The organism is Bifidobacterium eulemuris (assembly GCF_014898155.1).
GTDB classification, from domain to species: Bacteria; Actinomycetota; Actinomycetes; order Actinomycetales; family Bifidobacteriaceae; genus Bifidobacterium; species Bifidobacterium eulemuris.
Genome location: NZ_CP062938.1, coordinates 2,076,177 through 2,133,847, shown reverse-complemented (window position 1 = coordinate 2,133,847; position 57,671 = coordinate 2,076,177). Strand labels below are relative to the sequence as shown.

Sequence of the window (57,671 nt, the reverse complement as noted above, 5' to 3'; positions counted from 1 at the left end):
GCTGACCGTGTGTTCGACCTGCAGGCGCGGGTTGACTTCGAGGAAGTACACCTTGCCGTTGGGCGTGACCATGAATTCACAGGTGCCCAGTCCCACATAGCCGACCGTTTCGAACAGGCGACGCGAGTACTCCTTGAGCGTGGCCGTCACGCTTTCGGGCAGGAAGGGCGCGGGGGCCTCTTCGACGAGCTTCTGGTTGCGCCGCTGCAGCGAGCAGTCGCGCGTGGAGTAGACGGTGAAGTTGCCGTGGGAGTCGCGGCCGGCCTGCGTCTCCACATGGCGGGCCTGGTCCACGAATTTCTCGATGAAATAGCTGTCGAGGTCCCCGCCCTGCAGCGCGTCATGATTCATATAGAAGCGCCGCAGCTCCTCGTCCGAACGCACGACGGTGATGCCGTGCCCGCCGCCGCCGTCGGTGCGTTTCATCATGATCGGGTAGCCGTGCGTGTGGGCGAAGTCGAGCAGCGCGCGGATGTCGTGCACGGCGTCGGAGATGCCCGGCACGGGCGGCACTTTGGCGCGCACGGCCACGCGGCGCGCGGTGATTTTGTCGCCCAGTTCGGTCAGGGCGCTACTGCTCGGCCCGACCCAAACCGCGCCGGCGACCGTCACCTTGGAGGCGAAGCTCGGGGTTTCGGAGAGGAATCCGTAACCGGGGTGCACGGCCTGCGCGCCGGAGCGTGTGAGGATGTCGATGAGCAGATCCTCGTTGAGATAGGTGTCTTTGTAGGTGTCGCCGGAGAGCAGGTACGCCTCGTCGGCCATATCCACATACTGGCTGTCGCGGTCCTGTTCGGCGTAGACGGCCACGGTGGAGATGCCCATCTCCTTGGCGGTGCGCACCACGCGCAGCGCGATCTCGCCGCGGTTCGCGACCAAAAGTTTCTTGACGATTTGAGCCATAACGTCAAATCATCCTCGGGTATCGCACATTATGGAACATCCGAATCACACAAAACGCACGAAAATGTTTTGTGGGGTTCCACAAACGTCACCGTAAGGCGAACTCCCTAGGATGGCGGGCGAGGGGAACGCTCGGTTCAGCACCGTCCGACATCAATCAAACGTATCCAAGAACCCCCGGAAAACCCAAGGATTCCAAGGAAAGCCTAAAAACACACTCCAAGGAGACATCATCATGCATCTGACTTCGGCCCGCTTCGCCACACTGCTCGCATTCGCCCGCCGCGGCCTCGCCGCCGCCTGGAAGCCCACGCTGTTCGCGGTTCTGCTGTGGGTGGCCACCGCCGCCGGCGCGGTTCCCATCCCCGGCACGCCGGTGCCGATCACCCTGCAGACCTTCGTGGTCATGCTCGCCGGCCTGATGTTGCCGTGGCGGCAGGCGGGCGCCGCCGTGGCCACCTATCTGGCCGCCGGCGCGCTCGGCCTGCCCGTGTTCGCGGGCGGTGCCTCCACAATGGCGCTGGTCGGCCCGAGCGCCGGCTTCCTGATCGGATTCCTGCCGGGCGTGATCCTCACCGCGCTGCTGCGAGGCCAGGCCCGCACCGACTCGCCCGTCTCGGCCGCCCTCACCGCCGGCCGATATCTGCTCGCCGCCGTGGTCGGCTGCGTCGTGGTGGTCTACGCCTTCGGCATCGGCGTGCAGTCGCTGCTCACCGGCGTGGATCCCCTCGCCGTCGCGCTCGCCTCCATGGGATTCATCGTCGGCGACGCCATCAAGGCGAGCGTCGCCGCCGCCTTCGCCGCCGGCCTGATGCGTCGCTAGAGACAGATCGGCGCAGGCCGGGACGGACTCAAGCGGCGGCCGCCCCGGCCATTACCGTGCCTTCAAACAGCCACGGTAGAATCGACCATTATGCCCTTACAACCCAGTTCCGCAGCAGCCGCACCGTCCAACGCCGCCGCTTTGAGCGCGCCCAGCGTGGCCGGTGCCACCGGCATGCGCGGCCCGCGCCACCCGATGCTCGCGCGGGTGGGCGGCATCGCCCGCTGGACCCTGGCGGTGGCGGCCTGCCTGTGGCTGTCGCTATGCACCGCGGTAGGCCCGCTGTATTGGCAGGAAGGCTCGATCGCGGACGCCACCTGGGTGAACGGACTGTACTTCATCCTCACCTTCGCCATCACGCTCGGCATCATCGTCGCGCTCGTGCGATGGTCGGCCCGCAAACCGGTGTTCGGCACCACGCCCGACCCCGCCGATCCAAACGGCCGACGCATCCCACGGCGACTGAGTCATCTCATCCCCGCACCCCTACGCACCCGCATCGCCGCACGACTCGCCACACTCCGGCGCAGTCAGTTCGGCCACACGATGCGCCGAGCCGCGGCCACCTGCTCACGCTGGATCATGCGCGCCACCGACCGCCGCTGGAAAATCGCGCTGATCCTGTTCATCGGCTGGCTGTGGGTGCCCACCACCCTGCTCGCGGCCTTCGGCGCAGACGTGCGCTCGCAGATCCGCGAATTCAGCTGGGCATGGAACCAGTGGACGGGCCTGGAGCAGCCATACATCGGCTTCTTCTCCTTCGTGCCGATGGACATCTACCCCACCGCGCACTACATGTGGCCGGAGAATCCCACCTATCTGACCGACCAGCACAATATCGTGCTCACCCTGCTCTACGGCGCGGTGGCCACCTTCTCCCGCTCGCTCACCGGCTCGAACGACGCGGGCCTCGTCGCGCTCGCAGCGGGGCAGATGCTGTTCGCCGTCGGATGCTGCACCGCCGCCGCGCACCGCTTCCTCAACATGCCGTGGCTGAACGCGCGCCGCACCTTCCCGTTCACGCCACGCTGCGCCATCGACTACGCACGACCCGAGCAGGGCGCGCGATTCGAGGCGCGCCGCTTCGGCCGGCCCGAACTTGGCATGCGCGTGATGCTCTCCCCCGCCGCGGCCCACGCGCCCGCGCGCTTCGCGATCCTTGCCTTCTTTTTGGTCTGTCCGCTGCCCGTGTTCGCGACGATCTCACTGACCAAGTCGCCGCTGTTCGCGTTCGCGTTCGTCTGGTGGTTCGGCATCTGGTACGAACTGCGCGCCACGCACCGCCCCGCACGCGAGGGGGCGAAGGCGGTCGTCCATCTGCCGCGCCGCACCATCGTCGCGTTCATCCTCTCCACCTGCGTGATGCTGGTGGCCGCGAAATACGCGTGGTATATCGTCGCCGCGCAAATCGTGCTGGGCATTATCGCCGACCGGCGGCGTTGGGCCACCTATGTGGTCGCGCTGCTGCTGCCCACCGTGATCATCCACGGCGGCATCGCCATGGCCATCAACGCGGGGGTGATCATCGGCGGCGACCCGATCGAAAGCCGCGGCATCCAACTGCAGCAGATCGCGCGCGTCGCCAAACTCAATCCGGATGGCATCTCGCAGGAGGCGAAAGACAACCTCGCCCCCGTGTTCAACCTCGACCAGATGGCCGAAGCCTACTCGCAGAACGACGCCGACCCGGTCAAATCCTCCGGCATCCAGTCGAAGAAGGTGAGCTACAAGTGGCGCTCCGTCACCGAAGAGGATATGGAGGGCTTCAACAAGGCGTGGCTTGAAATCGTATTGGACAATCCGGTGATCGCGCTCGACGCGTTCCTGGCGAAATGCTACGGCTACTTCGACGTGGCCGCATCGCCGTACGTGTCCATGGATTATTACGTGAACAGCTCGTACGTGCAGGAGAACTCCGCCTGGATCAAGTACTACAACCATGACTGGCGCGATCAGGTGGCGCAGTTCGCCAAGGATTGGGGCGCGATTCCCGTGCTGGGCTGGTTCACGCACGGCAACCTGTACGTGGTGTGCACGCTGCTGATCGGCGCGGCCGAGGTGATACGGCGGCGCTGGCTCACGTTGGTCACGCATTTTCCGCTGCTGCTGCTGATGGGCGTGATGGTCACCGCGCCGGCGAATAATTTCGAGCGGCATATGCTGCCCGTCGCTTTCGTCTTCGGCTTCGTATGCCTCACTTTCTGGCGCGACGCCAGAGAAGAGCGCCGTGCAGTCGGCGGCTAGCTGATTCGACACTGATAGCGAAAACGTCAGGATTGGGCGGCTATGCTGGAGACCATGAGCAAGGACTTCCTCGAATTGTTGGCCGACGGGCCGGATGCCGCCGACGAACGCGTGCGGCTGACGGCGTTCGAGTGCCTGTTCAATGGGCTTGACGACGAACGCGTCGCCTCGCTGTTCACCCTGCTGGGCTGGTCCGGCGACTTCACCTGTTATGCGATCGCGGGCATGCCCACCGTGGCCACGGCGGCCGCGGCCGCGCGTACGTCGATCGCCCGCACCATCGCGGGGCTCGGCGGCGACAGTCTGATTGGGGAACATGACGGACTGGTTATCGCATTGGTCCGCCAATCCGGCGCGGCCACCCCCGAAGTAACCTGCACGCACACACTGCCGGCCTTCGCCGCCGACCGACCGGTATGCCTCGGTCCGTCGCGGCAGGGCGTCTCCGGCGCGATGCACACCGTGCGCGCCGTGCTGTTCGCGCTCAAAGCCGCGCCCGCCGTCTCCCCGCATGACGTGCCACGCCCGATGCGAGCCGACGACGTGCTGCCCGAACGCGCGCTGATCGGCGACGAGGACGCGCGCCGCGAACTCGTCTCATCCGTATACGGTAGCCTCACCGCGGGTGGCCCCGACGACCCGACCCTGCTGACGGTGTCCACCTTCCTGCAATGCGGCGGCTCGCTGGAAACCGTGGCCAAGGAACTCAACGTGCACCCCAACACCGTGCGCTACCGCCTCAAGCGCGCCGCCGAATCCACTGGCTGGGACGCCACCGACCCCCGCGAAGCCTACGTCCTCACCACCGCCATCGCCCTAGGCCGCATCCACTCCCAAAGCTGACGTTACTGCAATATCGACCACAACATATCGCTGCCGTATACAAAACTATTCTCAATCTGGAATAGTTTTGTATACATTAGGACTGTCGCCATCCCAGCGTTGCCCGCTATTCCAAGTATTCCTCGTCATCCCGAGCGGAGTCGAGGGATCTCGAGATGCTTGCGCCTCGCTGCGCTCCGCTCAGCATGACGAATAACCATTATCAACGTCTCCTCGCCCAGCGTGACGAAAGTTGTCGCGGATATGCGAAGACCCCGATACCGGAAGGGTATCGGGGTCTTGGCGTGCGTCTGATGCGACGCGAACCGCTCTCAGGCGAGGGTGTTCGGATCGACCGGAACGCCCGGGTTCATCGTGGAGGTGATCGTCGCCTTGGTCAGGTAACGGCCCTTCACGGTGGACGGCTTGAGACGCTTGACTTCGTCGGCCACGGCCTTGAAGTTCTCGTCCAGAGCGGACTCATCAAAGCTCAGCTTGCCGATGAGGAAGCTCAGGTTGCCGTTCTTGTCCACGCGGAACTCGATCTTGCCGCCCTTGATGTCGGCGACGGCCTTGGCCACATCCATGGTCACGGTGCCGGTCTTCGGGTTCGGCATGAGGCCACGGGGGCCGAGCACGCGGCCGAGACGGCCGACCTTGCCCATCATGTCCGGGGTGGCGACGACGGCATCGAAGTCGAGGAAGCCGCCGGCGACCTTGGTGATCAGGTCGTCATCACCGACGATGTCGGCGCCGGCCTCGAGGGCCTCGGTGGCCTTCGGGCCGCGGGCGAACACGAGGACCTTGGCGGTCTTACCGGTGCCGTGGGGCAGGTTGACCGTGCCACGCACCAGCTGATCGGCCTTGCGCGGGTCCACGTTCAGACGGAACACCGCTTCGACGGTCTGGTCGAAGTTGTAGGCGGGCATGCTCTTGATCAGAGCGATGGCCTCATTGGCGGTGTAGAGGTTGTTGCGATCGATGCGCTCAGCAGCTTCGCGGTACTTCTTGGAACGCTTTACCATCTGTCCTTCTCCTTATCAGTCCGTGACCGTGATGCCCATCGAGCGGGCGGTGCCCTCGATGATCTTCATGCCGGCCTCGACGTCGCGGGCGGACAGGTCGGGCATCTTGATCTCGGCGATCTCGCGGACCTGGGTCTTGGTGACGGAGCCGACCTTGTGGGTCAGCGGGTTCTCGGTGCCCTTCTCAACGCCGGCGGCCTTGAGCAGCAGAGCCGCGGCCGGCGGGGTCTTGAGGACGAAGGTGAAGGAGCGGTCTTCGTAGACGGTGATCTCAACCGGCACGACCTGGCCCATCTTGTCCTGCGTGGCGGCGTTGTACGCCTTGCAGAAGTCCATGATGTTCACGCCATGGGAGCCGAGGGCCGGACCCAGCGGCGGGGCCGGATTGGCCTTGCCAGCCTGAATCTGGAGCTTGATCAGCGCCGAGACTTTCTTCTTGGGAGCCATAGTATGGTTCTTCTTTCTATAACGCGGTGCAATCGGTCGCCGTTCGAGCCTTGCCCACCCCCCGCGCGACGCTTGACTCGTTTCTCATCGCCGTGGGTTGGCAAAGCGCGGGCGGTCTCCTCCCGCAACTTATATTGCTGTGCTGTGATGGCGGGTCTCCCCTCCAGACACAAGCTTTCCTATTATGCCGATTCCGGTGGACATTCCAATACACGAAAACCCAGCCGGATGGGCTGGGTTTCGCAACGGATTGGTGGGTTTAGGCTCAGGCGAGCTTTTCGACCTGATGGAACCCGAGCTCCACGGGCGTGTCGCGGCCGAAGATGGACACGAGCACGGTGAGCTTCTGCGTGGTCGGCTCCACATCGGAGACGACGGCGGCCATCGTGGCGAAGGGGCCATCGGTGACGGTGACCTGGTCGCCCACGGCGTAGGAAACCTCGACGGCGCGCTTCTTGGCGGCGGCAGGCTTGTCGCCGGCGGCCTTCAGCGCCTCGGAGGCGATCATCGGGGCCATCATAGCCACGACTTCCTTGCGGCTGAGCGGCGCCGGATCCTTGGACGGGCCGACGAATCCGGTCACGCCTTCGGTATCGCGCACGATGCGGCGGGCGTTCTCGTCCGGCCACATGCGGATGAGCACATAGCCCGGCACGCGAACGCGGGTGATGACCTTCTTGCCCTTGTCGGTGTGCTTCTCGACCTCTTCCATCGGCACCTCGACCTGGAAGATCTTGTCCTCCAAGCCGAAGGATGCGACGCGGGACTCGATGTTGGCCTTCACGCGCTTCTCATAGCCGGAATAGGTGTGCAGCACGTACCACTTGCCGTCCAGAGCACGCAGGCTCTTGGAGAAATCATCGATGGCCTTCTGCCCGGCGTCGACGGGCTCGGCGTCGTCGGCGATCTCACCGGTCTCCTCGTCGACGGCGGGAGCGACGGTCTCATCCTCATCGGATTCAGATTCGGTTGCAGATTCCGCGAACTCGACGGCCCCCTCAACCGTCTCGGCTTCAGCGGACTCATCAACGGGAGTTTCGGCGTCAATAGCCTCAAAATTCACGTCGGGAACCTCGACGGACTCCTCCTCGACGACCGGGGGGAGATCCAGATTCTCAAGATTCACTTCATCACTCATGCGTTTTATTCACCTTTTGTTGGGGTGGGTTCAGGGTTATTCGATCAGCCGAACACCCACAGCACGAGCTTGCCCAGACCGAAGTCCATGCCCGTGACGAGGGCCATCAGCAGCAGCACGAAAATGAACACGGCCAGCGACCAGAAGAACAGCTCCTTGGCGGTCGGCGTCACGACCTTGCGGAGCTCGTCGATGATCTGCTTGATGAACATGCCGACGCGCATGAAGACATTCGGCTTGACCGCTTTTGTGCTGCTTTTCTTAGCCATATCCGTCCTTCATGGTGTTCCGGGTTATCAAACTTGGCAGGGAAGGCGGGACTCGAACCCACAACCTACGGTTTTGGAGACCGTTGCGCTACCAATTGCGCCACTTCCCTAGGTGAACTCTGCCCATGCTACACGATACGTGGAACGTATGCGTTCGCATGGGGCAAAACCGCCAAGGTGTTACCTTAGCAGTACATCACGATTTCGGCAACTCGTGTGTCGCTACGCTTCGACATAGGCCTTGAAACGGCGCATGCCCTCGGCCAGCTGGTCGTCGGCGAGCGCGTACGAGAAGCGCAGATATCCGGGCGCGCCGAAGGCCTCGCCGGGCACGGCGGCCACATGGGCCTCGTCGAGCAGGGCGGCGGCGAATTCGGCGGAGGTCGCGGACACGGTGCCGTTGGGGCCGAGCGCTTTGCCGAGCAGGCCGTAAATGCTGGCGAAGGCGTAGAACGCGCCGGTCGGCGTCGGGCATACCACGCCGGGGATGTCGTTGAGCGCGGCGACGATGGCCTTGCGGCGCACATCGAAGGACTCGCGCATCGCATACACCGCGTCCAGGGTGCCGGCCACGGCGGCCAGAGCGGCGCGCTGCGACACGTTGGCCACGTTGGAGGTCATATGCCCCTGCAGTTTGGCTGCCGCTTTGGCCACCTCGAGCGGGGCCACCATCCAGCCGACGCGCCAGCCGGGCATCGCGTAGGTTTTGGCCACGCCGTTGAGCACCACGAGCTGGTCGCGGCATTCGGGCACGGCCGCGCCGATGTACGTGGTGCGCGCGTCATCGTAGTTCAGGTGCTCGTAGATCTCGTCGGAGATGATCCAGATATGGTGTTCGACGGCCCATTCGCCGATGCGCCTGATGGTTTCGGGGCTCCACACGGCACCGGTCGGGTTGTTGGGCGAGGTGACGATGATCGCCTTGGTGCGTTCGGTGCGCGCCGCCTCCAGCGCGTCCATATCGGGCTCGAATCCGCGGTCGGCGCCGACGAACACTTCGACGGGCACGCCGCCGGCCAACTTCACGGCCTCGGGATAGCTGGTCCAGTACGGCGTGGGGATGATCACCTCGTCACCCTCGTTGAGCAGCACTTGGAAGATGGAGTACACGGCCTGCTTGCCGCCGTTGGTCACCACCACCTGGGCTGGGTCGACCTCATAGCCGGAGTCGCGCAGCGTTTTGGCGGCGATCGCCTCACGCAGCTCGGGCAGCCCGGGGGTGGGCGTGTACCGGTAGTTCTTCGGATCGCGCACGGCCTCGGCCGCGGCGTCCACGACATAGTCGGGGGTAGAGAAATTCGGCTCTCCCGCGCCGAATCCCACAACGTCGACGCCGGCGGCCTTCATCGCCTTGGCTTTGGAATCGACGGCCAGCGTCGCGCTGGGAGCCACTTGGTTGATACGGTCGGAAAGGGTCTGCCACTGAGCCATAGTCATGCGCACCATGCTAACCCCAACACATGCCAAAGAACAACGATTTAACCAGTTGCGCCATATGGCGGACGACTTTATGCGGATTAGGGGTGTCCAGTGGTTAAAGCGTTGTAAGTGACATAGCGTCAATCACAACGCTTTAACCATAGGGGGTATAAGCCCTACCGTCGTTAAGCCGTTTTGCGTTCAAGGTGGTTAAATCGTTGTACAACGAGAACGTCATACCACAACAAGATCATCCCGGTGCACCAGCGGATGCGCGTATTGATCGCCCAAAAAGCGTTTGAGCTGGGCGGTATTGCGCCCCAACATCTGCGGAATCTCCTCGGAGTCGAAACCGGCCAGACCGCGTGCCAGATGCGCGCCGGCCTCGTCGTCGATCCATACGGGATCGCCCGCGGAGAACGCGCCCTTGACTTCCAGAGCACCGGCCGCGAGCAGCGAGGCCAGACCTCCCCGAACGGCCTGGGCCGCGCCCGCATCCACGACGATCGTTCCGCGCGGTTCCGCGGCGAATCCGATCCACAGCCGCCGCGACGAACCCCGCTGCTTGACCGGCGCGAACACTGTGCCGACGGGATCGCCCATCAACGCCGGTCCCGCGTTGGCCGCGCAGGTGAGCACGGCGGGGATGCCGGAGACGGCGGCCACACGCGCGGCCTCAAGTTTGGTGACCATGCCGCCGGTGCCGACCTTCGACCCGGCACCGGAGACCCGGATATCGCCCAGCGCGTCGATCACGTTCGGCACGTAGGCGATGCGCCGCGAGCCGGGCTGCGAGGGCGGGGCCGTGTAGAGCGCGTCCACGTCGGTGAGCAGTACCAGCGCGTCCGCGCGCACCAGGTTGGCGATAAGCGCGGAAAGCCGGTCGTTGTCGCCGAAACGGATCTCGTTGGATGCCAGCGAATCGTTCTCGTTGACGATCGGCACCACGCCGAGGTCGAGCAGCCGTTCCAACGTGCGCTGCACATTGCGGTATTGGGTGGCGCGGATCGTGTCTTCGGCGGTGATGAGAATCTGCCCCACGCGAATGCCGTAACGCGCGAACGACGCCTCGTAGCTGGCCATGAGCAGGCCTTGCCCCACGGCCGCGGTGGCCTGCTGCGTGGCCACGTCGGTCGGCCGGGAATCGAAACCAAGCAGGCCGAAACCGGCCGCGATGGCACCGGACGAGACGAGCACGACGCGCGCGCCCATCAGCCGCACCTGCGCCAACGCCGTCACCAGCGCGTCAAGACGTTCCGGGTCCAGACGGCCGTCGGAGTCGGCCAGCGAGCTGGATCCGACCTTGACGACCACGGTCTGCGCGGCGGCGATGGCGCGGCGCACGTCGGCCTGCGATGGTGTGGACATTCGCTATTCCTCCGCGCCTTCGCCGCGGCCGAACAGGCTGTGCTCGTCGTGACGGTCGTCGTCGATGGAGGGGTCGGCCCAATGGCCGGCCTTGCGTTCGGCCATCATCGCCTCGCGCACGGCGGCGCGCGCGTCCATCATCTCGTGGTATTCGCGGCGGCGTTCCGCGTTGGTGCGGCGGTGGGCGCGCGTGTCCTGCTCCTCAAGGCGCAGATCCTTGCCGCGCGCGCCGAGCTGCGTGCCGTCGAGCATCTCCGCGCCGGCGGAGATCGTCGGATCCCAGTCGAAGGCGACGGCACGGTTGCCGCGGCCGATGCGCACCTCGTCGCCGGGATGCGCGCCCTTGCGGCGCAGCTCGTCCTCGACGCCCAGCTTGGCGAGCCTGTCGGCCAGATAGCCGACCGCCTCGTCGTTGTCGAAGTTGGTCTGCATCACCCAACGTTCCGGCTTGGCGCCCAGCACCTCGTACCAGAATTCGCCGTTGGCGTTCTCCTTGCGTTCCACGGTGAAGTCGAGCGCGTTGCCGCCCTCGTCGGCGCGGCGGCGTCGGCGGCCCTCCTGCTCGAGCGGCTTGATGACCACGCGGGCCTCCTCTTCGGCCCGTTCGCGCTCGGCGACTTCCTCGCGCATTTTCACCACCATCTCGGACAGGGCGAAGTTGAGCTCCTTCAGGCCCTTATGGCTGGCGGTGGAGATCACGAACACGGGGAATCCCTTGGCTTCGAATTCGGGCTTGACGAATTCGGCGAGCTCCTCGGCCTCGGGCATGTCGGCCTTGTTGAGGATGATCACGCGCGGGCGTTCGGGAATCGGAATCGCGCCCAACGGCAGGTCCAGCGAGCCGGCGTATTCGGCGAGCTCGTGCTCCAGCGCCTCGTAGTCGCTGATCGGATCGCGGTCGGGTTCCAGCGTGGCGCAGTCGATCACATGGGCGATGATCTCCGTGCGCTCGATATGGCGCAGGAACTCGAGCCCCAATCCCTTACCCTGGCTGGCACCGGGAATCAGGCCGGGCACGTCGGCGATGGTGTAGCGGCGGTCGCCGGCGATGACCACGCCGAGATTCGGCACCAGCGTGGTGAAGGGGTAGTCGGCGATTTTCGGCTTGGCGGCGCTGATCGCGGCGATCAGGCTCGACTTGCCGGCGGAGGGGAAGCCCACCAGCGCCACGTCGGCGATGGATTTGAGTTCCAGAATCACGTCGCGCTCCTCGCCCAGCTCACCCAACAGCGCGAAGCCGGGGGCGCGGCGGGTGCGGTTGGCCAAGGCGATGTTGCCCAGTCCGCCGGAACCGCCCGCGGCCACGACGAAACGGTCGCCCTCATGGCGCAGGTCGGCGAGCTGGTCGCCGGGACGGCGTTCGCCGCCCTGCGCGCCTTTCGCGCTGAACACGACGGTGCCGCAGGGCACGGGCAGGATCAGATCCTCACCTTTGGAACCGTCTTTGTTGTCGCCCAAGCCCATGGTGCCGTTGCCGGCCACGCGGTGCGGCATGAAACGGTAGTCGAGCAGGCTGGTGGCGTTACGGTCGGCCACGAAGATCACGGATCCGCCGTCACCGCCGTTGCCGCCGTTCGGGCCGGCCAGCGGCTTGTACTTCTCGCGGCGGATGCCTGCCGAACCATTGCCGCCGTCGCCACCCTTGACATGGACGGTCACTCTATCCACAAAATCACTCATAACGCTCTACCTTACATGCCGGGGTTGCCGGGTTCGCCGCGCTGCGTCCTACGCGCGACCCGCAGACCGGATGTGGATCGTCGGCCAGTTATCCACAACTCGCCGGCGTTCCGTCGCTGGATGCACATTCGCCATTCGCGCTGGACATGGGGCTTTGCGTCTTTCTACCGTTGTGCATAGCGGTCAGCACACGAAAGGATGATGCCATGCATGAACAGGGTTCGGCGTATGACAATAGTCATACAGACGGTTACACTGGAAAGCATGAGCAAGCAATACTTGGCCAAAGACGGCACGCCGATCACCGAGGAGCAGATCGCCGCATGGGCGCAGCAGGCCGAAGACGGATTCAGCTCACCAGGCGTCACTCTGCATCGCGAATCCGATCCTTTCGTCATCCGCCGCAACGACATGCGCGCGCATACCATTCGTGTCCCCGAAGCGCTTTGGCGCATGGTCGAACGGGTCGCGCAGGAACGGAACATCACCGCCAGCGAATTCACCAGACAGGCGTTGGACCAAAGCCTCGCGCGCACGCCGCTCACGCGCGACCAGAAAATCGACCTTTACGCCGAGGCGCACGGACTCTCCCGCGAGGAAGCCATCAACCGTCTGCTTGACTCCGCCCTATCGTAACGATATTCACCGCGGCCAGTGGGAGGCGTGACGGATCTGACGCCAGGGGGCGGTGCGGCGGCGGCTGAATATCACGGCGAAGACCAGGCCGGGGATGGCGGCGACGGCCACGGCCCACGCCACCAGAGTGCGCACATCGCCCGGCGCGTCCTGCGGATCCGGAATCGGCATCGGAATCTCCTGGCGCACGCCGGACACCAGCAGGCGATGCGTGTTCGCACCGTACGGCGCGCAGGTCATCAGCGTGACGCGATCCTCGCCTTCGACGATTCTGAGTTGGCTGGTGTCGTCGGGCTCGATCACCGTGATGCGGTCCACACGGTAGCCCAGCGTCTCCCCCATCACCTCGATGTAGAAGAGATCCCCCACCTTCATCTCGTCAAGCCGCGTGAACATCAGCGCCTCGACCAGACCGCGATGCCCGGTGATCACCGCGTGTGTGCTTTCGCCGCCCACCGGCAGGCTCGAACCGTATAGATGCCCCGCGCCGGAGGCCAGCGCGCTTTCCGACGTGCCGTGGTAGATCGGCAGGTTCACGGAGATGCCGGGGATAAGGATGGAGCCCATCACCCCACCGCCGGTGTCCAGCAGACTCTGGTATTCCTCGTCGCCCGACGCCTGCGAATCCTCCTCGTTGGAGGCTTGCGAGCCGCCCTGCACCCGCGCGAACGGGTCGACGGCCTCGCCCATCACCGGCTGCCCGGACTGGACGAGGCGTTCGTTGTAGGCGCTCGCCGCCGCCAACGATTCCTCCGCCTGCGGATACGGCCACTCCGCCACGGTTTGCGCCGCCTGCGACGCCGCGGATTCGAGCCGACGGTCGGATTGGTATTGCAGGGCCAGCGGATATCCGCCCACACCGATGGTGACCAGCGCCATCACGCACACCGCCAGACGCATCAGCAACAGTCGGCGTCGCAGACGGCGATGACGACGCGCCTGATCGGAAACGTCGATCACATGCGCGAAGTCCTGATCCGTGCGTCCTGGTCCCGTCGTAGCGGACCGCCCAAGAGATTTACCGTTCGTCGGGCCGAGCGTACGCGCCATCGCCCCCGCCCCGTCTCGCCAACTGTGCGCGCAACCGCTCCACCTCGCGCTCCAGCTCATCGATCCGCCGAAGCTGCTGGCGGCAAATCAGCTTCCATAACGAATCATCCTCATGCTCGGCATCCCATGGAATCTCATTCGGCAGGTCGTTATGCCCCTGACGGAAATGCCGCAGATAGACGGCCACGAGACGGTCCCGCTCCTTGACGAATTCATCCGACTCCTGCAGACGCGGCAATTCACTCACCTTCCATCTGGCCACGCAACGCTCGATTCGCTTATGACCTATCAGACTTGGCTCCAAACCCGCATCACGAAAAATCTGGACGGGCGAATCACCGTTGGCATACCGCAGCATGCAGTATTTCTTGAACTCGTCGCTGTAGCGCAACTGGTTGCCGGAAACATTCCGCACAGCCGGCAGCGACAACAGATATTCGATATCCTGCGGCGTGAACCGCGTGGGTCGTTTCATCGCCATAGCCCCTCGTTTTCCCCTTGCGCCGAACATGACTATCGTCCCCTCATCATGTAAACGCATATGGCCTACGCAAACACGTATTGGCCTCCAGCATATTCGAGCCGAAGGCCAATACTTCAGATTTCAACGGTGTGGACGCGAGTTCAGCGCATCAGCTCCTTGCGGGTCTTGCGGGACTTCGCATACAGGGTGACGGTCGCGCCGGCGAACAGCGCCGTCGCCACGACGAACAAGGTGAGTCCCACACCGCCGGTCAACGGCAGTTGGGCGATGTTCTTCACGTTGGTCACGGTGACCGTCTGCCCCTGCGAGGTGACGAGTTCTCCCCACTGGGTTGGGTTGACGCCGACCGTGCTTGCGCCGCCATCGCTTGTCGGAGCGGTCACCGTCACATTGAATGCCGGCAGGAAGGACGAATAACCCGCTGGCGCTTGGGTCTCCTTGACGGTGTACTCACCATTCAGACCGGTGATGGCGACGGGAGCGCCGTCCAGTGTCGTGATGGTAGTGGTGGTGGTTCCGCCGGATTCGCCATCGGCAAGCTTGTATTCCGTTCCCTCCGAGTTCTTCACGAACTGCAGCGCATTGCTTTCGCCGGTTTCCCCGCTTCTGAAGACCTGGAACTTGGCACCGGATAGCCGCACGCCATCTTTGTTGAGTTTGTCGAGAACGAACTTGCCGGTATACACCTTCACGGTGCTTTGCGGCTGGCCGAAGGAGGTCATGCTCGGATCGTTGCTGTACTTGAGAATCACGGTATTGAGGTTGCCTTCCCCCTCCACGACCGCGGAATCGGTCACGGTCGCGTCGTAGGTGACGACAACGGCTTTGCCGACCAGACTGGAGTCCTGCCCCGCCGTATAGATGTATTGCGACAGGTCGAACCGCACTTCCTGGGCATCGTTCTCATAAGGATTGTTGACGGCGTAGCCAGTCCCATCCGCGGCTGGCGAAAGCATATTACCGCCCACCTTCACCGTGACGTTGCCCGCGTACTTCAGGCCCGCGCCCAGCGTGTCGATGAACTGGTAGGCATACCCTGTGCTCGCATAACCGGTGGTGGACGGAACCGTGCTGGTGAGCGTATAAGTCACCGTCTGACCGACGGCGACGGCCTGCTGGTCGACGCTTTTGCTCACGGTGAGCGTGTCGTTCTTGAAATTGATGACCACGGGATCCGTATCAGGAGAATCCGGCGAGACCAACTGTGACCCCGTCACCTTACCGGTGGACACCACCATAGGGATGGCCTGCGTCACATTGTCGGAGGCGGTGCTGGTATCGACGATCAGCCATACGCCCGATTCGAGGGTTATGGTGGCCGAAGGCGACTCGTCATTGGTCGCCGTTAACGAAATATCATTGACTCTGGTGTTCGTAAAATCCGGATCATTAATATGGCTCTTCAGCGACTCCGCAAACCTGCGGGTATTGCCCACCCATGGAGCCGAAGTGGCGGAGCTGTCGTCAAGCACACCATTCTGCGACAGCGCCCAGGCCAGCTGGTCCGTTTTGGTGTCCGGTACGGTGAGACCGTTGGCATTGGTGGCGGCAACCGCGTCCGTCAACGCCGTATGGATGGTCGCCGCATCGGCGATCGTCTTCACGGTATACGCCACACCACCGCCGTCGCCATCGTTGGCGATTTGATAATAGTCGGCCAGCTTATATGCCGTCAGCTTGCGCCCAGCCAGCTGCGCCGCACTGTCGGCGGTGAACTTCACCGTCGACATCGAGTCCACTCTGGTTTCTGCCGCACTGGCGGGGGCCACGCCCAACGCGACCCCTGCCAACATCGCCGTGGCGGCGGCGATGCCGGCGACCAGTTTCCTCATGTTCATAAGTGTCCCTTCCTTTCGTTGCTTTGGTTATGGATCGCGGGCTCGGAACGGGATCTCTCCCACGTCCATACTCCGCAGTTCTTTCGTTTCCCGACGCGCCTTCGCGAGAGAGGAAACAAATCCCTATGTCAGCTCGCGTCTCATATGGCGCTGCTTTCTCTCCGGTGTCTCCACCATCCGACTCCGGCGGCGCTCAGCACGGTCACGCCCGCGAGCGCCAATCCCGTCCGCAGGTAGTCCCGGCCGGCCGCTTCACCGGTCAATGGCAATACAGCCACGCGATGGAACCGATTGGTGAACTCCGCGGTGGGCTGCGTGCCATCCGCCGCCGTAACCGCCGCGTTCGTCGCACCGCCGTCATCGTCGCGCGTCCGCGTCATCGAGACCGTGGCGGCGAGTCCGCCGGTGTCCGCATCCACGGCGACCGTCACGGTCACCATGTATTCGGCTTGCGAATACGTCATGCCGTCCAGGGGATCGCTCGGGTTCAGTTCGGTCAGCGAGTAGACGTACGCGCCCACCTGGCTGTAGCTGATGGGACCGAAACTTGCCATATGGTTCACGGAATTCCGGTCGATCGTCATGTCCGTCTGATTGCCGGTCGAGCCGGCGGGCAAAGGCGCGCCATCTTGACTTGCCAGCACAAAGGCAAAGCTGTCCGAATCGCTCCATTCCTTGCCTTCCAGAATCTTCTTGACCTGAATCGTGGCCTGCGTGGAACTGGGCGAGGTCGTCAATTTGCCGTTGTTGCCGTGGTACACCGCCACATACCCGTCCACTTGGCTGAGGTTGTTGGGATTGCAGTACTGGTAGGTGGGCGCGTAGGCGTGCACAGCGGTGTCGGTGTTGTTGGTGGATATTGTTTTGTCGGTGTGATCCGCCAGATATCCCAGACGTATACGCCCCTCGGAGACCATCGCATTGCCCGAGGCGTCACTGCTGATCGCCGAGTCGCTGAATTGGGAACGCGCGCGCAGGGTCAGGTCGGTGATGACGCCGCCGTCGCCTTGATTCGACTGCCCGTAGTATTGCAGGCCGATGCAGTACTGTGTGGTCGGGGCACTTTGGATGAATTCATCATGATTCACCTGCGTCGCTTCCGCCACCGTAGCGGGGCAGCTTCCGTCCGTACCGACATGGTAGATCGGCATCGCGGACTGCACGGAGTAGAACGGATTGTCTTTGGCCGGGTGGAACACTGAGACCGCGTCGCCTTGGGTTTGTCCCCCGGTGGCGTTCGAGGCGTTCGTGGACTTATACGTCGCGCCGCTGTACCGGTTGGTAAGGAAATACACCTCGCCCGTTTTGGGATCCACGTGGGTTTTCGTGTAATCCTCGCTGACCGCGCTTGCCACCAATGCGCCGTCTTCCGAGATGATCCTGTCTTGGAGCCCTACCTCATACAGCACGCGGATCGGATATTCCGTCGAGGTCTCATTGGACGCCACGCTGCCGTCAGCACCCAATGTCACCGTATTCACACGCAGGGGAATCAACGCGGCGGGAATACGGATCGTAAGCGTATAGGTGGGCGATTCCGACGTGGTACCAGCATCCTGAACCACCCAGATATCCAAACTGCTTAAGGCATGTTTGCCGTACAGCGACGTTTCGACCTCTCCGTCGGCACGGTACCGAACGCATGGCGTTTCGCCGGCGCCCTGGGTGCCGTCGGCGTTCAGCACCGGACATGTCGAGTTTTCGTTTTCCTCCCGTTGCGTACTGTATTTCACTCCGTTGTACAGCACGCCGACCACGGACTTCACATCCATATACGATCCGATGGGATCGGTGTAGGTGATATACCCGGAGTGGAAAGCATCCGAGCCGACCTTCGTAGGGGTTTTCGCGGCCTCCGTGATCAGCGAGGCAATCGACTGGAAGGCCTCATTGAGTTGGTCCGAGGACTCCGCGGCGAAGTACTGCGTCATGTAGTCCTTGGACGTCGCGTCATGGCCGTCGTTGGGATGTTGGACGTTGTATTTCTTTTCGTCCTTCCATGCCACGGGATTGCCATCCACGTACTTCACCGTGGGCCGGCCGCCATTCAGATACTCGGCCCAAGCGTCCAACACCTCGTTGGTGGCATGGCATGCGTTCTCTTTCTGGGTGTTCACATCGTTGTCGGTCGGGCAGTTCTCCACATACTGCGATTGCTTAGGATTGAGCACCAGATTGGCCATGCTGACCATACTGCCGGTCTGCTGGTTGATACTGAAGCCGATCGTGTATACATTCGGCTCGACCGTCGACTGATCTTCTGCGTTTGCGTTGTAATGGGCGCGGATCCTGTTTTTGAAGTACGCTGCGGTCAGCATGGGGAGGAACCCGTTGGCGCTGTGGGCGTTGCTGTTGTCGCCGCTGCCGATGGAGTCGTTGCCGTTGTATTTCAGGCCACTCCACCATTGCCCGCCGTTCTCTCCTCTGGTGAGTGTTGAGCCTGTCGCCGACTCGGAAATGGTCGTCGGCGCGCCGTCCGACATCAGCACGACGTTCGGAAGTCGTTTGAGCGTGGAGCCATCGGAGGCCGTAAACGTGACGTCCGTGGCTTCCGCGAGCAGCTTCATGCCCTCATACACGCCGTATTGGATATTGGTTTTCGAGTCGGTTGTGCGCGTCTGCGCGCCGCAATCGCCGAAATTGCAAGTCACCGTCGCGATGCCGTCGTTCGCGTTCTTTAACCTGAAATCACTCAACGTGAAGAACTGGCGGACGCCCTCGGCCGATTGATCCAACAGATTGACCGTATCCTCACTCAACTCCTGCAATGGCAGGAACGTCGAGCCGGTTCTGTTGAACGTCACCACCGCCACCCGGTTGTTCGGATTCGCCTTGGCCAGGGCGTCGATGGCGGAGTTCAACGAGTCGACCAGATACTTGATGCGTGAATCGCTGCCGTCCGCTTTGGAGACTTTCTGCGAGTTCACACCCCAAGTCATACTCGCTGAGAAATCCAGAATGAACACCGTGTCCGACGGACGCTGGTTGCTCACCGTTTGGGAGGTGGCCAGTGCGGAATAGGCGATCAGGAAATCATTCTTCGGGTCGGACGCCGACACTGAAATCGATTTGTCCCCATCATTGTCGGCGAACGTGGCAGTGCCGTCGAATACCGTCTTATCGGTCCACACGCGCCCAGCGTATTGGGTGGTGTTTCCGGCACCCAAGAAGTCCTCCGATTTGTAATCGTTCTCGGTGCCGCCGTCAACCGCTTTGTCGACGTTCGATGGACTGTTTTGGGATTCACCGGCCTGCTCGGCAAAGGCGACATCGCCGCTGAAGCCCACCGTCAGCATCATCACCATGGTGGCCAACACCGCGACGAAACGACCAACAAGATGACCCCGACGGAAGGCAACGACCCCCGTCGCGTGCCGAGGACGATCTTCGGCTTCGCCGTCATCGCCCCCTCGAGTTCGTCGCCTTCGCTGGTTCATATCGCGGTCCATTCCTTCATGGCGTCCATCACCCCGTCAACCAGCCGGAGCTCTCCCCCGACGACATTGACAAATCAGTTCAGGCACTTAACATAACTCCGTTTTGAGGAAGGAAATCGGGGGAAAAGGACACAATCCCCCCCCCCCCTCGCAATCCGGCCCAGAATCAACCGACACACACCCCTCAAACAGGGGGCCTCAAACACAGGGAATGCCCACGTCATTCCAAACGGAAGCGGCTCTTCGCATTTTGGTACGTAAAGGCCGTGCGGTTTCATTCGCTGTGTGATCGAAAAATTGAAGGAAACCGCGCGACCAGAAAATCGACCTTTACGCCGAAGCGCACGGGCTCTCCCGCGAAGAGGCCATCAACCGTCTGCTTGACTCCGCCTTATCGTAACGACATTCACCGCGGCCAGCGGGAGGCGTGGCGGATCTGACGCCAGGGGGCGGTGCGGCGGCGGTTGAATATCACAGCGAAGACCAGGCCGGGGATGGCGGCGACGGCCACAGCCCACGCCACCAGAGTGCGCACATCGCCCGGCGCGTCCTGCGGGTCCGGAATCGGCATCGGAATCTCCTGGCGCACACCCGATACCAACAGCCGCTGCGTGTTCACACCATACGGCGTGCAGGTCATCAACGTGACGCGATCCTCCCCCTCGACGACCTTGAGCCGGCTCGTATCGTCGGGCTCGATCACCAAAATACGGTCCACGCGATAGCCCAGCGTCTCCCCCATCACCTCGATATAAAAGAAATCCCCCACCTCCATCTCATCAAGCCTCGTGAACATCAGCGCCTCGACCAGACCACGATGCCCGGTGATCACACTATGCGTGCTCTCGCCGCCCACCGGCAGACTCGAACCATACAAATGCCCCGCGCCCGACGCCAACGCGCTTTCCGACGTGCCATGATAGATCGGCAGATCCACGGAAATACTGGGAATGAGAATGGAGCCCATCACCCCACCGCCGGTGTCCAGCAGACTCTGGTATTCCTCGTCTTTCGACGCCTCCGAGTCCTCCTCGTTGGAGGCTTGCGAGCCGCCCTGCACCCGCGCGAACGGGTCGACGGCCTCGCCCATCACCGGCTGGCCCGACCGGGCGAGCCGCTCGTTATACGCGCGCGCCGCCGCCAACGATTCCTCCGCCTGCGGATACGGCCACTCCGCCACGGTCTGCGCCGCCTGCGACGCCGCGGATTCGAGCCGACGGTCGGATTGGTATTGCAGGGCCAGCGGATATCCACCGATGCATAACGCCACCGCCAGCAGCACCGCCACCACCACACGCATCGCCAGCAGTTGGCGCGCCATATTCCGCCGTTTGCGCATCAGATCCGCGACATCGGTGGCTTTCTCGAATGGGACGGGAGTCCAGGAGGGGGAAGTCCGGGAGGATGAGGATGGCCGGGCCGGCTGCTGCGCCGGACGCATGTGATGCGCTTGAGACGGTGGTGAAGACGGAAGTCGTTTCATGGGGTCACTGCTGCTGTTGCTGACGCAATCCGTCCGCCTCGGCGGTGAGTCGCTTGACGGTTTCGCGCAGCTTGCTGTTTTCTTGCTGGAGGACTTGGGTATAGTTCGACTGCTGCATCAGCAGTTGCAGCAGCATACGATTGTCGTCGACGGGGTCGCGGCGCATGTTGAAGATTCCGCCGCCTTCGCCGCCGTTTTCGCCGCCATCTTCGCCGCCGTTTTCGCTGTCGGACAGATGGTCGAGCTGCTTCCAGCGGGCGATGCACCGCTCGATGCGCTTATGGCCGATGATTTGGGGGCTTAGGCCCGCGTCGCGGAAGATTTTGGAGGGGCGCTCCCCTTGCGCGTACCGGCGCATACATTCTTTTTGAAACTGCGATGAATAGTAGATATGCGAACCGTTCACACTTTTCACGGCCGGCAGCATGCGAAGATATTCGAGCTGTTCTGGGGTGAATGAAGTGTCTGTCATGAGCGCTGCCCTTCTCGTAATTGCCGATGGCATGGCGTGGATAGGTGGAGTGAAGATGGCGTCGATCGCATTACGCCGTTCGACGATTCGGGGGACTCTCCAGATGTGCGAAAAGATTGGGCTCTCCTATGGCGAAGAGCCCAATCTTCATACCACTAACGAAGTGCGTCAGCAATCACGCTCAGGCCATCATGGCCTTGGCGGTCTTGCGGGACTTCGCGTAGACCATGGCCGCAGCGCCCACGACGAGCAGCGCGATCACGGTGAACAACGCCGTGCCGGCCGCACCGGTCAACGGCAGCTGGGTGATGGACTTAACGTTGGTCATGGTCGCCGTAGCAGGGTCGAAAAGATCCCATGTATCAGCCGCAACAGCGGCGAACACCGGCTTCTTTCCGTATTCCAACGTGACATTAAATGATCCCCTGAAATCTTGAGCACCCGTTGCCACCTGAGTTTCGGTAACCGTATAGGTACCGTCCTCAAGACCAGTGAAAGAAACAACACCATCGGCGTTGGATTCTGCAGTAAGCGTATTGCCGTTCTTGTCGGTCAGTTGGAACTTCGCGCCCGCCGCAGCAGTATCGTCAGCCCACTTCTTGTTGAAGGAGAAGCTGTTGTAATGCGAAATTACAGTACCTTCTTCCGAAGCCGCACCATTATTGTTAACCGTCACCGTGTTAACCACGCCACCAACTGGAGCTTCCTCATTAACAGTTGCCTTATAGGTCATCACCAGATCATTGCCAGCAGCGAGATTCAGACTCTCAATCAAACTCTCAATAGCCTCTTTGTTCAAGGTGACGGTAAAGGCAGTATTCCCATCACCGGTAATCACAGCGGTCAGAGAAGTGCTCGCGCCGGTGATTTCGGCAATGGGCTTGCCAGCAATCGTAATGCCCGCAGTCGCCGGGTCAACGGTCAAACCAGTACCCGGGTTATCAGTGAACACATAGGAGTACTCCGTGTAAGCAGAGGTGTCAGGAACCTTGCCCGTCACCTGGTAAGTCACAACATCACCGATAGTCACAGTGTTGTTGGTGTCGCCTTCGATAATCTCCTTGCTGGGGCTCGGAGGAACCGAAGCGTTCTTAAATGCCACCGTGGGATTCTGCTCCACAGGAGCGGTACCGATAAGAATCGGAACAGATGCGTTGGTAGAAGTCGTATCGTAAATAACCCACAATCCGGCTTCCAGTGTGATGGATGCTGTGTATCCGGTGGCCGGAGGCGTCGCCGCGACAGCGTTCAACGCGTCCGGCTTAGTAGCAGTACCCAGCTCGCTCTTATTAAGCTCTTGCACAAACTTGCGGCTCGTTCCAGCTTTCTGGATATCCAGCCCCGCTGGATTAGTCCCAAGAACTGTGGACAGTGGGTCTTCCTCATCCGTCACATCAGGGTCGACAACGGTATTCACCGCGCGACGCACTTCAGTAATGGTCTCATTGTTCGCGCCTTTAACGGTTTGAATACCGTACTTGGTCTCCGTACCATTCGTGTATTCCACATACTCGCCAATTTTGTATGCTTCAAGAGTGTGGCCATTCAGGTTCACGGCATCATCTGCCGTGAACGTAATAGTTTGATCACCGGTGATGACCGTTGCCGGCGCGGCATTGGCGGTGGTGACGCCTAGGGCGAGACCACCGAGCATCGTCGCAGCGGCGGCGATACCCGCAAAAAGTTTCCTCATCTTCATGAGAACCCTTCCTTTCGTTTTTCTTCTACATACTTTTCTTGCAATCGCGGAGGTTGGAGGCTCGCATATCCTCCGCGATCCGCAAATCTGTGATGGATGCCGGGAAAGCGGCTATTGTCGGCCGCTCTCCACCGGCATCGTTGTTCTCCCGAGACAGGAGAGGTGGATTACTGAACCGCATGGCGCTTGCGCCATTCGTTCATGCCCAGCCAGCTCAGCAGGCCGGCACCGGCGATGCACAGGCCAAGCCAGACGTAGCTCATCGAAGTCGGACCACCGGTCAACGGCAGCGAAGACACCGCCACATACTGATTGACGAATTCGGCACCGGTTTGAGTCACATCAGGCTGTTGGTCGGAAGCGATGGGATTACCATTGAAGTCCATGGACTGCTTGATTGATGCCACCTTCGCAACCCAAGCACTGTTCTCGTAGCTCAACTGGACCTTCACCGTATATTCAGACTGGTCATACTTCCAACCTAACGGCATCGTGGCAAGATACACGTTCTCCTTGACGATAAAGGTGTAAACCTTTGGTGTAGCCGTATCGTCCGGAGTCACGAATTTCAATGCATTGAATGACTTATTCACTTCTGCGTCAGCATTGCCCAATTCATCCTTAGTAACTGTGACAGTAGCCCCGTGATCCGCATCCAAGCCACTGATGACGTCAATTGCATCAGTATTGGCATTCTGCAACGTCAGAGTGAAGCTGAAGTTCTCGGTTGCCGCAGCGCCCTTCACCGTCTTGCTGACCTCAATGGAGCCTGCCGTTAATTCGACGCCTTCACGCTCATTGGTCACCTGCACCATCACCGAACCGGTAACGATGGACGACAATGCCTGACCAGAATTCGGTTTATTAGCAACATACTTAGCCAGATCAGTACGCGATTCCTCCTTCGTTGCACCGCTCGGGCGTTCGTCCTGATATGTTCGGATAATCGGCCAATCCGTATCCGAAATGAACATGTAATCACCACTCTCAAAGCGAGCACCATACTGCAGAGCCGCGCCAACGCCGCCATACGTGAGTTCCAACGAATTGGGTGTAGTGGATGTAGTGGGTGAGACCTTAAGTTTGCCGTCAATGGCTCTCGCAGTATCGAGGTTTGCAGGCCCCGCCTTCGTCAAAGTCGCACTACATTTAGAAGCGATGCAATTCGCGTCAAGCGCCACGTCAGTCGCCGAGCCAGCAACAGATTCTACATAACGCAATGTGTCATCAAACGAACCAGTGGAACCAAACGTGGACATGGTCGCTACCAGCTGTCCAACGCCTCGCACGACTTTGATACCATCGTCAGCTTCACCAGCGTCTGCGAAGATGCCATCGTCCGACACCACGATCTTGCTTACATTGGTTGTTTTCTGATATCCAGCAGGGGCTTCCATCTCGACAAGGTAATATGTGCCGTTCACCAATGGTTTGTCACTGATGTCCGTCCTTAGTGGTTCCGTTGAATCCGGTCGTTGGTATTCGCTTTGCACGGCGAACATCGCAGCACCTTTGAAAGAGGGCGTCGCGGGATCGGTGTCGTTCATCCAGGAATCTGTCGTCGTAACAGTTCCTCCGGCAGGATTACCTTCATCATTCTCATTCACGGTTACTGTGTCGCCGCTTACTGTAACCTGATCCGCCCCATACAGACCAAATGTCGCGCCGGCAACAGGATCGCCGTTCTCGTCCACCTTCTGTACGAACAGCTCGTTCTTGATGTTCGGAATGTAGAAACGAGATGAGAAGTCACGACCAAATTCATCGCTGTTCACGCGCCAAGTGTTGCTGGCGTTCATCTCATTAGCATCAGTCGCAGTCGAATAGTAGGTTGCCACCGTATATTTGGTGCTGTTCTTAGCGCTCTCATCCAGCATGAAGTAGTACTCATCCAAGTATCCTGGCAGAGACTCAATATTCGCCTCATAGTAGCCATTACTCGACAGACGGAACGAGCTAGCTTTCGTTTCTTGGTACGCAGCAATGACGTTTTGGATAGTTGCAGCACCCTTGGATACCGACCATCCCTCAATCATGTCGCCTGAAATTACATGCCAATTTGCAGGGTTTGAAAGCCCCTCAATAGTGGCATCTGTGCTGTCACGCTTCAACACGACCGCGAACATCGTGCCGTTCTCAAGCATGTCTTTCGTAGAGCACTCCGTGACGCAAGGATTATTAGTGGCTCCACTATGACTATACGTCGTGAATGCCGAGAGCGCAGTGATACGTTCCTTACCACGAGCCACGCCACCCGTGTTCCATATGGAACTGTTCGGACTATCTGAGTCAGGATCGGAGACCAAAGATCCACTGGCCAGATTCTTTGATGGCATGTACCGCAGGCGCATATCATTTATCATGCGACTGTATCCTGCTGGCGCTTCAGTTTCCCTTAACACATAGTATGCGTTAGTGTCTGGGTTATCTCCATACCTCTTACCAAAATCGATAATCGTTCCCGTATTATCCGTCAGAATCAGATAACCATTCTCATCGGTCTCGCCAGTAGCCAATACAAGGGTTTTTTCATCCACCGTATAGTCGGCATCCGTGGCATACAGAGCAAAGCTTGCGCCTTCCAGCGAGTCACCACTCTGATCGACTTTGATCACGTCGCTGCTCATCGGCTCAACAAGGTTGAAGGACAACTTCATATTCGAGTTGCCGTTACCACGTTCCAAATAGTAGAACTGTAATTCGTGATAGGTGCCGTCAGCGAACGTGTTGGCTCGGGCGCCCTCGCCCCATCGGACTTCATCGGCCTTACCTGCGTTTTCAAAAGCTTGCTTGATATTTGACGCCAGATTAGTGGTATATTTTTTCGGACTGCCTGAGTCGTTGGCATAACTGGAACCATCAGTCACCGTCACCTCACCGGTAGCGAAATTGATGTTCAACGTCAGACGATCATGAATACCGCCAACATCTCCTACGAGCACACCGTCGATAAACACCCAGACATCATCATCGCCAGAGAATTTGAACTGCATTTCTTGGTTATTATCCGTAACGCCATCAGCTGGCTGCACGAAAGTTGACGTCATTCGTAAGCCAAAGTAATGATTCAACACAGCATCATCTGAATGAATATTCTTAGCTTCTCCCGAATCCGTGAAAACACTCGTTCCATTGTTAAAAGGGAAGAATTGTCCAGTCGATTTGTCCGCATTATTATTGCCATTTACGCTTGGATTTTGATATAACACAAACGAATTCGATGAGGATGACGACTGCCCATCTAATAAGGACGCAAAGTTTAGCTGACTGTCATAATAATAGTAACCATAATCATCCAGTTGGAGTAAACCATCCGCATCCGCATATACAGCTTTGGAGTTCGATGATGTCCGATTGAACAGATAGTCAAGGGATTCACTAACGGATTCTTCACCGGTAATACCGGTCGCATTACCATCCTTCAGGATCGGGTAGCCATCCTCCCCCAATGTATTCTCCACAATCCCCGCGTAGGGACCGCCGACATCGTCAGTCGACTTTCCGGTCCATACATTGATATTTCCACCGGTTTTGCTTGGATTCTGGTTACCCACCTCAGCAGCCTTGTATCCAAGAAGATTCGCATTGGGGCTGAATTTCAGAGAGTGATTCGCATTAATACCTCGATTAAGGTAATCAGAAGGCGTGCTAGTCGCATTATCTTGGGCGAACCGAGAATCAGACAGCCAATAATCAAACACGTCAATGGTGCTGCCTTCCGGCGAGACCGTATCGTTGACGGTGTAACCGGTTAATGCGGCGGTGCTGATGCCGTCGTCGGCATTTTGGGCGACGATATCGTCGGTCTGGTCGTCGGCGCTTTGGGCGTCCGTGTTTTGGGTATCGACGTCTGTGCTCTGCGAAGCATCCGTGCCTTGCGAAACGTCCGTGCCTTGCGTGGTGTCTGTGCTCTGATCGGAGTCGTCGGTGTTCTGCACCAGCTGCACGTTCTGAGAGGAGTCGGCATCACCCTGGGAAGAGGGATCGGCGATGGCGATATTCGTCACCGCAAGCGACCCCAGCGTCGCGACGGCAACTGTTGCGGCGATCAGCCTAAATAGGGAGACCCCCCCCCCCGTTTCGGAGTATTCAACATTTTCCACCTCTGTTTTTGTCTCTTCGTTTCAGTCAACCGCAAAGAATACACCCATCATTCTTCCCTTTACGGTTTCCCGACGTTCGTCGTAATGTTTGAGCGCGAAATTGGATTCCGTTCGTCATAAATAATGAGCGCGAAATCCCGCGCGGCCCGCGTCGTTCGCGGGGATGCTTGCCTTATGGAAGGCAGACTGGACATGGCCACGAGAAAACGGCTGACGAACAGGTTCAAGGCGGAGTACGCCAAGGGCGACAAGAAACAGAAGGGCGAGATCCTCGACCGCCTCGAGGCCGTCGGGATGGGCAGGTCCACCGCCCGGCGGCTGCTCACGCAGGCGGAGAGGGAGAAACCCGTGAAAGGCGCGGCGCGGGGCAGGCGGCCGAAGTACGACGCGGGCGCGCAGCGGCTGCTGGAGCGCCTGTGGCTGCTCATGGGCATGCCGTGCGGCCCGTACATGAAGGCCATGTTCGACCAGTGGATTCCCGCGCTCCTGGCGAACGGCGAGCTCGACGGCATCGACGGCGACGCGCTGGACCAGGTGCTGGCGATGAGTCCGTCGACCATCGACCGGCGGCTCAGACCGCTCAAACAGGCCGCCATGCCGAAGGGCGCGTCGCTGACCCGGCCGGCCGCGGAGCACATGCGCAACTCGATCAGGATCCGCAAATGCACCGACGAGACAATCCGCGTTCCCGGCCTGGCCGAGGCAGACACCGTGGCCCACTGCGGGCCCAGCATGAAGGGCGAGTTCGCCCGCACCCTGACGATGGTGGACTACGCGACGAACTGGACCGTGAACGTCACCGCCCGCAACAATGCCAAATCCAACATCAAGGCAGCGGTCGCCACCGCCCTGCCGCTCTTCCCGTTTCCCGTCACCTGCTTCGACTCCGACAACGGCGTCGAGTTCATCAACGACGAGCTCGTCGACTGGCTGCTCGAACAGGACATCGAACAGACCCGCAGCCGCCCGTACAGGAAGAACGACCAGGCCACCGTCGAGTCGCGCAACAACCACGTCGTCAGGAAATACGCGTTCCACTGGCGCTACGACACCGCGCAGCAGCGCGAGCTGCTCAACCGGCTGTGGGCGAAGACCTACGTGCTGCTGAACCTGTTCACGCCCACCCGCAAGCCCGTGCGCGTCGACCAGGGGCGCGACGGGCGCAGGAAGACCGTGTACGACGAGCCCCGCACCCCGTGGGCGCGCGTGCTGGAGCACGACGCCGCCGACCGCGCCGCCGGGGGCGGCGGATACGTCGTCGACGACGCCCGCCGCCGCATCGAGGGGATCATCGCCGCCACCAACCCCGCCCGCCTCAACCGCGAGATCGCCGTCATCCAGGACGAACTCGAACGCGTCAGCCGGGACCGCACCGAGGCGATGGCCCGCCGCGCCGGCCTGGACATGGGATACTTGGGAAAGGCGATCGAACGCATGCGCGCCGACGCCGGACAAAACGACAAATAGATCGCAGGCACCGTTTCGCGCTCACCCATTACGACAAACGAACAACGATTACGCGCTCACTTATTAATGACGAACCTCGTTCCATCACCTTGTCGCCCGCGGAATCTCAGGGGACACGCCGAAAAAGCTTACCCCCTTCATAGAGCGTTTTCATTGAAATTTCAGCCTATAACAACGAAAATAGAGGTTTTGATGATATGCCCCCTGTCCCCCGTTTATGCTGTGGAGCCTTGGGGCTGAGATCCTTCGACTACGCACTTCGTGCTCCGCTCAGGATGACGAAGAAAAAGGAACAGGACCGCTCAGGATGACGAAAAAGGGCAACAAAAGACCGCATCGGCGCGTAAGCGCACGATGCGGTCTGAAAGCTTGAGTTAAGCTCGGGTGGCTCAGGCGGTGACCACGTCGACGACCTTGCGGTCACGACGCACACCGAACTTCACATTGCCGTCCGCGAGGGCGAACAGGGTGTGGTCCTTGCCGACGCCCACGTTCTGGCCCGGATGGAACTTGGTGCCACGCTGGCGAACGATGATGTTGCCGGCCACGACGGCCTCGCCGCCGAACTTCTTCACACCAAGGTACTGAGGCGATGAATCGCGACCGTTGCGCGAGCTGGACGCGCCCTTCTTATGTGCCATTTCTGGTCCTTTCGGTTCTGACTAACGTGTATGGAAAGCTCAGGCGATCGCCGTGACCTTAACGGCGGTCAGCGGCTGACGGTGACCCTTGCGGCGGGCAACGCCAGTCTTGTTCTTGTACTTCTGGATGTTGATCTTCGGGCCCTTGGCCTCGTCGTCGACGACTTCGGCCTTGACGGACACCTTCGCCAGATCGGCGGCGGCCATGGTCACCTTGGCGCCATCGACCACGAGCGCGACCGGGAACTCCACGGTCTCACCCTTCTTCGCCTCGAGACGGTTGACGAGGATGACGTCGCCGACCTCGACCTTTTCCTGATGGCCACCGGCCTTCACAATCGCGTACATAATCCTACCTTGCTACTGTTTGGTAAAGCTTTCTCGTCCGGCATGGCGAAACCACGTGTCCAGACACCGACTATCAAAGATACACCCACCCATGTACTTACGCAACTGCGTGTCAAGCTCGACACGCAGTCGCCTACTTTTCCTCGCTCTCTCCGTCCTCCTCATCCGCATTGTTCGCGGCGATGGCGGCGGCCGCGATCTGCGCGAGCTTGGCCTTCACGTCCGGCGAAGAACCCTGCGGGGCGGAGACATCCGATCCACGGCCATGCTTGTTCGTCTTGATGAACGGGTCGCCGCCGCGCAACGCGTACGGATCGTCGTAGTCGGCGGAGACGGTGGGATGGTCGTGCAGAATGAAGCCGCGGCCCTTGCAGGTCGGGCATTCCTCGGAGAACGCCTCGACCAGGCCCTGACCGATGCGTTTGCGCGTCATCTGCACCAGACCCAGCGAGGTGACCTCGGCCACCTGATGCTTGGTGCGGTCGCGCGCCAAGCATTCCACCAAGCGGCGCAGCACGAGGTCGCGGTTGGCGGGCATAACCATATCCACATAGTCGATCATCACCATGCCGCCGATGTCGCGCAGCCGCAGCTGACGCGCGATCTCCTCCGAAGCCTCAAGATTGCAACGGGTGACCGTCTCCTCCAACGACTTGCCCTTGCCGATGAAACGGCCGGTGTTCACGTCGATGGTGGTCATCGCCTCGGTGCGGTCGATCACGATCGAGCCGCCCGACGGCAGGTAGACCTGACGTTCCATACCCTTGCGCAGCTGGGAATCGATCTGCCAGCGGTCGAATACGTCCTTGCCCTCATGCTCGGCCGGGTCCCAACGCTCCAGCTTGTCCTTCAGATCCGGGGCCATGGTGTCGAGGTATTCCTCGATACGCTCATACACCTTCGAGCCCTCGACGATAAGCTTGTTGAAATCGTCGTTGAAGATGTCGCGCACCACGCGGATCGCCACGTCCGGCTCGCCCTGCAGCAGCTTGGGGCGCTTGCCGTGCCAGAACTCCTCGCGCTTGGCGTTGATGCGCTCCCACTGGCGCACCAGGCTTTCGAGATCTTTGACGATGGCCTCCTCGGAGGCGCCCTCGGCGGCGGTGCGGATGATCACGCCCATATCCTTCGGCGCGATCTTCGAGACGATGTTCTTCAGGCGGCTGCGTTCGCGCTCGCTCAGCTTGCGGCTCACGCCGGTCATGCCGCCGGAGGGTACCAGCACGAGGAAGCGGCCGGCCAGCGTGACCTGCGAGGTCAGGCGGGCGCCCTTGTGTCCGATCGGATCCTTGGTGACCTGCACCAGCACCGGATCGCCGCTTTTGAACGCGAGTTCGATACGGCGCGGCTGGCCCTCGAGACGTGCGGCGTCCCAGTTCACCTCGCCCGCGTACAGCACGCCGTTGCGCGCCTGGCCGATGTCGACGAAGGCGGCCTCCATGCTGGGCAGCACGTTCTGCACGCGGCCCAGATAGATGTTGCCGACCGTCTGCACCTCCTGGATGTCGGAGACGTAATGCTCGACGAGCACATTGTCTTCGACCACGGAGATCTGCGTGTGGCGTTCGCGTTCGCGCACCACCATCAGGCGGTCCACGTTCTCGCGGCGTGCGAGGAAATCCTGCTCCATGAGCTGGCTCTGGCGGCTGCGTTCGCGGCGGTTGTCGCGGCGGCGCTGCTTCTTGGCCTCAAGTCGGGTCGAGCCTTCGACGTCGGTGATCTCGTCGATGTACTGCTGCTTGCGCGAACGGCGCACCAGCGGCTGCTCCTGATCGTCGGAATCGGCCTTGGAGCGGCGGCGACGGCGGCGACGGGTGACGGTTTCGGCCTCGTCATCCGCATCGTCATGATCGGCGCGCTCGTCGCGGGTCTCGCGGGTCTCACGCGATTCGCGGGTTTCCTGCGACTGGTCGGACTTGGAGCGGGAACGGCGGCGACGGCGGGAGCGCGAACGCGGCTCGTCGCTTTCCGGCTCCTCCTCGTCGATCGGCGTATAGGCGATGTCGTCGAGCTCGAGGTCCTCCTCGATCTGCTCGACCTCGGCGGCGGCACGGCGCTCCTGCGCGTTCAGACGGCGGTTGCGGCGCGAACGCGAACGGGAGGTTCCCTCCAGCTCGTCATCGTCGCGCTCGTCCCGTGTGTCACGCTCGTCACGGGTCTCGCGATCGTCATGATCGTCATGGTCGTCACGGCGCGTGCCGCGGGAGCCACGGCCGCCGCGCTCGTCATCGCGGAAATCCTCATCGTCGCCCGCTCTGGAGCGACGGCGGCGCGAACGCGAACGGGTGGAACGATCCTCGTCGTCCTCATCATCGTCACGCATGGCGCGACGGGACGGACGGTCGTCGTCGGAGTCGTCGAAGGGAATCACCGGCTCCTGGAACAGCAGCGACGTCATCGGACGCGAACGGCGCGGGGTCTCATGGCCCTCAGGCAGCTCGCCAACCACCTCGAACGCACGCTCGATGAACGTCTCCTCCTCGACGCGGGCGCGCGAACGCGAACGGGTGCGGCGGGACGGACGCTCATCGGCATCCTCGTCATCATCACGGGAATCGACGGTCGGTGGTGCCGGCGGCTCAAGCGCATCCACCTCGGCGGACGCGGCGGACGCACGGCGACGCGTGCGACGAGGCGGACGATCCTGCTCCTCATCGACCTCAAACGGCGATGCGGCGACCTCGACGACGGCGGGCTCGGCCTTCGCGGACCTATTCGTATTCGAACGCGTGCGGCCAGTGGACTTCGCCGGCTTGGCGGCGGGCTCGGGCAGCACCGGCTCCTCGAACAGCGGTGTGGAATGATCCTCCACCTTCAGCTCCACCGAAGCGCCGGCGGCACCGGCACCGCGCACCACGCGGCGACCACCGCGACGGCGGCGGGGAGCGGGCGAGACGACGGGCTGGGCCGATGCGTCGGCCGGCTCGCTCGAAGCGGATACGGATGATGCGGATACGTTGGTTTCAGGGGTTGCGACCTCGTCGGCCCCATCATGGTTCACAGTGGGCACAATGCTCCTTACGACACGCTGCATCGCGTCGTATCTCAGGCCTGCGGCGATGCTCACACCACGCTCTCACCGTGGCCGCGCAACGATTGCGCTCGCGCAAGCAAACTCATCAAAGTCCATGTGTGCAGACGGCGGACACCAGCGCTCGCGTTGTCAAGTCGAAGAACCGCGAGGGGATCGACGCCATCAGGCACGTCGGTGGTTTGCAGAACCACCGTCTCTCAGTATGCCACACTTTTACCGGCAAAGCCACGTCTGCAGAAGATCGGCCATCAGCACGAGGTCGCTTTCGGGCACTTGCTCGTCGTGTTTGTGGGCGAGCAGCGGGTCGCCGGCACCGAGATTGACGGCCGGAATGCCGAGGATCGCGAAACGCGCCACGTCGGTCCAACCGAGTTTGGCCAGCGGGTCGCGACCGGTGCGCTCCTTGACCAGCGCGGCCAGCGAGGCTGCCAGCGGAGAGCTCAGGCCCGGGCGGGCGGAGGGGCTTTCGTCCTTCATTTCGATGCCGTAGCCCTCGAACACACCGCCGGTGGCGACATGCTCGCCATTGCCGAGCTGGGCGCCCGCATCCGCGCCCATCATCAGCGCCTTGGCCTCGGGCAGCGTCTTGTCGGGCGCGAAACGATAGTTCACATGCACGCGGCATTCGTCGGGGATCACATTCGTGCCCTTGCCGCCGGAGATCAGCGTGGCGTTGAGGCCCTCGCGGTAGACCAGGCCGTCCACCTCGATATCCTGCGGCTCGTAGGCGTTCAGACGGGTCAGGATGTCGGCGGCCTCGTGGATGGCGTTTCTGCCCATCCACGCGCGGGCGGAATGCGCGGCCACGCCGTGCGCCACTACATCGAAGCGCATCGTGCCGTTGCAGCCGCCCTCGATGCCGCAGTTCGTCGGCTCGCCGATGATGGCGAAATCCCCGGTGATCCAGTCGGGATGGGCCTCAACCACCTTGCGCAGGCCGTTCTTCTCGGCCACGACCTCCTCATGGTCGTAGAACACGTAGGTCAGGTCCACTTTGGCGTTGGCTTGCGTGAGGGTGGCGGCGAGGTAGAGCATCACCGCGTCGGAGGCCTTCATGTCGGTGGCGCCGCGTCCCCACATCACGCGGGTGCCCGGCGCGACCTTACCGGCGACGTCATGACGCACCTTGGCCACGCCGGGTGCCACCTCGCCGGCTGTTTCTGCCAGATCGGCCGCCGGGTCGAGCCAGCGCGGCGGGAAGTTGTCGATCACCGGAACCGTGTCGAGATGCCCGGCGAGGATCACGCGCTGCTCTCGGCCGAAATCGGTGGAGGCCACCAGCGTGTCGCCGTGGCGGCGCACGGTCAGATGCGGCTGTTCGTCGAGGAACGCCTCGACCATATCGGTCAGCGGCCGCTCCTCGTCGCTCACCGAATACACGCCCATGATCTGCTCGAGCAGCGCGGCAAGCGTCTCCTCGCGGCTGGCCTTCGGATCGATGGTGATGGTTCGGCCGTCGCCGGCTTGGATGTAGTCCTGCATGATTCCGTCCCTCATTCCGTTCTTATTCGTGCTCATTCGTGCTCAAGATGTGGCGCCCGCCGATACGGGTCCATTCGCGAATCCTGCCTTCATCGTAGCGAAATTCTCAGCGTCGCGAACACACGTCGCATGCGCGGTGAGCACGATATGCGTCCACCCGTGCCGCAGACAGCCGCCTTCACACGAGTTGCCGGGTGCGATGCAATAACGAGACCATGTAGACCGGAAGATACAGCACCTTGCCGTCGCGCTCGACGTTGGTCTCGGCGAAGACGATGGCCTCGTCGATGCCGTAGCCGGGTGCGACAAGCGCCTTGTCCAGCGCGGCATGGCTGCGGAACCGGCTGCCTGACTTGATTTCCAACGCCCTGATCCGACCGTCCGCGTCCTCAATGAGGAAGTCCAATTCGCCGACCTTCTTGCCGGTGAAGTAGTACGGAGCAAAACCGTGGGCGACCAGCTCCTGCGCCACGACGTTCTCGTACACTCCGCCGAAATTCATACGGTCGTGGGACGAGGACGTTTCGCCCGACTGCGTGCCCAACCCGTCAAGGATGCCCAACGTGGAGCGCTTCTCATACGTGCCCGTCAAAAGACCGACGTCGGAATAGAACAGTTTGAGCAGACGACGCTCCTCCGCGGCCCTCAACGGCCCTTTCGGCTCGTCCACGTTGTATACAGGCAGTGCCACGTTCGCGCGCGACAGCCAGAGGAACTCGTCCTGGACCTGGCTGAAGCGCTGGACGTCGGCGATGTCGCCGACTTTGAAACGTCGCGTGGGATTGTTCAATTGCCCGGGAATCATCCGATATATCTCCTGAATCACCAGGCGACGGTCCCGTGGCGCGTACTGCGTGATGTCGCGGTTGTAGAACCTACGGATGTCGGCTTGCAGCGTTCTGACGTTATCCACGGCGTTGTCGCGCACAAACGCGGCCACGACGTCCGGCATGCCTCCGGTCAGCAGATAACGGTGGAACAGCGCCGACAACCGCTCGTGCAGGAAGTCCGGCACGGGAGTCTGCCGCTCGAAACAGTCGCGCGCCATGGCGAAAGCCTGGTCGGCGAGCCCGGTGGCCCAGCAGAACTCCTCGAAATCCATCGGGAACATCATCAGCTCGGACATATATCCGACCGGATACGAGCGCACGTTCTCCAGCTCGACGCCGAGCAGCGAACCGGACAGCACGTAGTCGTATTCCCCGCGATCGACCAAGGTTTTGATGTACGTCACGACGTTCGGGCATTCCTGAACCTCGTCGATGAACACCAACGTATGCCCCGGCACCAAGGGGCCGTCGGCTGCGATTGAGATACGCAGGGCCAGATCATCCGCGCTGCGAGCGGCGAGAAACGATTCACGCGTCACGTCGTCGGTGGCAAGGTTGAATTCGGCGACGTGGTCGTATTCTCCCCCGCCAAACTCACGAATGAGATAGGTCTTGCCGATCTGTCGAGCGCCGGTTACCAGCAACGCCTGTTTGGTTTTGCCGTTCTTCCAGGCCAATAGGTCATCATATGCCTTGCGCCGCATAGCTCCACCGCCTTTCGTCGACAGTTATCCCAATTCTAGAATGTCTGAATATGACAGTTATTCGTATTCTATTAGTGTTCAATATTACACTTATTCCAATTCTAGAAACACTGATTTTTACACTTATCCTAATTCTAGAAAGGTCGATTCTGACACTTATCACGATTCTAGAAGACTGGATTTCGACACTTATTCCGATTTCGCGACACCTGTCGCTCGCCAAACCGCGGCGGTGACGCTTACGGTCGGTCTGTCCCGGTCGCCCCGGAATCCGGACGCGAGCCGTTTGGTGAGATTTTTCTGCGTGGGCCGGACTCGTGTGCCACACTGGTGGGGTTGCAAAGGAATGAGTGAGGATTATGCCAGGTTTGGTCAGTGCGATGCAGGGCTTCTGCGTGATCGGCATCGTCATCGCGGTGGGCTATGTGGCCGCGCGTATGCGCATCGGCGGTGCGAGCGCGCAGATGGTGCTCAACCGCTTCTCCTTCTTCGTCTCCAGCCCGTGTCTGATGTTCGCGATCCTCTCCAAAGAGCCGATCTTCGACATCTTCCACCCGTCGATCGTGGTCGCGTTCCTCTCCGCCATACTGGTCGGCGTGGTGTTCCTGGTGCTTAACCACCTGTTCTTCCACCTCAAGGCGGCCGACGCGATCATCGGCGCGCTGAACTCGCTGTATCTCAACTCGAACAACATCGGCCTGCCGATCGCCACCTATATCCTCGGCAATCCCGCCCTGGTCGCGCCAATCCTCGTCATGCAGCAAGCGTTGTTCACACCGGTGGCGCTCACCGCGCTCGACGTGACCGCCAAAGGCAAGGTCTCATTGAAGGAGATCGCCAAGCAGCCGCTGCACCAGCCGCTGCTGATCGCCTCGATCGCGGGCATTCTCGTCTCGCTGATCTCGCAGCTCACGGGAACGTTCATCATCCCCAATTTCATCTTCGACCCCATCGATATGATCGGCGACTCGGCCGTGCCGATGATCCTCATGGCGTTCGGCATGTCCTTGTACGGCACGCGCCCCATGCAGGAGAAGGGCGACCGCCCGGCCGTGATCACCGTGGCCGTGCTGAAGAACGTGGTGATGCCGGTGATCGCCTTCCTGGTGGCCTACTTCCTGATGGGGTTCCGCGGCGCGGATCTCTACGCCTGCGTGGTGCTCGCCGCCCTGCCCACCGGTCAGAACGTCTACAACTATGCGGCCCGCTACAACGTGGGTCTCACCTTCGCGCGCGACGGCATTCTATTGTCGACCATGACCTCGCCGATCTTCATCGCCATCATCGCCGTCCTGCTCGGCTGAAACCGACGACCGACTGGAACCGACGGTCGGGACCGCCGCCCCAAACGTCGTGCCTCAGTCGTCGGCGCGATAGTCGGTGAGGTTGAGGCTGGCGGCCACGCGGTTCGAGGCGAACGCGCCGATCGAGACCAAGGCGAAGCACAGGGCGATGCCGCCCGCGAAACTGATCAACGTGGCCGGCGCGGTCATCGACTGCGAGAACAGCGGCAGCATCAGCGCGAAGGAGCAGCCCGCGGCCACAACCACCACAACGGTCAGCGGGGTCAGCACCTCGATGAACCGCGCGCGGTTCAAGGTGCGCACATCCGTACCCTCCAGCACCAGCAGACGGTATTCGTTCGCCTGGTCGTAGACGCTGCCGGCCTGCATCACGCCACAACTGACCGCCGCGAGCACGGCCGCGAAGGCGAGCGTGAGCAGTCCGCCGGTGCCGATATCGCGCGCGAATAGCAGATTGGGGTCGTTGGGGTCGGCACCCATCGGCGTCGCGGAATCGCCGAACAGCGAGGCCACCGACGTGATGCCGGCGATGAACACCGCCAGCGCGATGCCGCTCACATTGCGCCAGGCGCGCTTGGGATTGTCGAGAATGCGGCGCATCGCGATCATCGTGGCCGCGTCCTTCGGCCGACGCGCCTTGGCACGGGCGCGGGCGGCGACCACCCACGAGCCGATCAGATTGACCAGCGCGAACGGCAGGGCGATCATCGCGAAGATCATCGCATACAGCACGCCCGCCCCCAGTCCGGAGAACAGCTGCATATTCCCCAGCACAGCCAGTGCGCCCACGAACACCACGACGAAAATCACCACGCGCCAACCCGTCGGCAGCGGCTGCGACTGGCGGGCGGTCACCCCCAGCGGGGTGATGGCCACGCGGCGCAGGGTGATCAGCGAGGAGACCAGCGCGAGCGCGATCACGCCCACAATCACGGCCGCCAACGCCGGCGACCCCACCCACAGTTGCTCGAAGGTGAAATGCTGGTTTTGGAAATTGAGCAGCATCACCACCGGCATCAGCGCGAAATAGCCGACCACGCCGGCCAATGCGCCGACCAGGGCCTGACCGGCGGCGTCGAGCGCGGTGAGTCGCATCACCTGCGCTTGCGAGACGCCGATCAGACGCAGCGCCGCCAACCGCGCGTCGCGGCGCGAGGCGGCGAGGCGGGCGGCGGATCCGGCGAGCGCGACGAACGGCACGATCAGCAGTATGCAGGCGAAGATGGCGAGCAGCACGTAACTGGAGGCGTATTGGGCGGGATCGTTCGAATCGGTCAGCCGCCTCATCCAAACCTCGTAGGTGCCGGGCGCGCAGGAGGCGGAGTCGAACATGCAGGCGACGGTGTGGTCGGCGGAGGCGCGCCAGACGAATCCGTGCACGCCGCCGAGCACGGTGAGGAAGATCGCGGTGGCCGCGGCGAAGGCGATGATGGCGAGCATCGAGGTGTGGCCGGCCGTGCCGCGGGTGCCGGGGCGGTGGAAGAGGCGCCATAGCGCGAAGGTGCTCATCGCATGGCCTCCTGCGTCATATGCGGCGCGGCGGGTGCGCCCGCGGCCATGCCAGCCGCACCCACCATGCCGGTCGTACCAGGCATACCAGCAGCCATGCCGGTCACGCCAGCTGCACCGACCGAACCGCCGGCGGCACCTTGCGGCGTGGTCAGCACGCCGTCCTGCATGGTCACGGTGCGCCCGCAGAAGGCGGCCACATTCGGATCATGGGTGACGACCACCACGGACGAACCGTTGTCACGTGCGGCCTGGGTGAGGATGCCCATCACCTCACGGCCGGTGGTCTGGTCGAGCGCGCCGGTGGGTTCGTCGGCGAACACAACGGCCGGACGCATGGCGAGCGCGCGGGCGATGGCGATGCGCTGCATCTGGCCGCCGCTCATCTCGCCGGGACGTTGCGTGGCGAGCGCGCGCAGGCCGAGCCGCTCCAGCCACAGAATCGCCGTGTCGGTGGCCTGGCGGTAGTCGACGCCGCTGAGCATCATCGGCAAGGCGATGTTCTCCACCGCCGGCAGTTCGGGCAGCAGTTGGCCGGACTGGAAGACGAAGCCGAAGGCGGTGCGGCGCAGCGCGGTGCGGTCGGCGTCGTTCATACGGGTGATGTCGGCGCCGCGGAACACCACACTGCCCGAGGTCGGCTGGATGACGCCGGCGAGCGCGTGCAGCAGCGTGGATTTGCCGGAGCCGGAGGGCCCCATCACGGCCACGGATTCGCCGGCGTTCAGTTGGAAGTTCACATGGTTGAGGGCGAGCGTGTGGAAGCTCGGGGCGGGCACAGCGACGACCGGCTCGCGGTTGGTCGGCGCGGCGGAGACGCGTGCGGAATAGTCCATCACCAGATCGGTGGCGGTCAATACGGGAATCGTTGTGTTCATACCCGTAACGCTACGGTCCGCGCGCGGCGGCGGCCATCAGGCACAGGGACGATTCGCGCCGGCCCCGCGTCTCATTCCTGCGGACGACATATCGTCCTGAAGAACACGCAGCCCAGCGACGCGCACCAGCGGCTCAAGTCAGTGACGTGTGCCGCAAACCCGTCATGCCGAGCGCCCCAACCCGTCATGCCGAGCGAAGTCGAGGCATCTCCGCCGAAACCTGACCGCACAAGCCCCAGCCGCGAACCGCGCCGTGAGGGACGGGTGTCTCCCGCCCTTACGGAACAGGAATCCGGCCATCAGCGGCTCAACGCTCCTGCGTGGCCAGCTCACGCAGACGGGCGGCGAAATTCGGCCAGTCGGTGCGCATGGCGGTCAGCAGTTTGCGGTTGGGCACGTCGTCGATCGGCACCCATTCGATCTCCATGCTTTCATCGTCGTTGGCCTTAGGCTCCACGCGATGGCCGGGTTTTTCGAACGCGAACACCGTGGTGTAGGACCATGGGCCGTGGTCCTCGCGGTACGCGCCCACCACTTCGATGTCTTCCGGGGTGATGTTCGCCTCTTCGTAGGATTCGCGCAGCGCGCCTTCGATCGGATTCTCCCCGTTGGCGGTCGCGCCGCCCGGAATGCCCCAGGTGCCGCCTTCGGCGCTCCACATCGCGCGATGCTGCATCACCACATGGGTCACCTCGCCGCTTGTCTCGTCGCGGCGGGCCAAGAGGATGCCGGACGCGCCGTTGGTGCCCCAATGCTTGCGGCCGCAGGCGCATTCGACCCATCCGTCGCCGGGCTGGTGCACGTTCTCCTTAGGCGGGATGATGACGGCGTTTTTGGGGGTGCCGCCCAATCCGCTCTGTTGCGCCGGTTCGGCATGCGCCACGCCACTGGCTTTGTCTTCGGGTTCTTTGACGCCGCGGCCCACATTCCACAAATCGGTCCAGGAGACGCCGAGTTCGGCGCATAGCCTGCGCGCCAACGGCAAGCTCAGGCCGATGATGCCGTGCGGGTCGCCTTCGATGCCGTCGATGAACGCGCCGCCGAAGCCCTCCAGCGTAAAGGATCCGGCCACTTCCAATGGCTCGCCGGTGGCGATGTATCGTTCGATGTCGTCATCCGTGTAGTCGCAGAAATGCACCTTCGCATGGCTGGCGCCACGCGCCACGCGGCCGGTGGCGAAGTCGATCAGGCAGTGGCCGGTCCACAGTTCGCCGGTATGGCCGCGCATCGCGCGCAGGCGTTCGCGGGCCACCTCCACGCTGTGCGGTTTGCCGTAGCATTCGCCGTTCATCAGAAACATCGAATCGCAGCCGAGAATCAGCGGACCGACCTCGTTATGCGACAGTCCGGCCTGTTCGCCGACGATCACGCTGATCGGCTCGGTTTCGGTGGGGATGCTCACACCAGAGAAATCGCGCGTGGTGGCCACGGAGGCGTTCGAGTAGTCGAGCTGCGGGCCGGCGGAAATGACGGGATGCTCGGTGTTTTTTGAGATGCCAGCCTCGGCGACTTCCGCCGCCCGCAGCGGATATCCGGTCACGCGCTCGCCACGGGCCGCGGCCGCGGTGGCGGCGACATCCCGATACGCCTGATGCACGGCCTGCGCCTTGGCTTCGGCGAGAATCATCACACGCTGGTCGACGCTCAGATCCGCGACCGCGACGCCCGCCTCGCGCGCGGCGCGCTCCAACGCGGCCGGCTCGTCGACATGCGAGACTCGGATCGTCGGGCATACGCCAGCCGAGTTGAGCACATTGCGGCGCGGAACGGATTTCGAGGCAAGAATCAGCGGAATACTCATACCCGCCACCTTATCAGCAGCCCACCTTGGCATACCAATAGAGATGCTTCGACTCCGCTACGCTCCGCTCAGCATGACGGAGCAACCAACTTCAACACATGCCGGGCGACACCACGCCATCAGGCCGAGCGACACCCTTCATCATGCCGAGCGACACCCTTCATCATGCCGAGCGATGACTTCGTCATGCCGAGCGGAGTCGAGGCATCTCATTCACGCCCCACACGCACAGCACCGCTTAGGCGCGCTCCACTTCGACGCCGCGGGCGTTGATGGGCAGGTGTAGCACGCGCCAGTGACCTGACGCGAGCTGTTCGGCGGCCACCTCGTCGATGGCCTCGCGCGCGTCGCCGTAGTGCAGCACCAGCACGCACGGACCCGCGCCGGAGACGGCGGCCGCATAGCCCTTGGCGCGGAAGGTTTCGATCAGTTCCCACGAGGGGGCCATCAACGGCGCGCGATAGGGCTGGTGCAGCTTGTCTTGGGTCGCGCTGAACAGCAGCGCGTTCGCCTCGCGTGCGGCCCGCTCCAACGCTTCGGCGTTCTCACCGTCGCCTGCGGTCTGGGCGAGCACGCGCGGATTCATCGCTGCCGGCAGCAAACCCACACGCGAGACGTTGTAGATCGCGTCGCGGTAAGGCAATTGACCCGGCAGCGCCTGCCGCGCCTTCTCGGTGGAGAGTTCGTAGTCGGGCACGAACACGGCGGCCGTGACGGCCCCGTCCACCGGATAGTTCACGGTGTGGAATCCGCCGTGCAGCGGCTCGCCGCCGGGAATCGGCACGGAGCCTACGCCTTCGCCGGTTTCGAAATCCCACGAGACGGTGAGTCCTCCGTAGACGGCCGGCGCCACATTGTCGGGGTGTCCCTCGATATTCGCGGCCAGCTCGAAAATGGCGTCGCGGTTGAGCTCACCGCTTTGCGCGAAGGCCGCGGCCGCCGCGATGCCCGCGACGATCGCTTCGGCGGACGATCCCATGCCGCGCGCCTGCGGGATATTGTTGGTCGCCTCCAGCGTGAAGCCGAAACGGCCAAGGCCGAAGGTGGAGCAGGCACGGCGGAAGGTGGAGACCACCAGATGCGTCTCATCGCGCGGCAGCGTGTCCTCGCCCTCGCCGTGGATGATCACATGCGCGCTCGTGTCGGCCGGGTCGTCGGACACCGTGAACACGAGTTCGTCGTGGTAGTCGAGCGCCAGACCGACGGTGTCGAAGCCGGAGCCGAGATTGGCGCTGGTGGCGGGCACGCGCACCGTCACACTGGAACACACTGGGGTCATTGGTCTCTCCTGCCGCGTTTGTTGTCGATTGTCCGATGTCGAGCGATCAGTCCATCACGCGCAGGATCGACGGTTCGCCGGTCACGCAGTCGAGCTGGCAGACGGCCTGCACGGTTTCGCGCAGCGTCACCTCGTCGGTCAGATGCGTCACCAGACGCAGCTGCTGGATTTCGCCGTCGTAGCCCGGATCGGTCATGGTGGGTTTCAGATCCTGGTTCACGCCGTTGATGGACACGCCGTGGTCGGCGAATTCCTTGGCGATCGCGGCGAGCACGCCCGGCTTGTCGTGGATGAGGAAGCGCACGGCGAAGGCCGCCTTGGAGGCGTTGATCGGCGCCTTGGGCAGATCCTTGTACAGCGGGATGGACGGTCCGGTGGTGCCTGCGGCGATATGGCGCGCCACGGTGACCACGTCGCCCACCACGGCGGAGGCGGTGGGGGCACCGCCCGCGCCGCGACCGTAGAACATCAGGTCGTCGGCGGCCTCGGCCTTGACGAACACGGCGTTGAAGGAGCCGTGCACGGAGGCGAGCGGATGCGATTCGTCGATCAGCGCCGGGTAGACGCGCGCGGAGACGCCGGCCTCGCCGTTCTCGACCACGGCGAGCAGCTTGATGACCTTGCCTTCGGCGGTGGCGGCGGCGATGTCGTCGGCGGTGATCTTGGTGATGCCCTCGACGGTCACATCGTCGATGCCCACAGCGGTGTGGAAGCCGAGCGTGGCCATGATGGCGGCCTTGTTGGCGGCGTCATAGCCTTCGATGTCGCCGGTCGGATCGGCTTCGGCGTAGCCCTTGGCCTGGGCGTCCTTAAGTACGTCGTCGAACTGCAGACCCTTGGTGGTCATCTCGTCGAGGATGTAGTTGGTGGTGCCGTTGACGATGCCGAGCATGCTGGTCACCGTGTCGCCCACAAGGGATTCGCGCAGGGGGCGCAGGAACGGGATCGCGCCGCCCACGGACGCCTCGAAGTAGATGTCGACGCCCTTGGCTTCGGCCGCGGCGTAGATCTCCGGGCCGTATTTGGCGAGCAGCGCCTTGTTGGCGGTCACGACGGACGCGCCGGATTCGATGGCGGCGAGCACGAAGGTGCGGGCCACGTTGGTGCCACCGATCAGCTCGATGACGATGTCGGAATTGGTCGCCACATGCATGGTGTCGGTGGTGACGACGGATTTGTCGATCCACGGGAAGGGGTCGGTTTCCGCCGGGTCGAGGCAGGCGACTCCGGTCAGCTCGATCGGGCGCCCAATGCGGGCCGCGAGCTCGTCGCGCTGTTCGACGATAAGGCGGGCGGTCTGCGAGCCGACGGTGCCGGCGCCGAGCAGTCCTACGCGGATCGGGGTTTCGTTCTCAAATGCCACAGGGGTCCTTCCTTCGCATCCGGCGATTACCTGGGCCATTCTACGTTCCGAATCCGACACGCCGCGCGATAACATCGCTAACAAAAATACAAGATCGCTGTGCGGAACCCCAAAGCCCAACTCCCCGTTGCGCTAAGCGGCTCAATGGGTTGCCCGCACGGAACAGAAAATGGAAAGATTCTTAACGAATTGGATGACACGACACTTTTCTTGTCGTACCATGGTCAATTGAAGCGGTGCTGCTTGGCACGCCCGTCCGTTGAATCCAAAGGCGGAGGAGACGCGGCGGACAGAGAGAAAGGTCATGCGAGAACAATTCACCGCTCACAACCCTCAAGAGGGAGGATTAGGAATGAAAGCATACGTTCAGCGGCTTGGTCGCGCGCTTATGCTGCCCGTTGCGTGCCTGCCTGCGGCTGCACTCTTCCTGGGCATCGGTTACTGGATCGACCCGAGCGGATGGGGCGGCAATAACGTCGTCGCCGCGTATCTGTGCAAGACGGGCTCCGCGATCCTCGATAATCTGGGTCTGCTGTTCGCCGTTGGCGTCGCCATCGGCATGGCCCGCGATAAGGACGGCGCTTCCGCGCTTTCCGGTCTCGTCGGCTTCATGACCGTCACCACGATCATGGGCTCCGCGAGCATGTTCCTCGGCTTCGACGCCGAAACCGTCGCCACTGAGAACCCGGCTTTCGCCGCCGGCGCCATCGGCAACAAGAACGTGTTCTTCGGCATCATGGTCGGCTGCGTGGCCGGCGCGCTCTACAACAGGTTCGGCAAGACGAAACTGCCCGACTTCCTGGCGTTCTTCTCCGGCCGCCGCTGCGTGCCGATCCTGACCGCCGCGATCATGTCGGTCATCTCGCTCATCCTGCTGTTCGTGTGGCCGGTCGTCTACAACGGCCTGGTCTGGTTCGGCGAGTCCCTGATGGGCATGGGTGCCGTGGGCGCCGCCATCTACGCGTTCTTCAACCGTCTGCTTATCCCCACCGGTCTGCACCACGCACTGAACAACGTGTTCTGGTTCAACCTGGCCGGCATCGACGATATCACCAAGTTCTGGAACGGCGTTGGCGGCCTTGACGGCGCCACCCCGGCGGCCCTCGCCACCGGCGGCTTCCATCCGTGGGGCGTGTACGTCACCGGCATGTATCAGGCCGGCTTCTTCCCGATCATGATGTTCGGTCTGCCCGCTGGCGCGTTCGCCATCTACCGTTGCGCCAAGCCCGAGAACAAGAAGGCCGTCGGCTCCCTGATGCTGGCAGGCGGTCTCGCCGCCTTCCTCACCGGTGTGACCGAGCCGCTCGAATTCTCCTTCATGTTCGCCGCCTTCCCGCTGTACGTGGTGCACGCGCTGCTCACCGCCCTGTCGGTGTTCATCGCCGCCTCCTTCCAGTGGATCGCAGGCTTCAACTTCTCCGCGGGCTTCATCGACTGGTTCCTGTCCCTGCGCGTGCCGCAGGCGAACATGCCGTGGATGTTGATTCTGCAGGGTGTGGTCTTCGCGATCATCTACTACTTCCTGTTCACCTTCCTGATCAAGAAGTTCGACATGAAGACCCCGGGCCGTGGCGATGACGATGACGCGGCGACCGCCGCCGTGGCCGGCATCATGGACACCGGCGCCGAAGACAAGAAGGCCGCCGCTCCCGCCGGAGACAAGCATGTCGCTCTCGCCAACACGCTCTACACCGCCCTCGGCGGCAAGGAGAACATCGTGGACATCGAGAACTGCGTGACCCGTCTGCGCATGGGCGTGCACGACACTTCGAAGGTTGATCTCGACGCCATCCGCAAGGCCGGTGTTCCGGGCGTCAAGGTGCTTGACGCGAAGAACATCCAGGTTGTGGTCGGCACCCAGGTGCAGGCCGTGGCCGACGCCATGGAGGAGATCCATCAGAAAGCCTGAGTGAGATAGGTTCAGTCTCCGCGGCCGGGCCGAGCGGATTTCATATCCGATTCGCCCGGCCGCGGAATTATTTTCAATCCATCAATCCACACGAACACAGCCGAAAGGACCTTGATTTATGGCCGGCTTATTCTCTTCCCTGTTTCACCGCGACGACGCGCCCGAAACCCCGGCGACTCCCGCCGGCGAGCCGGTCGTCGCTCCCACCGACGGCGCGCTCAAGCCCGTCACCGAAGTGCCTGACGAGACCTTCGCCGCCAAGATTCTCGGCGATGGTTTCGCCGTCGTGCCGACCTCGGGCACGGTGCTCGCTCCGGTCGCCGGCACGGTGACCACCGTGGCGGACGCCAAGCACGCCGTGGGCATCACCACCCCCAGTGGAGTCGAAGTGCTGGTGCATATCGGCGTCGACACCGTGCAGCTGGGCGGCGCGCCGTTCGAGATGCTGGTCTCCCAAGGGCAGACGGTCGCCGCCGGAGAGCCCGTCGAGAAGGTCGACCTCGAGGCGGTGAAGGCCGCCGGCAAGCCCACCGACGTGATCGTGGTGTTCACCAATCCGGACGCCATCGCCGTGCTCGACCTCACCACGTCCGGCGACACCACCGCCGGCGCCGCGCTAGGCACGATGACCACCAAGTAGCCGCGTCTCGCTGCGAGACCTACTCCCAGCGAAAACCTGCTTCCATACGAAACGGGGTTCCTTCTCAGTTGAGAAGGAACCCCGTTTCGTCATCCCGAGCGGAACGCTCCTTTTTCTTGTCATCCTGAGCGGAGGGCGTAGCCCGGAGTCGAAGGATCTCACGCTTTTGCTGGATCCAAGGGCGTGAGATCCTTCGACTACGCTGCGCTCCGCTCAGGATGACGAGGGGCGGCTCAGAGGTTTGAGATCCTTCGACTCCGGGCTACGCCCTCCGCTCAGGATGACGGAAGACGGAAATGCGCGTCTATTCGCTGACGTCCAAAGCGAGCAGGTCGTCGACGGTTTGACGGCGCAGCATGACATGCGCGTCGGCGTGCGAGACGGCGACGACGGCGGGGATCAGCGCCTGGTTGTAGTTGCTGGCCATCGTGCGGCCGTACGCGCCGGTGACCGGCACGGCGAGGATGTCGCCGCGCGTCACGTCGGCGGGCAGCCGCACCTCATGCACGACGATGTCGCCGGATTCGCAGTGCATGCCGACCACGCGCGCCAGCATCGTCTCGGCCGATCCGGCGCGGTTCGCGAGCCGCGCGGTGTAGTCGGCGCCGTACAGGGCAGGGCGGATGTTGTCGCTCATGCCGCCGTCGACGGAGACGTACACGCGCTCGTCGATCGGCTCGCCGGCGGCGTCGCGCGCGTCGGCCAGATGCACATGCTTGACGGTGCCGACGCGGTACAGCGTCACGCCCGCGGGCGCGACGATCCAACGTCCCGGCTCGAAGCTGACGGCCGGCATGGGCATGCCGAGCGCGCGGTTCGTCGCCAGCACGGCCTCGGCCAGACGTTTGAGCTCGGCCTCGACGTCCATACGGTCCTCGCCGTCCGTGTAGGCCACGGAGTAGCCGCCGCCGAGGTCCACTTCGGGCAGCGTGTAGGCGTCGGTCGCGTAGAAGGTTTTGCGCAGCAGCATCATGCGCTTGGCGGCTTGGATGAACGCGTCGGCCTCGTGGATATTGGAGCCGATATGCGAGTGGATGCCAACAAGCTCCAGATCGGCTTGCCGCGCGAGGATGTCCTTGAGCACGGCGAGCGCCGGCCCGTCGGCCACGGTTTCCATGGCGGCGGCGAGGGCGCGGTCGGCCTCGGGGATCTCCTCATGGCTCAGGTCGTACGGGTATTTCACGTCGTATTGCAGTTCGCGCGCGCCGGAATTCCGCGCGGTCGAATCTTCCTGTCGGGAGGCGTGCGCGGAGTCGGACGATTCGGCGGACTGCCCGGCTGCGGCACCGTCCGCTTCCTCACCCGCGACGACACCCGTGGTCTGGGCGAGCCGCGCGTTGGTCACGGCGGGCGTGATTCCAGCGAGGTTGTCGAGCACATCAAGCACTCCCGCGTCGGCGCCGGCGGCCAGCAGCGGCACGCCGAACTTCTGGTCCTCATGCGCGGTGGAGATGTATTCGTGTCCGCCCGCGTGGATGCCGGCGGTGACGCGCAGCATCACGCGCGCGCGTTTGCCGAGCGAACGGGCGATGCGGGCGATGCGTTCGGGCTCGTCGGGCTCGTCGACCACGATTTTCGCGAATCCCTCCTCGATGGCGAGCGCGATCTCCTCGTCGGATTTGTTGTTGCCGTGCAGCACGAGACGGCGGCCGGGCACGCCGGCGGCGAGGGCGATGCGCATCTCGCCCATGGTGCAGGTGTCGACGAGCATGCCCGCTTCGGTGACGATGCGCGCGATTTCTTTGGAGAGGAACGCTTTGCCGGCGAAGCTCACATGCGTGGTCGAGGTGGTGAAGGCGTCGGCCGCGGCGCGCACGAAGCGGCGGGCACGGGCGGACACCTCGTCGGTGTCGATGAGGTAGAGCGGCGAGCCGAATTCATCAAGCAGACCGGAGGCTGTGCGGCCGTGGAAAGTCAGTTCGCCGTTCTCGTTCACGGCTGTGGCTTCGGGCCAGATGGGGGTGATGGGCATGTCTTCGGTCCTTCCTGCGTTCTCTTGCGCTCTTCAGTGGGACGATTACGGCATCGCCGCGGACGGTTGAGACCGTTGTCCGCGGCGACGTTCGAAGGTTGTTGGCTGGCGGTGGTCCGCCGTCACATCTTCTCCGGCGCTTCGACGCCGAGCAGATCAAGCCCGGCCGCGATGACGGTCTGGACCGCGTCGTTGAGCTTGAGTCGGGCGGCGGCGCGGGCCGGTTCGGGGTTCTTGGCGATGCGCAGCGTCTCGCGTTCGGCCTCGGCCAGGCGTTCCTCGGGTTCGGTCAGGGCCATCGGCACGACACGCTCGACGTTGTACCACTTGTGGTAGGCGGCGGCCAGATCCTCGAGATAGTGGGCCACGCGGTGCGGGGCGCGCTTGTCGCCGGCTTCGCGCAGCACGGCGGGCCATTGGGCGAGCGCGGCGAGCACCTCGCCGTCGGCTTCGGTGTCGAGCAGGGACAGGTCGGCCACGTCGGCGCTCACGCCGGCGGCGGCCGCGTTGCGGTCCACGTTGCAGGAGCGGGCGTGCGCGTACTGCACGTAGTACACCGGGTTTTCGTTGGTGTGGCTGGCGAGCAGGTTCAGGTCGATGTCGACCGGCGAGTTGTAGTCGGTGCGGGCCAGCGAGTAGCGGGCGGCGTCCACACCGACGGCCTCGACGAGGTCGTCCAGGGTCACGACGTTGCCGGCGCGCTTGGACATGCGCACGGCCTTGCCGTCCTTCATCACGTTGACGAGCTGGCCGATGAGGATCTGCATGTTCTTGCCCGGCTCGTCGCCGAAGGCGGCGCACATGGCCATCATACGGCCGATGTAGCCGTGGTGGTCGGCGCCGAGCATGTAGATCGCCACGTCGGCCGGATCGTTCTCACGCTTGCGCTTGTTGCGGTAGTAGGCGATGTCGGCGGCGAAGTAGGCGTATTCGCCGTTGGATTTCAGAATCACGCGGTCCTTGTCGTCGCCGTGCTTGGTGGATTCGAACCAGGTGGCGCCGTCCTTCTCGTAGATGTCGCCACGCTCGCGCAGGTCGTCGATGGCGCGCTCCACCTCGCCGGCCTCATACAGGCTGTTCTCGTGGAACCACACGTCGAAACGCACGCGGAAGTCCTTCATGGACTTGCGGATCTCGTCGAACATCATCGGCACGGCGCGCTTGCGGAACTCCTCACGCAGGGCGGAGTCGCCCTCGCCGACGGGCAGGCCGTCGTCGTCCAAGCCGCCGTCGCTGTGCTCAAGCGCGGTGAGCTCCACGCCGTCGGCCTTGGCCTCCTCCTGCACACGGGCGGCGATCTCGTTGATGTAGGCGCCCTTGTAACCGTCGCCGGGGGTTTCGGTGTTGTAGCCGAGCGCGCCGAGGTCGTTGTCGTGCGCCCAGGCGGCGACCAGCGACTTGGCGAAGCGGTTGATCTGCTCGCCGTGGTCGTTGAAGTAGTATTCGCGCACGACCTTGGCACCGTTGGCTTCGAGCACGCGGGCCATCGAATCGCCGACGGCCGCCCAGCGGGTGCCGCCGATGTGGATCGGGCCGGTGGGGTTGGCGGAGACGAACTCAAGGTTGAGCGTCTCGCCGCCCAGATGGTCGTTTTTGCCGAAGGCCTGGCCGGCCTCGAGCACGGAATCCACCACGGCGGCGGCCGAGGCGGAGTCGAGGGTGATGTTGATGAAGCCGGGGCCGGCCACCTCGACGGACTTGATGCCGGGGTCGGCGGTCAGTTCGGCGGCGAACAGTTCGGCCAGATCATGGGGTTTCATGCCGGCTTTTTTGGCCAGCTGCATGGCGATGTTGGAGGCCCAGTCGCCGTGCGCGCGATCCTTGGGGCGCATGACGGCGAGCTTGTCGACCGGGGGGATGAGGTCGTCGGTGAGCTGGCCGGCCTGTCCGGCGGCGACCAGGTTGTGGGCAATCGTGGAAATCAGTGCACTTAACGCTTCAGGACTCATTCTCCCCAGTCTACCGAGACAAGCGACACGACGGACCGGCCGGGTTTCAACATGGACGAACGCGCGTTTCTAAGGGACACACGACATACATACCGACCGGCGGTATGTATAATAGCATCAGCCGCCGGTGGCGGTGAAATGTCGTAAGGAGACGAGGCATATGGCACGCAACGCGCACCCCGAAGTCACACGTCGCCGTATTCTCGACGCCGCGCAGAAGCTGTTCTTCACCAAGGGCTACGAGCACACCACCATGCGCGACATCCTCGATGAGCTCGGAGACCTCTCCAAAGGCGCGATATACCACCATTTCGCCTCCAAAGAGGCGATTCTCGACGCCTTGTGCGAAGAGGACGGCCAGCGCATGAAGGCCTCCCCCATCCGCAATGACGACTCGCTGGACGGCCTGCACAAAATGCGCGCGCTGATCGCCAACTCGGTGACGGACATGCCGCATATGCAACTGATGGGCGAAGCCTACCCCACTCTGGAAGACCCCACGACACTGGCCGCCAACCTCAAAGCGTGGCGCACCATCGTGGCCGACATGTTCCTCGAACTGATCGACGCGGGAATCGAGGACGGCTCGATCACCACCGACTATCCTCGCGAGGCGGCGGAGATCATCTCGCTGCTCACCAACTACTGGCTGGCGCCGACGTTCTACCCGGGCACGCAGGCCGAACTGCGGCATCGCGTCAAAGCGCTCGCCCTGATGTGCGATTCGCTCGGCGTGCCGCTGTTCACCGACGAACTCATCGACCAACTCACCGAAGGCTACGCGGCGTTCCTCGGATCGACCGAATCGCACATCGGCGAAGAAACGCAGCGGTCTGGAGATGGCGACGGACCGGCGGCGTAGCAAACGCCCACGCCTCAGCCGCGCCCCATACAGATAATCCACAGCCGACAATCCACAACCGATACCACCATCACTCTCACCAGGTCATAACCATCACCATTATTCATACCGTCGGTCGGTATGTAAGGAGGCAACCATGAACCGCGATTCCGCACATCCCGCAGAAAGTCGTAGCACCCACGACAGCCACAGCAGGTATGCCACCCGCAACACCCGCATCCGTCACGACGGGCATGACAATCGCAACCATCGCAACAGCAACCGAAACAACACCAGCCCGCTGCGTTCCCGCGACTTTGTTCTGCTAGTCACGGGCCAAGGCATCTCGCTGTTCGGCAATATGACGCTGCGATTCGCCATGTCGATGTGGGTGCTCGACGAAACCGGCTCGGCCACCATATTCGCCAGCATTCTCGCTGTGTCCATCGTGCCGACGATTCTGCTTTCCCCGTTCGGCGGCGTGCTCGCCGACCGCGTGAACCGCCGCACCATCATGGTGGCGCTCGACGCGGCGTCCGGCGCGCTGGTGCTGGCGTGCGCGCTGGTGTTCGCGGCGCTCGGCTTCAACATCGCCGCCGTGGCCACCATGCAGGTGCTGCTCGCCGTGCTCGGCGCGTTCGAAACCCCGACCGTGCAGGCCGCGCTCCCCCAACTGCTACGTAGACAAGACTCCGGCACGCTGCGCCAAGGCATGGCCGTCGTCAACCAAGTGCAGCAGCTCGCCTCGCTGCTGCCCAGCTTCCTCGGTGGCGTGCTGTACGCGTTCTTCGGCATCCGCCTGATGATGAGCATCGCCGTCGCGAGCTTCGCCCTCGCCGCTGCGCTCGAATGCTTCATCCGTCTCGGCGACCCGCGCGGCGATGCCACCGCTGAGCCGTCCTGCGAGCAACCCTCACCGCTTGACGACCTCAAGGCCGGCGTGCGCTTCCTCATATACGAACGACCGAACATCCTCAAACTCATGCTGTTCGCTGCCATACTCAACTTTGTCGTCGCCGGCTATTCGGCGGTCGGATTCCCCTACATCATCCGCACCGCGCTCGGCTTCGACGCCACCGTCTACGGATTCAGCGACGGACTGCTCGGTGTGGCGGGCGTGGCAGGCGCGTTCATCGCTGGCACGGTCGCGGCCAGACTCACCATCGAGCATATGGCTCCGTCGCTGTACGCGCTGGCCCTCGCCCTCATCCCGCAAGGAATCGCCTTCATGCTGCCGATCGGCAACTGGGCGAAACTCGCGGTTCTGGTCGTCTTCAGCTGCGCCGTGGTGATCGCCTGCAGCTTCACCAATCTCATCGCCATCCCCGCCATCCAACTGCGCACGCCGCAGGAGATGACCGGCAAGGTGATGTCGCTGGCCAGCTCGCTAGCCATGTGCGCGCAGCCACTCGGCCAGATGCTGTACGGCTGGGCCTACGACCGGCTCCCGGTCGCGGCCGTGCTGCTCGTCTCCGGTCTGGCCATGATCGCGCTGACCCTCATCGGCACCCCGATCTTCCGCCATTTCGACGACTGAGTCGGGCAGACATCCCAGCTCCGCCACATTGCCTCGCGTAAAACCCATCACTGACGCACACTCAGTGAATGTTTTTACACGGCAAACGGCGGACTTCCGTAAAAAACGCCGCTGATTGCGAGTCAGCGGCGTTTTTTACGGAAGTCGGGCGATGCCCGCGTAATTTGCGCCGCTGACTAAAACTCAGCGACAGCTTTTACGCGAGCGACTTCAAGACCTAAGAATCAGTCGACTTCGGCACCGAGGGCGGCGAGCTTGCCGCGGAAGTCGGCGTAGCCACGGTCGATCAGGGAGATGCCGCGTACATTCGACGGGCCGGAAGCCGTCAGCGCCGCGATCAGGTGGCTGAAGCCGCCGCGCAGATCCGGCACTTCGATATCGCGGCCGGTCAACGGAGTGGGCCCGAAGATCACCGCGGAATGCTTGTAGTTGCGCTGCTGGAAACGGCAGGGCAGGGATCCCAGGCATTCACGGTACAGCTGAATCGTCGCGCCCATCTGCACCAGCGGCTTGGTGAATCCGAATCGGTTCTCGTATACGGTTTCGTGCACGATCGACAGGCCGTTCGCCTGGGTGAGAGCCACCACCAGCGGCTGCTGCCAATCCGTCATGAAGCCGGGATGCACGTCGGTTTCGATGGCCACGGGCTTCAGATCGCCGCCCGGATGCCAGAAGCGGATGCCCTTGTCGGTGATGTCGAACTCGCCGCCGATTTTGCGGAACACGTTCAGGAAGGTCATCATCTCGGGCTGCGTGGCACCCTTGACGAAGATGTCGCCATGCGTGGCCAGCGCCGCCGAAGCCCAGGACGCGGCTTCGATGCGGTCGGTGAGCGCGGTGTGCGTGTAGCCCTTGAGTTCCTTGACGCCTTCGATGCGGAAGGTGCGGTCCACGTCCACGGAGATGATCGCGCCCATCTTCTGCAGCACGGCCACCAGGTCCATGATCTCCGGCTCGGTCGCGGCACCGGACAGTTCGGTTTTGCCTTTGGCGAGCACCGCGGCGAGCAGTGTCTGCTCGGTCGCGCCCACGGAGGGGTACGGCAGGTGGATCTTCGCGCCGGTCAGGCCGTCCGGCGCGGTGATATGGATGCCGTCCTTATGCTCCTTGTCCACATTCGCACCCAACTTGCGCAGCGTCTCCAAATGGAAGTCGATCGGCCGGCCGCCAATGTTGCAGCCGCCCAATGCCGGAATGAACGCCTCGCCCAAACGGTGCAGCAGCGGCCCGGAGAAGAGGATCGGAATGCGCGAGGATCCGGAGAGCGTATCCACATCGGCCACATCGGCCAATTGCACATTCGTCGCGTTGATGGTGACGATGCCCTTGTCGCCGTTCACATCCACGTCAACGCCGTGCAAGCGCAGCAGGTCCGACACCACATGCACGTCGCGGATCTCCGGCACGTTCTTCAGCACCGACGTGCCCGGTGCCAGCAACGCGGCCACCATCGCCTTGCTCACGAAATTCTTCGCGCCACGCACCTTGATTTTGCCGTTCAGAGGTTTGCCACCCACCACATGCAGCACATCATTTTCGTTCTCGACCACAATTACCTCTTTCGACTCTCAGGCTTTCGCGAAAACACTGGTTCTCAGTTTGCCACACGTCTTGTGTTAGCCCCGTGAAATGCGCCATCGGAGGAACCTTTTGGAGAACGGAAACCTGACCGCGAGGCGGCGGACTAGCGGGCGGCTTTGATGCGGCGGGCGAGCGTCGCGTCCCACATGGCGCCGGTGGCGGACATGACGGCGTTCGCGCCGACCTTCCGATAGGCGTCGTAGTCTTCGGGTTCGATGACGCCGCCCACGCCGATGATCGCGAAGCCCAGCCCGAGACGTTCGCGGATCGCGGCGAGACGCCCCACCATGTCGAGCCCGGCACCGCGGATCGCGTTGCCGCACACGCCGGAACGCTCACGTCCCGCGCCGGGCAGCGCCTGATTGCCGTCGGCGTCGACCAGACGCGCGGAGATGGTGTTGATCGTCGAGAACGCCTGCACACGGCCAAGCGCGGCGGTTTCGCGCACCATGGTCTCCAAAGCGCCGTCGTCGGGAATGTAGGCGAGTTTGATGACCAACGGCCTCTCGCCGATCTCGTTCTTCACGGCTTCGGCGATGCGCCCGACCAGTTGCGGATCATGGCACAGCAACCGGTTGTGGCCTTCGTTCGGGCAGCTCGTGTTCATCTCCATCAGTCCCGCGCCGGTTTCGCACACCAGCCGGGCGGTTGTGACATGGTCGGCGATGTACGCGGCCTCATCCATCCCTTCGACGCGCGATCCCTGGAAGCTCGGCACCAGCAGTTGCCCCGCCCCGGCGGCCGCGATGGCCTTGCGCATATCCGGCTGCCATTCGTCAGGGTCGCGGCTGGGCACGCCGAAGGAGTTCGAAATGGAGATCGGCAGCTCGTAATTGGTGTCGGCGAGCACGCCTTCGTCCAATTCCGCCGATCCCGGCGTCAGCGAACCGTCGGACGAACGCGGATGCACGGCCAGCACGTTCGGAAAGGCGTTACAGCCCCACGCCCGCGAGCGCACGGTTTTGTAGACGGCCAGATCGAAGCCCATGCGAAACGCGGCCGTGATGAACTTCTCGTTGAGCAGAGGACCCGCTGGGATGCCGAACGGCAGGTTCACGGGGAAACCAAGGAACGATTCGGTGGGCATGCCGACAGCATCCGCGCCGCCGCCTTGCGTTTCAGAGATCCGTGTTTCAACAGTTCCTGTTTCAACGCTCTGCGTTTCCAAGACCGGCATAACGGCCGAAACGTTGGAACCGTCGGTATCGGCGGACATCCCGGCTCCGACCCGGACTTCCGCCGCTTCCCCTTGTCCGGCGAGCGCCTCGGCGAACGCGCCGAACGGACCTCGCTCGTAATTGTCCTCATAGGTCAGATTCACATCGTAGAACGGTTCGAAATCACTCATCCTGGGGAGCCTTCGGTCGATCCGAGGGCGCGGCGGACGCACCTCGGAATGTCGGTTTGATGCTGATTCCTCCACGATAAGACATCCGTCCAACATTGGCCGCCGCCATACCGCATCTCAACCGCCGCGCCGCCAGTACACTGGAGCGTATGAGTGAAGTGAAGGGAGCGACCGCTCTGCCGGTTCCGGTGGCGGCGGTGGACAACGACCGTATGGCGCTGCTGGCGATCAAGGGGATTCTGCCGCAGCTGCTGCCCGGCGCGCAGTGGATGTGGGGCGCGGCCACCGCGCAGGAGGCCATCGCCAAGGCGCTCGATCCCGACACCCGCCCCCGACTGCTGATGGTGGATATGTCGCTGGGCGAGTCGACCGGCGTGAGCGTATGCCGCAAGATCCGCGCCCGCACCAGTCGCGTGCGTCTGCTGGCGATCACCGCTTTCGCGACGAACACCTATGCCGAGCAGGTCGCCGAGGCCGGCGCGCAGGGCATCGTGTCCAAAGCGGATGTGCCGCAGCTCGCCCAGGCGCTGCGTGTGGTAGCCGCCGACGGCGTGTTCAATCCGAATCCCGCTTCATCGGCCGTGTTTCTCACCGCCGAACGCGCGCACGAGCGGCTGGCGCGCGGATCCGCCTCCGGGCAGGCCGCTTCGGGAAGCGCCTCGATAATCGCCGAGGAACAGACCTCACCCAAGTTGGGAGCGAAGGAGGCCGAAACCCTGCATCTGCTGTCGCGTGGCATGTCGTATGAGCAGATCGCCACGCAGTGGGGCGTCGCCGCGTCCACCGTGCGCACGCACGCGCACCGCGCGGTGGACAAGCTGGGCGCGCATTCGCTCGCCCACGCCATCGCTATCTGGTTGGAATCCGGGCGTTGAGAATCCACACGCCGTCCTGTACGCCGGTGGCGAGCATGCCGCCCAACGATTCGACGGCCGTGCGATGCAGCGAAAGTCCCCTGCCGTGGCGAACGCCGCGCAGCACCGTGGGTTCGTGTGAGATCGGATTTGTCGCGGTGAGCCGGATTACATCGCCGTCGAGGTCGACGGTCACACTGTAGCCCGTCCCGTCTTCGGTCGTCCCGTCTTCGGGCGGCGCGCAGTGACGCACGATATTCGCGTAGGCCTCCTCCAACAGCGCCGTCACCGTCTCGCACAGCGGATCGTCCGCCTCCACGTCGGTGTGCAGGTCGCCGTCGATTCTCGACGAGCCGACGAAACCAAGCATATGCAGCAGCCGGTCCTGCTCCTCCATGATCCTTTCGATGGCGGCGTCCAACGTGGGCGCTTCGGCGGCCGGATCGGGCGGTTCCAGCTCGCGTTTGCCGTTGAGCACGTCGATGACCTCGTGCACGCGGTTCAACGCATGATGCGAACGTTCGTAGATCGCGTCGAGGATTTGCGTGTCATCCTCGACGCCTTTGGCGCGCCAGGTGAGCATCGCGATGGTGGACATATCGTTGGCCACCGAGTCGTGGATCATATGGGTGAGCTCCTGCTCGCGGGTGATGCACCCGAGCATCGCCTCCGCGTGGGCGAGCCGGGCGTTGGCCGTCGCGTTCGAGCTGAACGAATAGCCGAGGATCACGGCGAATCCGCTGACCATCATGGAGATAAGCGTTCCGCTGACCATCAAAGCCAACGGCCCGGGCTGATCAGCCGCGTTCGGCGGCGGCACCGTGCCCATCTCGCGCCCCGCATCGATCCACCCCTGCACGAAGCCGCGCACGCCGCTCACCGCCGCGCTGTGCGCGCCGAAGTACACGGAACAGACGGTTTCCGCCAGCGCATACACAACCACCACCGCGGCGCTGCCCCATCCAGGGAACGCATAGCCAATCGCGATGAACAGGCAGAACGAGACGATCACCACGCCTACGTCCATCGGCGATGTGCCGCTCATCCAAGTCGCGGCGAA

General features: G+C 62.8%; 42 protein-coding genes and 1 tRNA gene (2 of these 43 cut by a window edge). 11 read left to right on the top strand and 32 right to left on the bottom strand.

Features of this window, described 5'->3' with window-relative positions:
• A protein-coding gene (locus BE0216_RS08960; protein ID WP_094637744.1) for an acetyl/propionyl/methylcrotonyl-CoA carboxylase subunit alpha crosses the window boundary here: on the bottom strand, positions 1–903 show its 5' portion. 999 nt of this gene lie to the left of the window's left edge; 903 of the gene's 1,902 nt are visible here — the first part of the coding sequence; its start codon is at positions 901–903; its stop codon lies beyond the left edge, outside the window.
• A gap of 235 nt (positions 904–1,138) precedes the next feature.
• Here BE0216_RS08960 and BE0216_RS08955 point away from each other — a divergent pair, with 235 nt between their 5' ends.
• The 3 genes from BE0216_RS08955 to BE0216_RS08945 all read left to right on the top strand — a co-directional run bounded on the left by BE0216_RS08955 (position 1,139) and on the right by BE0216_RS08945 (position 4,813).
• Positions 1,139–1,726 carry a biotin transporter BioY gene (locus BE0216_RS08955; protein ID WP_094637743.1) on the top strand — a complete coding sequence of 196 codons (588 nt, stop codon included), beginning with the start codon at positions 1,139–1,141 and terminating at the stop codon, positions 1,724–1,726.
• Positions 1,727–1,867: 141 nt separating this feature from the next.
• Positions 1,868–3,970: a DUF6020 family protein gene (locus tag BE0216_RS08950; protein ID WP_404801831.1), complete on the top strand. Its 2,103-nt coding sequence runs from the start codon at positions 1,868–1,870 to the stop codon at positions 3,968–3,970.
• Between the two features lie 42 nt (positions 3,971–4,012).
• Entirely contained in the window at positions 4,013–4,813 is an 801-nt protein-coding gene (locus BE0216_RS08945; RefSeq protein WP_094637742.1) for a helix-turn-helix domain-containing protein, read from the top strand.
• A gap of 311 nt (positions 4,814–5,124) precedes the next feature.
• On the opposite strand, the gene rplA is transcribed toward BE0216_RS08945, so the two are convergent.
• The 8 genes from rplA to obgE form a co-directional block, all read right to left on the bottom strand.
• Complete coding sequence (rplA, locus tag BE0216_RS08940) at positions 5,125–5,817, bottom strand: 50S ribosomal protein L1 (protein WP_094637741.1); 693 nt, start codon at positions 5,815–5,817, stop codon at positions 5,125–5,127.
• Positions 5,818–5,832: 15 nt separating this feature from the next.
• On the bottom strand, positions 5,833–6,264 hold the full coding sequence (gene rplK / locus BE0216_RS08935; protein ID WP_094637740.1) for a 50S ribosomal protein L11: 432 nt from the start codon (positions 6,262–6,264) through the stop codon (positions 5,833–5,835).
• A 265-nt stretch (positions 6,265–6,529) separates the two neighbouring features.
• Positions 6,530–7,402, bottom strand: a complete 873-nt coding sequence (gene nusG, locus BE0216_RS08930; protein ID WP_094637738.1) for a transcription termination/antitermination protein NusG — start codon at positions 7,400–7,402, stop codon at positions 6,530–6,532.
• A gap of 44 nt (positions 7,403–7,446) precedes the next feature.
• Complete coding sequence (gene secE / locus BE0216_RS08925) at positions 7,447–7,671, bottom strand: preprotein translocase subunit SecE (RefSeq protein ID WP_072723350.1); 225 nt, start codon at positions 7,669–7,671, stop codon at positions 7,447–7,449.
• A 34-nt stretch (positions 7,672–7,705) separates the two neighbouring features.
• Positions 7,706–7,781: transfer RNA gene (locus BE0216_RS08920), tRNA-Trp, on the bottom strand.
• 112 nt (positions 7,782–7,893) lie between these two features.
• Positions 7,894–9,102 carry a pyridoxal phosphate-dependent aminotransferase gene (locus tag BE0216_RS08915; RefSeq protein WP_094637737.1) on the bottom strand — a complete coding sequence of 403 codons (1,209 nt, stop codon included), beginning with the start codon at positions 9,100–9,102 and terminating at the stop codon, positions 7,894–7,896.
• 222 nt (positions 9,103–9,324) lie between these two features.
• Positions 9,325–10,458 (bottom strand): glutamate 5-kinase, encoded by a 1,134-nt coding sequence (gene proB / locus BE0216_RS08910; protein WP_094637736.1) that lies wholly within the window; start codon positions 10,456–10,458, stop codon positions 9,325–9,327.
• A gap of 3 nt (positions 10,459–10,461) precedes the next feature.
• On the bottom strand, positions 10,462–12,138 hold the full coding sequence (gene obgE, locus BE0216_RS08905) for a GTPase ObgE (protein WP_094637735.1): 1,677 nt from the start codon (positions 12,136–12,138) through the stop codon (positions 10,462–10,464).
• Between the two features lie 264 nt (positions 12,139–12,402).
• Here obgE and BE0216_RS08900 point away from each other — a divergent pair, with 264 nt between their 5' ends.
• On the top strand, positions 12,403–12,774 hold the full coding sequence (locus BE0216_RS08900) for a hypothetical protein (protein ID WP_094637734.1): 372 nt from the start codon (positions 12,403–12,405) through the stop codon (positions 12,772–12,774).
• Between the two features lie 6 nt (positions 12,775–12,780).
• On the opposite strand, the gene BE0216_RS08895 is transcribed toward BE0216_RS08900, so the two are convergent.
• From BE0216_RS08895 to BE0216_RS08860, 8 genes are all read right to left on the bottom strand, one after another.
• The gene (locus tag BE0216_RS08895; RefSeq protein WP_094637733.1) at positions 12,781–13,824 is read right to left on the bottom strand and encodes a class C sortase; all 1,044 of its coding nucleotides are present in this window, start codon (positions 13,822–13,824) and stop codon (positions 12,781–12,783) included.
• Entirely contained in the window at positions 13,793–14,305 is a 513-nt protein-coding gene (locus tag BE0216_RS08890) for an HTH domain-containing protein (protein WP_094637732.1), read from the bottom strand. The genes BE0216_RS08895 and BE0216_RS08890 overlap by 32 nt, the downstream gene beginning before the upstream one ends.
• 143 nt (positions 14,306–14,448) lie before the next feature.
• On the bottom strand, positions 14,449–16,146 hold the full coding sequence (locus BE0216_RS08885; RefSeq protein WP_094637731.1) for a SpaH/EbpB family LPXTG-anchored major pilin: 1,698 nt from the start codon (positions 16,144–16,146) through the stop codon (positions 14,449–14,451).
• A gap of 140 nt (positions 16,147–16,286) precedes the next feature.
• Positions 16,287–19,451: a Spy0128 family protein gene (locus tag BE0216_RS08880; RefSeq protein ID WP_158217255.1), complete on the bottom strand. Its 3,165-nt coding sequence runs from the start codon at positions 19,449–19,451 to the stop codon at positions 16,287–16,289.
• Positions 19,452–19,989: 538 nt separating this feature from the next.
• Positions 19,990–21,024: a class C sortase gene (locus BE0216_RS08875; protein ID WP_169714302.1), complete on the bottom strand. Its 1,035-nt coding sequence runs from the start codon at positions 21,022–21,024 to the stop codon at positions 19,990–19,992.
• Positions 21,025–21,070: 46 nt separating this feature from the next.
• On the bottom strand, positions 21,071–21,538 hold the full coding sequence (locus BE0216_RS08870; RefSeq protein ID WP_094637728.1) for an HTH domain-containing protein: 468 nt from the start codon (positions 21,536–21,538) through the stop codon (positions 21,071–21,073).
• A 181-nt stretch (positions 21,539–21,719) separates the two neighbouring features.
• A complete protein-coding gene (locus BE0216_RS08865; protein WP_094637727.1) occupies positions 21,720–23,237 on the bottom strand; it encodes an isopeptide-forming domain-containing fimbrial protein in 1,518 nt (505 codons plus the stop codon).
• Between the two features lie 167 nt (positions 23,238–23,404).
• Positions 23,405–27,340, bottom strand: coding sequence for a SpaA isopeptide-forming pilin-related protein (locus BE0216_RS08860; RefSeq protein WP_193042851.1), 3,936 nt, complete (start codon positions 27,338–27,340; stop codon positions 23,405–23,407).
• Between the two features lie 192 nt (positions 27,341–27,532).
• Here BE0216_RS08860 and BE0216_RS08855 point away from each other — a divergent pair, with 192 nt between their 5' ends.
• Positions 27,533–28,807: an integrase catalytic domain-containing protein gene (locus BE0216_RS08855; protein WP_226805655.1), complete on the top strand. Its 1,275-nt coding sequence runs from the start codon at positions 27,533–27,535 to the stop codon at positions 28,805–28,807.
• Between the two features lie 389 nt (positions 28,808–29,196).
• Here the strand turns inward: BE0216_RS08855 and rpmA are convergent, their stop codons facing one another.
• From rpmA to BE0216_RS08830, 5 genes are all read right to left on the bottom strand, one after another.
• Complete coding sequence (gene rpmA, locus BE0216_RS08850; RefSeq protein ID WP_072726353.1) at positions 29,197–29,448, bottom strand: 50S ribosomal protein L27; 252 nt, start codon at positions 29,446–29,448, stop codon at positions 29,197–29,199.
• A 39-nt stretch (positions 29,449–29,487) separates the two neighbouring features.
• Positions 29,488–29,796 carry a 50S ribosomal protein L21 gene (gene rplU / locus BE0216_RS08845; protein WP_072726351.1) on the bottom strand — a complete coding sequence of 103 codons (309 nt, stop codon included), beginning with the start codon at positions 29,794–29,796 and terminating at the stop codon, positions 29,488–29,490.
• A 133-nt stretch (positions 29,797–29,929) separates the two neighbouring features.
• Positions 29,930–32,806 carry an Rne/Rng family ribonuclease gene (locus BE0216_RS08840; RefSeq protein WP_420835652.1) on the bottom strand — a complete coding sequence of 959 codons (2,877 nt, stop codon included), beginning with the start codon at positions 32,804–32,806 and terminating at the stop codon, positions 29,930–29,932.
• Between the two features lie 237 nt (positions 32,807–33,043).
• Positions 33,044–34,327 (bottom strand): succinyl-diaminopimelate desuccinylase, encoded by a 1,284-nt coding sequence (dapE, locus tag BE0216_RS08835; RefSeq protein WP_094637645.1) that lies wholly within the window; start codon positions 34,325–34,327, stop codon positions 33,044–33,046.
• A gap of 163 nt (positions 34,328–34,490) precedes the next feature.
• Positions 34,491–35,846, bottom strand: a complete 1,356-nt coding sequence (locus BE0216_RS08830; RefSeq protein WP_094637644.1) for an ATP-binding protein — start codon at positions 35,844–35,846, stop codon at positions 34,491–34,493.
• A gap of 359 nt (positions 35,847–36,205) precedes the next feature.
• On the opposite strand from BE0216_RS08830, the gene BE0216_RS08825 reads away from it, so the two are divergent.
• Entirely contained in the window at positions 36,206–37,150 is a 945-nt protein-coding gene (locus BE0216_RS08825) for an AEC family transporter (RefSeq protein WP_094637643.1), read from the top strand.
• Positions 37,151–37,204: 54 nt separating this feature from the next.
• On the opposite strand, the gene BE0216_RS08820 is transcribed toward BE0216_RS08825, so the two are convergent.
• The 5 genes from BE0216_RS08820 to BE0216_RS08800 form a co-directional block, all read right to left on the bottom strand.
• The gene (locus tag BE0216_RS08820; protein ID WP_094637642.1) at positions 37,205–38,659 is read right to left on the bottom strand and encodes an FtsX-like permease family protein; all 1,455 of its coding nucleotides are present in this window, start codon (positions 38,657–38,659) and stop codon (positions 37,205–37,207) included.
• On the bottom strand, positions 38,656–39,537 hold the full coding sequence (locus BE0216_RS08815; protein ID WP_094637641.1) for an ABC transporter ATP-binding protein: 882 nt from the start codon (positions 39,535–39,537) through the stop codon (positions 38,656–38,658). Before BE0216_RS08815 ends, BE0216_RS08820 begins: the two co-directional genes overlap by 4 nt.
• A 307-nt stretch (positions 39,538–39,844) precedes the next feature.
• The gene (locus tag BE0216_RS08810; RefSeq protein WP_094637640.1) at positions 39,845–41,338 is read right to left on the bottom strand and encodes a Maf family protein; all 1,494 of its coding nucleotides are present in this window, start codon (positions 41,336–41,338) and stop codon (positions 39,845–39,847) included.
• Between the two features lie 238 nt (positions 41,339–41,576).
• A complete protein-coding gene (gene thrB / locus BE0216_RS08805; protein WP_094637639.1) occupies positions 41,577–42,617 on the bottom strand; it encodes a homoserine kinase in 1,041 nt (346 codons plus the stop codon).
• A 46-nt stretch (positions 42,618–42,663) separates the two neighbouring features.
• The gene (locus BE0216_RS08800; protein ID WP_094637638.1) at positions 42,664–43,980 is read right to left on the bottom strand and encodes a homoserine dehydrogenase; all 1,317 of its coding nucleotides are present in this window, start codon (positions 43,978–43,980) and stop codon (positions 42,664–42,666) included.
• Between the two features lie 352 nt (positions 43,981–44,332).
• Here BE0216_RS08800 and nagE point away from each other — a divergent pair, with 352 nt between their 5' ends.
• Both nagE and BE0216_RS08790 read left to right on the top strand, forming a co-directional pair.
• Positions 44,333–45,889, top strand: coding sequence for an N-acetylglucosamine-specific PTS transporter subunit IIBC (nagE, locus tag BE0216_RS08795; protein WP_094637637.1), 1,557 nt, complete (start codon positions 44,333–44,335; stop codon positions 45,887–45,889).
• Between the two features lie 118 nt (positions 45,890–46,007).
• Positions 46,008–46,529: a PTS sugar transporter subunit IIA gene (locus BE0216_RS08790; RefSeq protein WP_094637636.1), complete on the top strand. Its 522-nt coding sequence runs from the start codon at positions 46,008–46,010 to the stop codon at positions 46,527–46,529.
• Between the two features lie 304 nt (positions 46,530–46,833).
• On the opposite strand, the gene BE0216_RS08785 is transcribed toward BE0216_RS08790, so the two are convergent.
• Complete coding sequence (locus BE0216_RS08785) at positions 46,834–48,501, bottom strand: diaminopimelate decarboxylase family protein (protein WP_094637635.1); 1,668 nt, start codon at positions 48,499–48,501, stop codon at positions 46,834–46,836.
• Positions 48,502–48,623: 122 nt separating this feature from the next.
• On the bottom strand, positions 48,624–50,450 hold the full coding sequence (gene argS / locus BE0216_RS08780; protein ID WP_094637634.1) for an arginine--tRNA ligase: 1,827 nt from the start codon (positions 50,448–50,450) through the stop codon (positions 48,624–48,626).
• 160 nt (positions 50,451–50,610) lie between these two features.
• Between argS and BE0216_RS08775 the strand changes: the two genes are divergently transcribed.
• The gene (locus BE0216_RS08775; protein WP_094637633.1) at positions 50,611–51,312 is read left to right on the top strand and encodes a TetR/AcrR family transcriptional regulator; all 702 of its coding nucleotides are present in this window, start codon (positions 50,611–50,613) and stop codon (positions 51,310–51,312) included.
• A 136-nt stretch (positions 51,313–51,448) separates the two neighbouring features.
• Positions 51,449–52,828, top strand: coding sequence for an MFS transporter (locus BE0216_RS08770; RefSeq protein ID WP_094637632.1), 1,380 nt, complete (start codon positions 51,449–51,451; stop codon positions 52,826–52,828).
• Positions 52,829–53,052: 224 nt separating this feature from the next.
• On the opposite strand, the gene murA is transcribed toward BE0216_RS08770, so the two are convergent.
• The gene (gene murA, locus BE0216_RS08765; protein ID WP_094637631.1) at positions 53,053–54,378 is read right to left on the bottom strand and encodes a UDP-N-acetylglucosamine 1-carboxyvinyltransferase; all 1,326 of its coding nucleotides are present in this window, start codon (positions 54,376–54,378) and stop codon (positions 53,053–53,055) included.
• 134 nt (positions 54,379–54,512) lie between these two features.
• Positions 54,513–55,757 (bottom strand): beta/alpha barrel domain-containing protein, encoded by a 1,245-nt coding sequence (locus BE0216_RS08760; RefSeq protein ID WP_193042850.1) that lies wholly within the window; start codon positions 55,755–55,757, stop codon positions 54,513–54,515.
• Positions 55,758–55,906: 149 nt separating this feature from the next.
• Here BE0216_RS08760 and BE0216_RS08755 point away from each other — a divergent pair, with 149 nt between their 5' ends.
• Positions 55,907–56,632 (top strand): response regulator transcription factor, encoded by a 726-nt coding sequence (locus BE0216_RS08755; RefSeq protein WP_094637630.1) that lies wholly within the window; start codon positions 55,907–55,909, stop codon positions 56,630–56,632.
• Here BE0216_RS08755 and BE0216_RS08750 read toward each other — a convergent pair.
• Positions 56,607–57,671: the 3' portion of a sensor histidine kinase gene (locus tag BE0216_RS08750; RefSeq protein ID WP_158217247.1), read on the bottom strand. 228 nt of this gene lie beyond the right edge of the window; the window shows 1,065 of its 1,293 coding nt (coding positions 229–1,293); its start codon lies off the right edge, out of view — the gene reads right to left on this strand; its stop codon occupies positions 56,607–56,609. The genes BE0216_RS08755 and BE0216_RS08750 overlap by 26 nt on opposite strands.

Bases quoted from the DNA above. Each gene is read 5' to 3' on its own strand.
- BE0216_RS08915 (WP_094637737.1), bottom strand. From the start codon at position 9,102: ATGGCTCAGTGGCAGACCCTTTCCGACCGTATCAACCAAGTGGCTCCC.
- BE0216_RS08825 (WP_094637643.1), top strand. From the start codon at position 36,206: ATGCCAGGTTTGGTCAGTGCGATGCAGGGCTTCTGCGTGATCGGCATC.
- BE0216_RS08830 (WP_094637644.1), bottom strand. From the start codon at position 35,846: ATGCGGCGCAAGGCATATGATGACCTATTGGCCTGGAAGAACGGCAAA.
- BE0216_RS08790 (WP_094637636.1), top strand. From the start codon at position 46,008: ATGGCCGGCTTATTCTCTTCCCTGTTTCACCGCGACGACGCGCCCGAA.
- BE0216_RS08900 (WP_094637734.1), top strand. From the start codon at position 12,403: ATGAGCAAGCAATACTTGGCCAAAGACGGCACGCCGATCACCGAGGAG.
- rplU (WP_072726351.1), bottom strand. From the start codon at position 29,796: ATGTACGCGATTGTGAAGGCCGGTGGCCATCAGGAAAAGGTCGAGGTC.
- BE0216_RS08880 (WP_158217255.1), bottom strand. From the start codon at position 19,451: ATGGTGATGATGCTGACGGTGGGCTTCAGCGGCGATGTCGCCTTTGCC.
- thrB (WP_094637639.1), bottom strand. From the start codon at position 42,617: ATGACCCCAGTGTGTTCCAGTGTGACGGTGCGCGTGCCCGCCACCAGC.
- rplA (WP_094637741.1), bottom strand. From the start codon at position 5,817: ATGGTAAAGCGTTCCAAGAAGTACCGCGAAGCTGCTGAGCGCATCGAT.
- BE0216_RS08865 (WP_094637727.1), bottom strand. From the start codon at position 23,237: ATGAAGATGAGGAAACTTTTTGCGGGTATCGCCGCCGCTGCGACGATG.
- dapE (WP_094637645.1), bottom strand. From the start codon at position 34,327: ATGAGGGACGGAATCATGCAGGACTACATCCAAGCCGGCGACGGCCGA.
- BE0216_RS08890 (WP_094637732.1), bottom strand. From the start codon at position 14,305: ATGGCGATGAAACGACCCACGCGGTTCACGCCGCAGGATATCGAATAT.
- obgE (WP_094637735.1), bottom strand. From the start codon at position 12,138: ATGAGTGATTTTGTGGATAGAGTGACCGTCCATGTCAAGGGTGGCGAC.
- BE0216_RS08770 (WP_094637632.1), top strand. From the start codon at position 51,449: ATGAACCGCGATTCCGCACATCCCGCAGAAAGTCGTAGCACCCACGAC.
- BE0216_RS08810 (WP_094637640.1), bottom strand. From the start codon at position 41,338: ATGAGTATTCCGCTGATTCTTGCCTCGAAATCCGTTCCGCGCCGCAAT.
- BE0216_RS08785 (WP_094637635.1), bottom strand. From the start codon at position 48,501: ATGCCCATCACCCCCATCTGGCCCGAAGCCACAGCCGTGAACGAGAAC.
- BE0216_RS08945 (WP_094637742.1), top strand. From the start codon at position 4,013: ATGCTGGAGACCATGAGCAAGGACTTCCTCGAATTGTTGGCCGACGGG.
- BE0216_RS08875 (WP_169714302.1), bottom strand. From the start codon at position 21,024: ATGCGTCCGGCGCAGCAGCCGGCCCGGCCATCCTCATCCTCCCGGACT.
- BE0216_RS08870 (WP_094637728.1), bottom strand. From the start codon at position 21,538: ATGACAGACACTTCATTCACCCCAGAACAGCTCGAATATCTTCGCATG.
- secE (WP_072723350.1), bottom strand. From the start codon at position 7,671: ATGGCTAAGAAAAGCAGCACAAAAGCGGTCAAGCCGAATGTCTTCATG.
- BE0216_RS08755 (WP_094637630.1), top strand. From the start codon at position 55,907: ATGAGTGAAGTGAAGGGAGCGACCGCTCTGCCGGTTCCGGTGGCGGCG.
- BE0216_RS08820 (WP_094637642.1), bottom strand. From the start codon at position 38,659: ATGAGCACCTTCGCGCTATGGCGCCTCTTCCACCGCCCCGGCACCCGC.
- BE0216_RS08855 (WP_226805655.1), top strand. From the start codon at position 27,533: ATGGCCACGAGAAAACGGCTGACGAACAGGTTCAAGGCGGAGTACGCC.
- BE0216_RS08885 (WP_094637731.1), bottom strand. From the start codon at position 16,146: ATGAACATGAGGAAACTGGTCGCCGGCATCGCCGCCGCCACGGCGATG.
- BE0216_RS08895 (WP_094637733.1), bottom strand. From the start codon at position 13,824: ATGGCGCGTACGCTCGGCCCGACGAACGGTAAATCTCTTGGGCGGTCC.
- proB (WP_094637736.1), bottom strand. From the start codon at position 10,458: ATGTCCACACCATCGCAGGCCGACGTGCGCCGCGCCATCGCCGCCGCG.
- nagE (WP_094637637.1), top strand. From the start codon at position 44,333: ATGAAAGCATACGTTCAGCGGCTTGGTCGCGCGCTTATGCTGCCCGTT.
- rplK (WP_094637740.1), bottom strand. From the start codon at position 6,264: ATGGCTCCCAAGAAGAAAGTCTCGGCGCTGATCAAGCTCCAGATTCAG.
- nusG (WP_094637738.1), bottom strand. From the start codon at position 7,402: ATGAGTGATGAAGTGAATCTTGAGAATCTGGATCTCCCCCCGGTCGTC.
- rpmA (WP_072726353.1), bottom strand. From the start codon at position 29,448: ATGGCACATAAGAAGGGCGCGTCCAGCTCGCGCAACGGTCGCGATTCA.
- BE0216_RS08760 (WP_193042850.1), bottom strand. From the start codon at position 55,757: ATGAGTGATTTCGAACCGTTCTACGATGTGAATCTGACCTATGAGGAC.
- BE0216_RS08955 (WP_094637743.1), top strand. From the start codon at position 1,139: ATGCATCTGACTTCGGCCCGCTTCGCCACACTGCTCGCATTCGCCCGC.
- BE0216_RS08775 (WP_094637633.1), top strand. From the start codon at position 50,611: ATGGCACGCAACGCGCACCCCGAAGTCACACGTCGCCGTATTCTCGAC.
- BE0216_RS08815 (WP_094637641.1), bottom strand. From the start codon at position 39,537: ATGAACACAACGATTCCCGTATTGACCGCCACCGATCTGGTGATGGAC.
- argS (WP_094637634.1), bottom strand. From the start codon at position 50,450: ATGAGTCCTGAAGCGTTAAGTGCACTGATTTCCACGATTGCCCACAAC.